Raw genomic sequence first — 57,413 nt, 5'->3', positions numbered from 1 at the left:
TACTACCTAAAAATCCCACGGTTGGTGTGTTGGGGTCATGACGATGCACTAAATACAATTTTGCATGGAGGGGATGACGCAGAAACAGTTTAATAATTAATTTCTGAGTTTTTAGTTGATGACTTAATCGCCGCAACCCCGCTTCATCCTGATTAGTCGGCGCACCAATAGTTAACTGTTTGCGAAATTCAGCAGCCATACGTTTTTTGAAGCGTACGATCGCACTATTATCAATTCGCCCGTCACCAGTACCCAGGGTAAACGCCGCCTGGACTTCATCACTGGGTAAACTTTGCATCCCAATCAGCAGACGACAACCAGCCTTTTCACTACCAATATACTGTTCAATCAAATCATCAATTTTTTGCCAACCTCTGAGGTTGAAATAGCCAACGCAAAAATCTGCGCGATAAGAAACTTTGAGCGTTTCTCGTAAAATTGGTAGCAGTTGTAAGTCAATGTTATCAAAGATGCGTGGCATGATTTCATACCCAGTGGGGAATTGTTTGTAGGTTGCTGACTGGCAGTGTAATATCAGTATAAAAGGAACCGAAAAATTAACCAATGCCCTATGCCCGATCTCCACAAATAGCCTAGTACTGTGTCAAGATAAAAATGATGGACTGTAGTGCGGGCATCTTGCCCGCGTGAGCGAGACGCTCACACTACCAAAAATCCCTCAAAACAAAATTGACAGACTACTAGTGCGTAAGTCCTAGATTATTAATGTGCCCCCAGAGTCGGTCCTAATTAAGTTAAAATTCTATTAAGACTCATCATGGAGAAACCCTGATGCTACAAGTTAAACATCAATTTCAAAGCTTTGAAGAGTACCTGTCCTATGATGATGGTACAGACAAACTCTATGAGTTGTTTAATGGAGAGTTAATTGAAATGCCGCCAGAATCTGGAATTAATGTTGAAATTGCTACATTCTTACTGATTCAATTTGCCTTACTATTAGATTATAGAAGAGTGCGGGGGCATGGTTTAGAACTGGAAGTAAGAGGAGAACCCAGAAATCGTTATCCTGACCTGACTATTATTCGCCAAGAGCATATTCAGCAGTTAGCAAAGCGTAATACGATTCGCCTATCAATGTTACCGCCTCTATTGGTGATTGAAGTCGTTAGTCCTGGGGAATTGCAACGAGATAGAGATTTTATTGCCAAGCGTGGGCAATATCAAGATTGCGGGATTCCTGAATATTGGATTATAGACCCGGAAACTAGAACTATATTGGTTTTAGAACTCACAGGCAATACTTACACTGAAATTGGTAACTTTTCTGGTGATGATTTAGTTGTATCTCCACAATTTAATCAACTAAATCTCAAAGTAGCACAAATATTTGATGCCGAAAATTAAGATAAAAATTTCCTCGGTTTAATAGACATATGTGAAATATGAACTTACCCCACCAATCCGAAAATGCCTATTTTGTTACCTCAGATGTGCTGTAAAAGCTTGATTTTTCGTTTTTTATTTGCAACAAAATGAAGATTTTTACAGCTAATTATATTAGTGGGATAGATTTATGGAAACTTTCTGTATAATAAATATAGGACTTACACAACTGGCATATATATTTTCTATTTTCCACTATGGTGATCAAGAGTCAAAAGTCAAGAGTCTAAGTTTTTGGAATCTTGACTTTTGACCCTTGTCTGCGACACGCTACGCGATGTAAATCTCTAGTGTTAAAAATATCACAGTTCCCTAAGTCCTATAAAAAACTCATCTATGTCGGAAACGCTGTATTAGTTTTTCAACCTTTTACAGGAGACGAAAATGAAGAAGTTTACTGACCCATAGATACAAACACAGGCAATATCTAGCAAAATATGATTTAACGATATTGCCACAATTGGGTGCTATACATGAACCATTCTCAAATTCAATTTAGCGATCGCAAATCTGAAATTGACCTTTACCAACTCCAACAACTGTTTAATATATCAGCTTTCTGGGCACAGGGACGCACTATTGAGGATTTAGACATAGCCATTACCAACAGTGACCCAGTGGTTTCTATCTGGGATGAAGAGCGACTAATTGGCTTTGCTAGAGCAACTTCTGATGGCATCTACCGCGCTACAATTTGGGATGTTGTCATTCACCCAGACTATCGTGGTACTGGATTGGGTAGCAAATTAGTCGAAACTGTCTTGAGTCATTCTCGGTTGAGGTGGGTTGAACGTGTATATTTGATGACCACACACCAGCAGGGCTTCTACGAAAAAATTGGTTTCCAGACTAATTCCAGCACCACAATGGTGTTACATAACCAAGGCCAGCTTGATTCCTTTCCTAGGGCTGAAATTCAGCTTCAGGAATCACTTGGGGGATAGACACTTGCAGCCTAATTAAATGCTGATCTAATTCGTTGGTAGTTGGGGATGAAACAATTTCCAGCTTTCCCCCCATCACTTCCAGCAGAGTTTGATTGAGTAATAACTTCATTCCTGGCGACAGCGTAGGTAGAGATTTATCAATCACAGGCAATTTATCAACAGAATTAATTAAATCTATTGACTCACTTTTGGGTACAGCATGAGCCGGGACATCCAGCCAAATGTACACAAAATTATTTGTGGGTAAAAGACCAGTGAAAATCGATATCTTACCTTCTTCCATCTGAGCAATAGCAGTGTCTACCAAACTTACTAATACTTGGCGTAACCACAACGGATCAGCCAAAACATAAATTTCAGGATCGCAAGGCAAAAGCTCAAAGGGATAATTCCGATTTGCGGCCAGCATATAAGTTAAATCATAAACTTCCTGCAAAACTTCAGCTAATGATCGCGGTTGAATATTTAATTTACTAGTCCCGTGTTCGGTTCTAGCGACGCGGAGAATTTCATCCATCAGCTTGAGCATTTTCATTGTCCGCTCATGAGCTTGGTTAATAAATTCTCGCTCTTCTGCTGGATTTTCACACAAATCTGACAAAATTAACTGATGCAAGCCAATCAGACCATTGAGAGGCGATCGCAATTCGTGGGTAGTCCGTGCCAAAAAACCTGCTTTAAACTGGCTCATTTCCTGTGCCATGTAGTACGCCAGCTGCGTTTGCTTCACCTGTTGTAAGAGTTTTGGCTCATGCTGTTGCTCTGTTGGCTCTATTGCGGATGAGTTAGATGTAGTATTTGACTTGCGTGCAAATAATAGACGAAAACCCGTCCCTAGTAGTAGCCCTACTCCCAGATATACCCAGTTGCTCCAATTCATAATTTGGCTATGATAAACATTAACCACAATGGCGCACAATAAAATTCTATATTTCTGCTACATCAGTTTCACACAAAATTTTCATGCAATAACCACCGATACTCGTAGGGGCGCAAGGCCTTGCACCCCTAAAGCTTGGTCTATTTACAGGAAGATGCTGTATGACACAGAGTCATCATTATCTGTTTTATTTATTTCTTTATACTTCAGTAATATTCCTGAATGATTCAGGATTCGCAAATATTGCGACCCCTAAAGAAAGATCTGGCGTTTACCAAAGTCAAAAAAATAACCTTATCTATCAACTATAAAGCTTCCAGCGTCAAGCATCAAGCGTTAAAAATCGAACTTAATCGCACCTTGGCGCAAAATTTGCCAATTCATCCCCGTCCATTTAGCAACAGTTGAAGGTACTCCCAGCCCCGTGATTTCCCCCTGACTTTCTGTTGCTGTCAGAGTCAGAACATCAGGAAACTGAGCCGCAATTTCTGCCATTGTCAACAAAGCAGGCTGACCTGACAAATTAGCGCTAGTAGTAGCCAGCGGACCTGTTTGCGCCAAAATATTTTGCGCGATCGCACTTGCAGGAACTCTGATACCAATTGTTGTTGGGTCAGTAGGGTTCATTACCTTTGGAACCTTCGCTGAGGCTGGTAACACCAATGTCAGCCCACCTGGCCAATATTTATCAGCTAATTCTTGCCAAATTTGATATTCTATTTCATTTCCTGCGACATAAGGCCACAAATCCCACCCACTAGCCGCCATCAAAATCAGAGGCTTATCCTGACTCCGCTGCTTGGCAGCAAAAATTAATCCTGCTTTCTCTGGTAAAGTTGCCAATGCCGGAACAGTATCTGTAGGAAAGCTCACCAATAAACCAGCGCGTATACCTGCTATCAGCGCTTCTACCGTAACTTGCGTCATCTAAACCTCCCAGGAGACCCCCACTATATCGGTAATCCGATTAGTGGTGGGAGGAATGGGAGAGAAATTATGTTCGCGTAGCGTGCCGCAGGCAAACGTTTCCTGAACATTTTTCTGCACAGCAGAAACCGTAAGGGAAACAGTTGAGTAATTTCTAAATCTTTTATTGTGCGTAAGAGTAACCATCTTTTTTGTGAATGTGTTTACAAGTTTTGTGACTAATTCCTTGAACTAATCCGTTTCTGGTCGAGATGTTGAAACTTCCAGTTGCACGAGTTGCTATTCTTCCAATATATTCACCAACTTTTTTACCAGTAGTGACAACAGCCTTAACAATATCCCCAGTCTGAAAACCAAAGTGAAATTTAGTTTTTGAACAATGTCGATTTGGAAAACCAAATTTATCTGTGCGACACGATTGCCTAGTACCATGACCGTTAGCTGTAATCAACAATGGTTTAACACCTTTAATAATCAATTTTGGCGTTTTTTTCCCAACACAAGCCGCGTCTAACCAGTGAGATTTTTCTAAATTTTGTTGACTACGATTGAACTTTGTTAATCCTCCTGAACCTGTTTCTATAGGTAATTCCGTTGCTTTTAATGCGTTCAACAATGCAAATCGAGTTGTGTTTACTGCTGCTGCATCCCCTAACGGTCTTTTAGCTTGTGTCAAAATTTTGTTTAATTTTGATGGGTCTTTTTTCAGAAAGTCTTTAATGTCTTTTGTCCCTTTTTTAGTATTACATTTCTCGCAACTTAACGTAAGATTTGTAATCGAATTTGAACCTCCTTTGGCTCGTGGGTGTATGTGTTCAACCTGAAAAGGAACATCTTTAACACCACAATAAGCGCATTGCCTACCCCACTTTTCAAGTAGATATTCTCTGGTTTCGTAACCAGCAAGTGTACCTTGCTGGTATTCTTCACCTTGGATATCTGGGTTATGCATTAACTGCATATCAAATCTGACTAATTCCTGACTGATAGCTGTAATTGGCGCAAATTTACGTAGCTTCTCAACCCAGGTTTTTATATTATCAACCCGACTTTGTAAGCTCGGTGCTAACCATTCATCTGAGCGAGTTCTATTTAAAAAGCGTGGTTTTCTGTAACGAGTAATTCTGGCTCGTCTACTACGTCTTAATTGTCTCCTAGAGGTTAGAGCATCTCTAATTGCAAAGCCTCTATGCTTTAATTCAGCAGCAAATACAACTTCTCCAGTAGCATCATTGACTAATGCTATTCCTGTTGTTTTAGCACCAGGATCAAGCTTTAATCGCAGTGGTGTTACTGGTACATCAGGATGAGATTCTATGAGGATGATTGTAAACGGGAATCTTCTAAAAATTGCTGCTTTTTTGTTCCTTAATAACTGCCTAGCTCTGGCTGGATGAATTGGGTCAAGCAGTCTTTTTTCTGTGTTTAAAACAAATACTTTGGACATAATGTTCTGCTCATTCGAGCCTCCTTACGGGTAATGTTAGCTTAGACAATGTTAGAGGTCGGTAACTATATTGAGAACACTTCCTTAACCCTTGTACAGATGTTTAATCCTCAATTTCTAGAGCAGGGAACTAGCTACGCATCCCCTGGTAGGTCTTTAAACTCTTGCCTCTAACGTAGTACTCAAAGTACTTAGTCTGGTCAACTGGACTCTTTCAAGCCCCCACTAGATTGCTCTTGTCTACGACACGCTCCGCGAAAGCAATTAGTGGTGGGTGGTTGACAATTAGTCAGCGGGTCTAACCTGTAATTAACAATTGCCCTTGATTTCCTTAACGTAGTTCACTTTCATCCCGTTTCAACGGAATTTAGCTATTAGCCCGCAATTTATTGCAGGGCGGGAAAACAACGCCAAACCAGGGCTTCAAGAGTCAGATTGCTAACTCCAAACTCATTACTCATTACTCATTACTCATTACTCATTACTCATTACTCATTACTCATTACTCATTACTCATTACTCATTACTCATTACTCATTACTCATTACTCATTACTCATTACTCCTAACTTTTATACGCCAGGGCAAAGCGTTCAATTCCAGCTAAATCAGGGTGAATTTGAATATTATAATAACAACCTTGATTTTGCAAAAGTTCTTGGACTATATCCGCCTGTCCTGCCATCATTTCAATCAGCCATACTCCACCGGGTCGCAAATAAGTGGGGGAGATTTCGATCAAATGACGGATACAATCTAAGCCATCAGCACCACCATCGAGAGCTAGATGTGGTTCATGGTGGAAGACTTCTGGTTGTAGGGTAGGTAAGGTACTGGTGGGGATATAAGGGGGGTTCGACACCATACCACTGAATTGACCTTTGAGCGATGCCAAAGGCTCCCACCAAGAACCTTGAACAAATCGAATTCGGTCGGTAAGTTGCAAATTATTGGCGTTTAGGGATGCGATCGCCAAAGCTTCACTACTGTAATCAACGGCGTGAATGATAGCTTGTGGAAATATCTTTGCTAGTCCCAGGGCGATCGCACCACTACCAGTCCCCAAGTCAGCCCAATGTCCTTGTTGTAGAGGTGGGGTTGTCTGACTACTAGCAGTAGCGGCTAGGGCTAAATCAATCAAGCTTTCTGTTTCTGGTCTAGGGATTAAAACTGCGCTGGAAACAGCGATTTTAAAATGTCGCCAGGGTGTCACCCCAACAATATACTGCACTGGTAAGCGCTCATGTAATCGCCTCTGCCACAGCTGCTCTAAATCTTCTAGCGGTAACTGCAGTTCAATCTCAGGCCAATCTTTGAAGGATTCCAAACGCAGCGCCAACCGATCTAACCCAGCCACCTCCCCAAGTAACCAATCTACCTCTGCTGGTGGAACATCAGTGGCGTCAGCCGTTTTAATTGCCTGATGACGCCACTGCCACAGTTGCAACCCTGACACTAATTTTGATTGTATATCCCCCATGCTTTAACGTTGATTCGGCTTCTTGGGCTGAGAATTATTTCCATTACGGGGAGCAGGAGTATTGTTAGCACCCTCTTTAGGCAGCGTTCTGAGATAGTCTCTAGACTCTGGGGATGGCACTAAGACAACTTGGTTGAGCCAGGTATCGTTTTTTTCTTGCAAAGTTTTAATTACCCCATCTACATCTATTACTTGAATATCAGCCTTGGGAAACTTGGGCTTTACCTGACTTAACAAACCCTGTGCATCTTGTTTGCTTAAAAACAGAGGAATCATTTGCTGTTTGTCAGATGGCAATTGAATGGGTACATATCCCTGATCTGGTGCAAATCTGACAGCAAAAACAGGCACGCTTTTAAACTGATCTACCTTTTGACCGCCTTGACGCAACAATTCTAATGCGCCTTGAATTTCCTGGTCAACAGGTTTAAAGGCAAATAACAGACGGTTGGGCTGGTTTTTGGTTTGTTGTAATTTCTGATAAATTACTCCCAGAGGCACTGCTGTTACTTGTAGGCTTTTGACTAATTCTTCAATTTTTGGGTCTTTGTCTTTGGCATTTCGCAGTTGGTTGATAAAAGTCTGAGCTTCTTGCCGACTCAGATAAACACCTGTCACCGAACCACCAGCTTTTTGCCCATTTTGAGCATCAGGTAGGGGGCGACTGAGTGGTAAGCCATCCTTGTTTGTGACTAAATACACTGGTACTGAGTCTAATTTATCTTTTATTTGTTGTTCTGACAATGCCAACACTGGGAGGTTGCCGATAAAGACTGTCCCCAACAAAGTACTCCCGATTAAACCCAATGTTGCGCCCCAACGAACCAATGATTTCATGACTCCTCCTAGTATCAATAATCCAATTAATTCCGACCAATAGTTGGATTTGCACAGCACCAACTTGTTTTAGTTATATAGCAATCTCTTTGAGATCTAAATTGGTAAGATGTCCAAACCATTTAAAATTGCTATAGTCTCATCTTCATCCATTGACTTTGCTTAACTAATGCTGTTCTCAATTTTGCCTTAATATTCACCACTCAATGCCGTAGATGCCTGTTAGATGACGCTTTCCGGTAAGGAAACCCTGCAAGCGATAAATACCATTTAATTGTATTACGCAGCTCTAACTGACGCCATAATATAGGAAATTGTTTCTCATCTACAAGTTCATCATCCCTAAATTTACGACAGATTTATACAAAACAAACTTTGATAATCACTTACGCCTGTAACCCCAATTTGCCTGTTATTTTTGACAAAAAAGCCTAATACCATAACCACAAAATCAGACTTTTGCGAAAAAAAGTTTAATTTAAAAGCACATCTATTTTACCAGAAAACCCTTATTACTGGGGACTGGGGACTGGGGACTGGGGACTGGGGACTGGGGACTGGGGACTGGGGACTGGGGACTGGGGACTGGGAAGCAGGAATAAATGACCCTTGACCCTTGACCCTTGACCCTTGACCCTTGACCCTTGACCCTTGACCCTTGACCCTTGACCCTTGACCCTTGACCCTTGACCCTCTGCTGTCGCAAAGGTTATCGTCAAGCGATCGCCACGTCGGACTTATACTTTTTCTAGAGACAAAAAGCCAGTTTTTCTCCCGCAAATTTTCAGATGAAATCAGTATTTTAAGCTGGCTCAATCATTAATCTGTCAAACTCAAGATGTAAAAGTAATCTAGTTGACAAAATATCAGGAAAATTTGGTAGCTTTGCTCTTGACTACCACCAAACTCAATGACATTGTTAATCAAATAGCATGGTGGATTGCCTCAGAGAATGATGACCGACTTATACGAATGGCGCGACTATAACCTTGATTCAGTAAATCAAGGAGATATCTTAATTGTTAATTAAAGTTAATTTCTGCCCAGCAACTTATAAACTAAAGAAATACCAGGATTATTTGCCTGTTGCTGATGGAATAATCTACCACAAGCCAATACAACAGTTGTCTTGGGGTTATTCTTCGGCGAGAGGGTTGGAGTCAAGTATGCTGGCGATCGCAAGTTCCAGAGCAATAAAAGCTATGATGAGGCTGTAGCATTGAATGAGGAGCGTATTCTTTAAATATGTAAATAAATAAGTATTAGCACCTGCTGGTATCCACCAGCTAAAATCATGATCCGAAATTGAGTATGTCGAATTCTTAAAACATGAGCGGTCTAGATTGCCGCTACCAAAGCTCAAAAAAAATTGCCAATCGCTGATCGGTGCGAGAAACTATGGAAAATGATGCGGTAACGCTCTGCTGCCCAAATGAACAGTGTCAAGCTCCCAACCCCCTAACCCACAAATTTTGCCAGCGATGCGCCACACCCCTACCCAAACGTTACCTCTGGGTTGTGGGAGACGGTCTGAATGTGGGTAGTCCAGGCGAAATATTAGCTCAACGCTATTTAGTCATCAATCAATCTGTGGTTTTAGACACCGCGCCAGGAATAGTTCCCCAAGCGCCTGAATTAGATAATTTGCCGGCAATCAGACCCTACCTGAGACTAATTCCATACCGTATACATGTACCACAGGTATATGGAGTATTGCCCGTAGTTCATGGGCAATCGGACAAAGAAATTTTTCTCTTAGAAAAAGCGCCCCTACAGATTGATAGCACAGGACTACAAGTCCAGCTATGCCCTGAGTTAACTGCTGCTTGGCATGATGCCACATCGCTACGCCAACTCAATTGGCTATGGCAAATAGCAAACCTCTGGCAACGTTTTTTAAGCGAAGGTGTTGCTTCTAGTTTACTCGACTCTAATCTATTACGGACAGAAGGGTCATTAATTAGATTGTTGACATTGCGTTTAGACACGCCAACGGCACCCAGATTGTCTCAATTAGGTGAATTTTGGCAGCAATTAGCAGCAAACGCAAAGCCAGCTATAGCTGAATTTATGCAGGAGATTAGCCAAGCTCTAATTCAGCAGAGGATTAACTCACCAGAGCAATTAATTGCAGTCTTAGATCAAGCAATAGCAGATTTAGGGCACTCACAAACGCCTAAGATTAAAATATTTACAAAAACTGACACAGGCCCAGTCCGCCAACGTAACGAAGATGCTTGTTACCCTCCCAGTGGCACCTTAGTCAGCAAACCTCCCGATCCTAGAGCCTTAGCCATTGTCTGCGACGGTATCGGCGGACACGAGGGCGGTAATGTGGCATCTAATTTAGCAATTGAAACAATCCGGGAGCGCCTAGAGGAACTAACAAGCGTTCCGACTGACCACACCAGACCCTCAGTGCTGCTCAATAAATTAGAATCAGCAGTGTTTGCTGCTAATGATAAAATCAGTCAGCGCAACGACAGCGAGGGCAGAAACGGGCGTCAACGCATGGGCACCACCTTAGTGATGGCGTTACCAATTGCCCATGAAATATATATTACCCATGTCGGTGACAGTCGTGCCTATTGGATTACGCGCCACGGTTGTTATCAAGTTACCCTTGATGATGATGTCGCCTCTCGCGAAGTTCGGCTAGGCTATGCCATCTATCGCGAAGCCACACAACAAGGTGGTTCTGGTTCTCTGGTACAGGCTTTAGGGATGAGTTCCAGCACCTCATTACATCCCACAGGGCAGCGGTTTATCCTCGACGAAGATGGGGTTTTTCTCCTCACATCCGATGGTTTGAGCGATTTTGACCGCGTAGAAGATTACTGGGAAACAGAAATTTTACCCATTATAACAGCCGAAGCAGATTTAACGACTATTGGCGAAAGATTAATCGAAATTGCTAATACTAAAAATGGACACGATAATGTCACCATTGCTTTGGTACATTATCAAGTCACATACGTCGAACCACAATCACCACTAACAGCAGTTATTCCAGAAAGTTCCGCCTACCAAACTGTTGATCTGGCGACGAGAAGCGCACAAGGGACAGTCATCCAAAGCAATTTCAACGAAAAAACACACGCAATTTCACAACCAGTTTCTGCTAGAATTCCCAAGGTGCCATTAGGGGTGATAGTTCCAGCAGTATTGGTGGTAGCTGTAGGTGCAATAGGATACTGGGTGATTCATAATAATGTATTAGCACCAAGTAAGTCGGTATCTAATCCTACTTCAATCCCAACGCTGGAACCAGCTTCTGCTCCTATATCTACTGCTCCTCCAACTTCAACGCCGCAACCAACTTCTACAAAAGAATCTACACAGCGAACCGTTGACAATCTTAAGGAAGGGTGGGTGATTAAAACCAAGGAAGAAATAACCTTTCAAAATCAAAAGAAAAAACCTTTGGTTTCTGGTACTTTTTTACGAGTTGAGAAAATACTACCGCAGAACAAAAATCCTCAAGACAAGGTTGTGCATCTACAGGTGTGTCAAGATAATAGTTCCAACCCTTTGCAAACAGCAAAGACAAAAGAACCTATTAAATTATCTCAATCCCAACTTAAAAGGTTTGAGGTGAATGTATTGCCAGAGGGACAAAACAGTCCATGTGATAATATTTCACCATAGCCAGCCAGCACAACACCTGCACCAACTCTACCAAGTAATTCCAGTGACACTAAATCTGAGGGTTAATTAACTGGTAAAACCTGCAAGTTAGACTAGATATTTTTATGAAACATAAATATGCCCCAAACCCAAACCCTTACCAATGACAAATGACAAATGACAAATGACAAATGACAAATGACGATTAAAGATCTTCGGTATTTTTCCGAATTTCATCGTATTTAGCTCGTACCGCTTGCATATCTTGCCACATCAACCATTTAGGCGCACCCACTTCTTTAGAAGGACTACGCAGCAAGTAAGAAGGGTGAAAAATTGGCATACATAAACGCCCTTGCCACTCTATCCATTCGCCACGTATTTTCGTAATAGCCCGCTTGTCCCCAGTTATCCCTTTAATCGCGGTTGCACCTGTTAATAAAATTATTTTGGGGTCAACCAGGCGAATTTGTTCTAATAAATAAGGTAGACAAGCTGCCATTTCGTCAGGAGTAGGAGGACGGTTATTTGGTGGGCGGCATTTATTAATATTGGCGATGTATACATCATTCTCAGTAGTCAGTTCCACAGAAGCCAAAATCTTTTCTAATAGTTGCCCCGATCTACCGACAAAAGGTAAACCTGTTTCGTCTTCATTTTGACCAGGTGCTTCCCCGATAATCATGATTGGTGCTTGCAAATTACCCCGTCCCACAACAGCATGAGTACGAGTTTCTCCCAATGGACAACGATGGCACTGGTTACAATGCTGTGCCAATTCTGTCATTTGGGCATATGTGCCAGGGGGAATGGAAATTTTGGCGTTTGTGGGAATCAGATCTGGTTGCTTAAAACTTGATTCATCGAAGAGGCTGAGTTGGATATCGCTAGTCATGACAATGGGGATACTGGTATCAATGCCACCCGTTTAATGTGATTGGAGCAATTGGGAGTTGGCATCTGTATAATGTTTGCAGAATTTCTATTCTATCAGCATCCTTGTAAGAAAGCGTGGTTTCAAAGCCTCTCGCCTTGTAGGAGACCACTGGCGAATGGTAGGTTTAACCCCTCATCGCAGGGCAGAATCAGGGTTTTTGGCAGGGTTTGTGGCGTCGTTCGATCATCCGTAGGGGCGCAAGGCCTTGCGCCCCTACCCATAATCTCATTATTCGCAAGCAATATCCTTGTAGGATAGAGGTTTCGAGAGAGGTTTCAAGTAGAGGCGCAAGGCCTTGCGCCCCTACCCATAATCTCATTATGTCCACTGTTGATATTGCATTGCTTTGGCGTAATCACCCAAGGCGTAGCAAGCGACTCTCAGATTGGCAAGGGCTTGTTCTTGACTGCGGCGGTCTTTGAGCGTCTTTGCTAACAATAAACGTTCTTCATAATATGTAATTGCCTTATTATAGTCGCCTAAAGCTTCACAAGCAACGCCTAAACTGCCTAGGGACTGTTCCTCACTCCGCTTGTCCTGAAGTTCTCTAGCTAAATGCAACCGCTCCTCATAATATACAATTGCTTGAGCATATTCACATAATTGATAGCAAGCATTACCGAGATTCTTGAGTACCTGAGAGGCGCTACGAGAATTTTTTAGGAAGCGTGAGATTTTCAGACATTGCTCGTAGTAGGCGATCGCTTTTGGATAATCATCCAAGCCATACCAAGCATTACCCAGATTCTTCAGCACCTGTTCCTCACCCCAGTTGTCTTGAAGTTCCTGAACAATTTTTAAGCTTTGTTCCTGATATTCTATAGCCAGTCGCAAGTTACCCGAAGCTTTGTATACCAATCCCAGATTATTCAAAGCTGCTACTTGACTGCGCTTATCTTGTTGCAACTCGGTGATTTGTAAACTTTCTTGCAGACAGTCAATTGCTTTGTCATAGTCGTTAAGATGACGGTATGCGTTCCCCAAATGAGACAATACCTGCATCTGTAGCGATAAGTCTAATATCTCGCTTGTCAAGGATAGACACTCTTGGCCGTAGAAGATAGTCTTCTTATAGTTCCCTACAGTGTACGTTACCAGAGCTAACAAAGACAGCAGTTGTCCCTGTTTTTGGTAATCCCCAACTTCGCGAAACATCTCTAGGGATTGTTCTAAAGACTGGATCGCCGCAATTAAATCACCAGCTTGCTGCTGTTGAATTCCTTGTCGCAGTAACTGGGATGCTTCTGATAACTGGTCATCAGTTTCCTGTAGAATAATGACTAAATCTTCTGGTGAATCTTGGTCAAATTCGTCGGTAATTGTGCTGCGATTCGTTGATTTCAGGTACGTTGCTGGGAGTTGTATGGGAACTGTATTTTTAGAACTAGGATTCCATGCACCTTTAGACATCGACCAATTCCTGTTAAGTTTGGTGATAAATCTAGTATTCCCAAAATCCAGGATGCATCTTATCATCAGTGTTAAGTTTTTTTTACCAGAAATTTGGGTCTAGAGCCGCTGTCCTAGAAGGACGGCTTTCTGATAGAATCTTTTTGTCTGTTGTAGAATATCCGCCGATACAGGACGACTCAAATGAGTGCAACACGACTCTTCGGGAAATAATAAAGACAACTCGGTGGCGAATACGAGTCTAATCAAAGCTAGGGAAAACAACAAAGTACCACCAGCCAGAAAACAAAACATTTTTGTCTTTAAAGGTATCGTGGGGCGCACGAAAACTCTAGGCTTAGTGTCCTAGTAAGTCTCTGGAGATATAGCCCTCTGGGATCAACTAAGTTGAGCTATTTGATTGGTTCGGTCGTTCGGTTAATTGGTTTAAGCATTGCCAGTAATGGATGGTTGATTTTAAGGTTTGTCGCTGAAAGAGAAAACCTAAAAAGTAATTTTTAGAATCTCCGCCCTAAAAGTGCCCAGAGAACGTCAACATGTCCATTCTCATCCGTCCTCGTGTACACCGGGAATGATGTTACTTATTTCTCAATTGCAGTCAGCAGCCTTTATCTATTAATTGGTGTTTTTGTATTCCATATTTGTTCAAATTCCGCTTTTGTAATTTCAAATTCTTGGATGTCTTCTTCAAATATTGGTTTATCACTTAACATGCCATACTCATCTGCTAAGTGTGTTTGATCGTAAAATAATACGTTTCCATTTTCATATACTTCTATCTGTCTGACTGCACATAAATTATCACCAAATTCTATAAAATATGTGCTGGTACCCCAGGCATCAAAATCACCTCCCAATGATTCATCCCACGACCATTTACAATATTTATTAGTCTTTATAGTTCTAGACATTATATTTTTACTCCTTTCAGTTATTACTACTTTACGAGAATATAGCTTTTGCAAGTTTTAGCAAGTGTGGAATTAACAGTTAAATTTCCAGAAATGCTCTATAAAGTCAGCAAGCACACAACTGTTGAGTCTATTAATATTAGTTATATTGGCAAATTAACTGTGAATAAATACTTATTTGTAGGGTTGAAGTTGTTGACTGTTCATGGTTAACAGTTGACAGTAGATTTTTGAGATGTCGGAAACATTCTTTAGTTGGGAATTTTGAATTTTTCCATACGTAAGTATAATACAGTAAATTGGGTACCTCCATTAAAATTATTTCTAAAATATTTTTACCAGTGCCATTGGCTCCACAACCCCAATACCAATCTATTGGGGAATTTTCGATAAGTTTTTCATCTTTTAAGGTGGAATTTGTCAGTCTAAGTAGTGATTATGCTTGATGTTTGTTACTAGCAAGTTCCTTTGGTTCATAGTGACGACATCCCTGACAAGGTCCGCTGGGATTGACAGCACAGCGCATGTAGCCAGATCTAGCGTTAAATTTGCAGCTGATGTCGCCGATGAGGTAGCCTACCCCCTCGACATAATAGCGATCGCCTTGCAGTGGTATGATGTTTTCTCGTACCTGCACCCCTGCCAAGTTCATGCTTGTTTGTCTCATTCGTGTGCGTGCCCGCAATTGGGTTTTACGGATTACCCACAGGGAAAATAGGGATGGTAAGAAACCAATGGCAAACACTAAAAGAGTCTTTAACACCTTCTCATTACCTCTTTTATCAAAGAAATGCTGGAAACATCGTTTTTTGAAAGCAGGGATGAACGCTAGTTGCAGGATTTATCCTGGCTTGCCAATCTCTTAATGTAGTTTGGAATTACTTTTGATATTGTATTGCTGTTGGATTGACCATACATATCCTAACTTGTGCTATACAAGCTTGACATAGCAGGACTTGAAGGATTTTTTCTCTGCTTTGCCATGTCTGCTTGACTGTTACAATTATTTTAGCTGTCGAAAAACCCCCATGTCTAAAACCAGTTCCTCACACGGCACGTTCGCGTAGCGATTGGAACCACCTGCATTCATACCTGGAGTAGTTCAAAGTTGATGATGAATACTTTGATTAGGGTAGCAGTTCGCTAATATATTAAAATATATTAAAATTTGGCAAGAAATATTACAAAAATGGGGCGAAAAAGGACTCCGGTTCACATATCGGCTGAAAACTACCCACTGCAATGATTTTAATTTCTAGCAAATTGTGGGGGTTTGAGTCCGCTCCTGATATAAGCAGCGCAATTTATGTCGGGGTCTAAATTCCCGTCAAAAAATGTAATTGCGTAAGCGTTGCGGGGCGTAGCCAATTGCAAATTACGAATTGCTTTAATTTTGTTTACAGACTGACAAGATGAGTTACTTGTTTAATAATTCCGTCGCCAGTCTTCGAGATTTTCGATAGAGATTGATTTACTTACAACATTAACATCATTGCCCCGCCAATCAACTTCTGGATCTGTGGTGAACACGCCACACTCTAATTGATCTGATGGGATATTCCAATATTGACTAAATCGGCTTTTGAGAGTTATAACTTGTTCAAAAACCTTGTTTCTATGCTTATTTCTCCTTTTTCTTTCCGTTGCTCCTGTTGCCTGCGTATCAATAAATTTTGTTTCGATGAGAAATACACTACCTTGTTTTGTCAAGTAAACAAAATCACATTTCCCTAAATCTGTATAATCTGCAATTGGAGATTTTTCAAATAACAACAATTCACAGCATGAAGGAAATAATTTTTTCAGGTTCAGAAATAAATACGCTTGCAAGAGGAGTTCTTTGTCGTAAGGAAATACGATCACCCCCTCAAAAAATTTTTTAATATTTTCTTGAGTTTGGGGCTGAATTTTTTTACAATATGAAACGAATTTATGTACGTCATTTGCGATCATCAAGTGTTTGCTCCTTCCTCTAGCTGTTGCCTAGATAACCCGGCATCAAAAAATACCACATTTTCATGGCCTTTTTCATCCGCATAAGTAACTAAAAAACTGATAAATAGTCAATTATCTAGGGTTATTTAGTTAAAATAGAGTCAAGGGTATCTAGTCACCGGATGATAAAGGGCAAAAAAAGAAGGAAATAAAAGAAATTCAATCAGTCAACAGTAGTCACAAAACATGTAACAGGCTAAAGAATTAGGGTGTAAATGGTTCTATGCTTGTAGTAGCTTTACTCGGTGAGAAGTTGCTGTGTATTAAGAATGCTTAAGCGTTGTTACAGGGTTTTAAACTTTTTTAAGCTTAACCAGTTATCAGTCCTATAGTTGTCAGCACCAGGAAACCAAATTTGTATTATCAACTACCAATCAGCGGTCTAATGTGAGCAGTAAATCTGGCATTTTGAAGGGCTTGAACAGTTATTCTAGAATCTTGTACACAAAATTGCCAACCCAAGCGCACAAGTTTACGAGAATTTTCAGCTTGTACAATCCCAATTACTGGCATTTTAGCTTTTTCTTTGTCTCCTGACTGTTCCTGCAAAATCGTTTTCAGGCGATGTAGTTCTTCAATGTTGGCTGCTTGTTGGGGATTTAGTTCCACCATCACCATTTGTACAGTTTCCACGGGTTCGGCATCTTCAACAATAAATTGATTTTTGTCATCACGCCGATCTAGTTTACCCCAAACAATTAACCTCGCATCAACCTGGAGAAGGAAACTAATGCGTTCATAAGTTTTGGGAAAGACTACAGCTTCTAATTGTGTACTGAGGTCTTCTATTTGCAAAATTGCCATTTGGTCGCCCTTTTTCGTGACTACTTTTTTGACTCCATTCAACATCACAACTGCACAAAGCTTGGTTTCTTCTCTTTGTTCGCCTAGTTGGGAAAGGTTAATGGGAGTAAGGAGTGGTAGCATTTGCTTCAAGGATTGCAGCGGATGGTCTGATACATAAAAGCCCAAAAGTTCCTTTTCCATCCGCAACTTTTCCTGGGGAGGTAAGTCAGAAACAGGTTGAGCTTTGGGTGCTGTTTCAAAGGAATTATTGGCTTTTTTATTAGTAGCAGCAAAGCCACCACCTAATAAATCAAAGATACTTCCCTGACCGCTAGCTCTATCTTTAGCGCGGCCTTGTGCCCAATCGTAAACCAGTGCTAGGTCTTGAATTAACTGGTGACGATTGGGTTCGATTTTATCAAAAGCTCCACAATAAATCAATGATTCCAACGTCCGGCGGTTAATAGCACGCAAATCAACGCGGTCGCAAAAATCTCCCAAAGATTTAAATTCGCCGCCCTCATTTCTGGCTGACAAAATGCAGGCGATCGCATTCTGTCCCACATTGCGAATTGCCGTAAATCCAAATATAATCTTGTCTGCTACCGGCGTAAAATTTAACCCAGAGCGATTAATATCCGGCGGGTCAATTTCAATACCCATAGTGGTGCAATTATTAATATATTTTTGCACCTTTTCTGTATCACCACTGTTAGCAGTCAACAGTGCTGCCATATATTCTAGTGGGTAATTAGCCTTTAAATACGCAGTTTGATAAGTGACATATCCATAGGCAGTTGAATGGGACTTATTGAAACAATTGGAGGCGATCAAACCATTTTTTATGGCAAAATTATGGTCATGCTCAACCCCAATATCATAGACATTTTCTTTTCCCAGAGATTTTCGTGTAACTATTTTAACCATCTTCACCCTATGCCCGAAATCAAATTTGTATTCTAACAAGAGGCAAGAGACAATAGTCTAGGTCTATGGTCTAAAATTACTTTTGACTCTCAACCCTCTACCGTCTGCCAACCTCAGCCGCTTTCTGTCGTCTGGGTGACTGTTTGTGCGGCTGAAACCAACTGGGCAGAGAATGTCAATATGTACTAAAATCAATGACTTGAGTCACCAAGAGAGCAATCATGGCATCCATCCGCGAGTTGCACGAACAGCTAATTAAAAAAGAACGTTCTGCCCTTGAAATCACCCAAGAAGCTTTAGACCGCATTCAATCATTAGAGCCAAAATTGCACAGTTTCTTGCATATCACGGCTCAACAGGCGTTAGAACAGGCTCGTGCTGTGGATGCCAAAATAGCTGCGGGAGAAGAAATTGGGCTACTAGCAGGTATTCCCATTGGGATTAAAGACAATCTCTGTACCAAGGGGATTCCCACGACCTGTGGCTCTCGGATTTTGGAAAATTTTGTGCCCCCTTATGAATCAACAGTAACGCAAAAACTGGCAGCCGCTGGTGCGATTATGGTGGGTAAAACCAATTTAGATGAGTTTGCGATGGGTAGTTCCACAGAAAACTCTGCCTACCAAGTCACCGCTAATCCTTGGGATTTGTTGCGGGTTCCTGGTGGTTCTTCTGGGGGTTCAGCGGCCGCTGTAGCAGCGGAAGAATGTGTAGTAGCCCTAGGTTCTGATACTGGTGGTTCAATTCGCCAACCAGCATCTTTCTGTGGTGTGGTGGGGATGAAACCAACTTATGGGCTGGTTTCCCGGTATGGTTTGGTAGCTTACGCTTCGTCTTTGGATCAAATAGGACCATTTGGGCGTACTGTAGAAGATGCAGCGATTTTATTAAATGCGATCGCAGGTTACGATCCCCAAGACTCCACTAGCCTGAATGTAGAAATTCCTGATTACGCTTCTGGCTTTAAACCAGACCTCAAAGCCAGAGAAAAGCTGAGAATTGGGATCATCAAGGAAACTTTTGGTGAAGGTTTAGACTCGGTGGTGGAAACAGCGGTTACTAAAGCCATTGAACAACTACAACGTTTGGGAGCAGAAATTCATGTAGTTTCTTGTCCCAGTTTCCGTTATGGCGTACCTAGCTACTACATCATCGCCCCATCCGAAGCTTCAGCGAATCTAGCTCGTTACGATGGTGTTAAATATGGCTTACGCGCCCCAGACGCAGAAAATCTGTTGTCAATGTACACTCGTACCCGCGCTACTGGTTTTGGTGCAGAAGTTAAGCGGCGGATTATGATCGGCACATACGCCCTTTCTGCTGGTTATTACGATGCTTACTATCTTAAAGCCCAAAAAGTCCGCACCCTGATTAAGCAAGACTTTGAAAGAGCTTTTGATTTAGTTGATGTGTTAGTCTGTCCTACATCTCCTACCACAGCATTCAAGGCTGGAGAAAAAACTACTGACCCATTAAGCATGTATTTAACTGACCTGATGACTATTCCTGTAAATCTTGCAGGTTTACCGGGTTTAAGTGTGCCATGTGGTTTTGATGACAACGGACTACCAATTGGATTACAGCTCATTGGTAAAGTACTGCGAGAAGACCAACTGTTTCAAGTCGCTTATGCTTATGAGCAATCGACCACTTGGCACATAGAGAAGCCCCAACTCATCTAACTGAGGCGTTAGGAGTAAGGAGTTAGGAGTTAGGAGTAAGGAGTAAGGAGTAAGGAGTAAGGAGTAAGGAGTAAGGAGTAAGGAGTAAGGAGTAAGGAGTATTCGATGTAACTCATTACTCATAACTCATTACTCATAACTCATTACTCATAACTCATTACTCATTACTCATTACTCCTTACTCATTACTCATAACTCATTACTCATTACTCATAACTCATAACTCATAACTCCTCGGTCGAACTTGGGGTAGTTTGGGGAGATGCTACGGGCGATGGGGATGCTATGGGCAATGATATGGTCTTTTTTTGCTGGACTCGATAGAAATTTTGTGTAAGAGCCAGAAAATCAATCGTAAACCGTGGATTGAGTGTATAAACCAGTCCGGTAGAAGCCAGTACTAATAAGAGTATGTAAGGGACAAAAAGAGGTATGTATATACTTCTTTTTTTGTCTAAAATATGACTATTATTTGCGTGTATCGGGAAAATATGAGTGGCAAAAGTCTGTGCTATGGCGATACCATCTAATCCTAGCGCATCTCCATAACGACGGATGAATCCTTGAACATAAATCGGCTCTGGTAAGTCTTCAAATCGGCCTGCTTCTAAAGCTTGTAAAAAAGCTAGTCGAATACGTGTTTTAGCAGCTATTTCTTCTATACGCATTGATTTTTCTTGTCTGACTTGCCGTAAATGTATACTTATTTCCTGTAACTGCTCTTCTTGAGGCTCATTTAAGACTTTCACTGTCTTCTCCTGGTATCGACTAATGTCTACTATTCAATAGTGTATTTACGCAAATGTGTGTATATAACTACACGAATTTGTAAATTATTAAAAATTATTTCATGCATTTAACATAATTTTAAAATGCCAAAGCTACCGGTTAAGAGTAATGATTGTATTGATAAATACTTGTAATCTCTGAAAATCTAATACATGAGAACCAACAAGCTGCAACTACCAATACAGATTTTGTTCAAGCTGCTACTTTGGGCAGGAACGGTTGCAGCCGTGACATACTGTGTTGTTTGTTTGCTTCTATTTTACCAGCAAACACGGTTGATATTTGTGCCATCATCTGTAATCGAAAAAACACCAGAGTTGTATAATCTCCCTTATGAGGAGGTTTGGCTACCTGTAACAGTAAATAGGGGTAAGGTGGAACATATCCACGGTTGGTGGATCAAAGCTAAGGAATCCCATCCCAAGGTGTTATTGTATCTCCACGGGAACGGTCTTAATATTGGGGCAAATGTCGCCCATGCTAGTCGGTTTTATAAACTAGGGTTTTCTGTATTGCTGATTGATTATCGGGGGTATGGTCGTAGTGAGGGTTCCTTTCCCAATGAGATGCGGGTTTATCAGGATAGTGTTACCGCGTGGAATTACCTGGTCAAGCAAAAGCAAATTTCACCCAGCCAGATTTTTATTTATGGACATTCTTTGGGGGGTGCGATCGCCATTGATTTGGCGGTTAAACACCCAGAAGCCGCCGGTTTGATGGTCGAAAGTTCCTTTACCTCTATCCGAGAGGTAGTGGCTTATAGGAACTGGTTTTGGATGTTTCCCGTCGATTTGATTTTGACACAGCGATTTGAATCTATTCAAAAATTACCGCAGTTAAAAATGCCAGTTTTATTCATTCATGGCACCGCCGATTTGTCTTTACCATCGTTTATGAGTGAAAAACTCTACACCGCTGCGCCTGAACCAAAAAAACTGATTTTGGTTCCTGGTGCGGGACATAACAACGTAGCAGAGGTAGCTGGTATGGAATATCTACACTGGGTGGATTCTTTTGTCGAAGAAGTTCATGTGGGTAAGCATTAACTAGGTCGGCGCAAATAAACAGACTTGTCATTTGTTATTTGTGCCGTCTTGAGATTAGGGAGTACCAAAAAATAAATTACCCAGTTTATCTTGTAGGGTGCGTCACTCCTAAATATTTATACTGCGGCGGTTGTATTATTTTATGGTCTGGCGCACCCTACAAATTGGGTAAAATGCCAGAAGCCTACACCGACCTTTCCTGTGGCGGTATAGATAGTTCAGCTTAGAAACCGATTATGAAGTTAGGAATAACTTTTACCTAGTTTTTTGAAGACAGTAGAAAATTGATACTCAACAATCCGGTTATGGCGACAAATAGTAGAAGGAATGATACAGGTTAAATCATTTTTTGCTCAAGTACTAGAAGAGACTTAAAATCATGACTATGACACCTGTGTACTTGTTAAAAACGCCTGGAAATACTACTATTGAAATTTCTCAAGATGAGTTGCGATCGCTCCTCGGTAAAATAGAAGCTGATTTGCATCGCAGTAAAGTTTATTGCCGTGCTATGGCTACTTTGCAAAATTTATTGGGTTCTTCCGCTGAACAAGTCAAGAGTTTGTTAAAATCTGTTAGCAGAGAAGCCATTGGTTTAGCATTTCAGGAATTCATCCAACAGCATCAACTAAGTGCAGATATTAGCCAACAGACAGATAATACTACTGTTTCCCCAACTGTTGAACAAGATAACTCTCAGGACTTAGCGCAATGCTTAACGAATGTTAAATTACATCCAAAATCTGCTCTAACAAATACTAGCGAAGGTAATTTGGACTCTGAGTCTAAGAGAGTGACAAATAGAGCCGTCAATTCTGCCACAATCTCAAAATATAGAGTCTCAGAAACAACAGGATTGAAGTGGCTCAACCAGAATCAAAAATCTGCTAAAATTCAACAAGCCAAGCAACAAGAAGCCGAACAGCGATTGCAAAGTTTGTGTCAAATTGGTCAACAATTACGACAAGCTCGTGAATCCCAAAGTCTTTCGCTGAAGCAACTTCAGGTTTACACTCATATGCCAATTTATCAGATGGAGGCATTGGAGAATGGCAAGTTAGAGTTATTACCAGAAGATGTATTTGTCCGGGGCTTTATTCGCCTCATGGGGAATGCTTTGGGACTCGATGGTATAGCTTTAGCTGCTTCCTTACCCGCAGTTGATACAGCCAAATCTGTTTTACCCTCTTGGTATCGGTCGAAAAATACTGTAGGATTGGGATGGGAAATACAGCCTATACATTTGTATCTCGGTTATACAGCCCTTGTCGCTGGAGCCGTGGGAGGATTATCCTTGATGTCGCAGCAAGCAAACTCCGAAGTGCTACATCCAGATGTGGAAATTACCCCCCCTGCATCTGTTTCCCAGTCCGCCCAGAAGCCTGAAACAATTGCTAAACCGGGACTTAAGTCTACTAGTTATGGTGTAATTGTCGGTCCTGATATTTCTCCACCAGAAGCACTTTGACCCTCCGAATTTTAGATTTTGGATACTTCTCTGCGAGAGGCTACGCCAACGACTTCCCTGCGGGACGCTGCGCGAACGCTCAGTACAAGTTTTGGATTTTAGATTTTTGGGGTGCCTTGCAGACCCCATGTGTCTGTAAAAATCTAAAAGACGCTTCTACGTCGCTTTACGCTACGCTATGCCGTAGGCTTTACGCTACGAAGCACGCAAATCTAAAATCCAAAATTGGTTGACCAGGTAATGTGTAACGATTGTAGGGGCACAAGGCCTTGCGCCCCGAACTACTCAAAAAGAAGATGCTATCGCATTTTGTTGTATGATTGAATTGAGCAATGTCCAGAGCTGCAAATCAGTAAAATCTGGAATTGCCATAAATGTCCCCTCTTCTAACAAAACTTTTGGATCGTGGGTGGAGGTGATACCAATTGTCCGAATACCAGCGCCGACTGCAGCACGAATACCAGAGGGAGAATCTTCTATAGCGATCGCTTCTTCTGCTGTCATCCCCAACTTATCTAAAGCAACTTGGTAGGGTGCGGGGTCGGGTTTACCTGCGATACAATCTTCAGCTAAAACAACTACATCGAAAGCTTCTTTTATCCCCAAAACTTCTAGCATAAATTCGGCATTTAATCTAGGGGCATTAGTTACTAAAGCGAGTTTTAGCTGATGGGTATCTGTCCATGCTAGTAGTTCAGATAATCCCTTCAATGGTTTGAGTTCTGACGCGAGTTCGCGAAATAATACCTCTTTTTCATCGATCAATTTTTGACCTGCGGCTGGTGATAATTGTGGTAAAATGCCTTTGACAATTTCTGGGTTTATCCGCCCACTAATCCGCAATTTGTAGAAAGTTTCGTCCATTTCGATGCTGTAACTAGCCAGCATTTGCTCCCAAGCTTGGTAGTGTATGGGGTCACTGTTGACAATAGTGCCGTCTAGGTCAAACAGAATTCCTCTGAGCATAGTTTTTTGCTATAGTGTAAATATATTTAACAATTATTTACATATTTTAGCAATAATTCAACGGCTTACCTGCCTGCATTCATGCATGGGGCTATGATTTGACACTCCCCGACCTAAAGGTACGGGGATTCTTGATTCAACGAGTCCACTTAGATTAGACCCCTTGCGGTATCTAACCCAGAGGTGGTTCTCTCCTCTTCGCGCAGCGTCTCGTAGAGAAGCGTTAACTTTTGGTCTGCCCGACCATAGTTGCACATAGTGCAAAATTTGTTTGCAGTTTAATGCTGTTAGTCTAGTACCTGTAAATCTTTTACCTACTTCCAGGTGATACTAGAACTACGAAGTAGAACCCCATAGATTTAGTTGTCTTGGCGTAGCCTCTCCCTTTGGGAGAAGGTGCAGCGTCTACTTGTTAGGTAGCAAATGGGTTTTTTATGTGGTTGATTACCCTTCCACAAAGGCTATTATACCAAAAGCCGTCGTAGAACGACGGGGTTTTAGACCCAGATTTTTGATAACTTTAGGCGCTACCCCGCCGTTGCAATCAGGGATTGTGGATTCAAACAGCAACAGCAGGCATAGGGCGTCTTAGATCACTGAGCAACAACAGACAATGCCCTGCCTGTTGCCACTATTGTACCAAAAAGCCGTCCTAGAAGCGTAGCACTGAGCGGTCCTTGTGGACTTGGCTATAGACCCAAATTTTCGGTAAGCAAATGCGAATCGCAACAAATATTTTTCCTGTCGATGAGTTGATGGTACAGATTTTCAATTCTGAAGCCGAAATGGCACAAGAGGTTGCAGAAATTGTACAGCAGTATTTACAGAACCTTCTGCAGCAACAGGAAACAGCCGCTATATTGTTAGCAACAGGAAATTCCCAACTTAGATTTCTCGATGCTTTAATCACTTTGGGTGGTGTAGATTGGTCGCGGATTACCTTGTTTCATCTTGATGAATATTTGGGAATTGCTGCTGACCATTCTGCCAGTTTTCGGCGCTATCTACGGGAGCGGGTCGAGATGCGCGTTAATCCTCAGCAATTTCATTATATAGCAGGTGATGCATTGCAGCCTTTGGTAGAGTGCGATCGCTATACCAAACTCCTCCAAGCACAACCCATAGACTTGTGCTGTCTCGGTGTCGGCGAAAATGGACACTTGGCTTTTAACGATCCAGCAGTCGCCAATTTTCATGATCCTTACACCGTGAAATTAGTCAAACTGGATACAGTAAATCGCCAGCAACAAGTAAACACAGGACATTTTACCAATATTGAAAATGTCCCGCAATATGCTTTTACTGTAACCATTCCGTTGATTTGTACAGCCAAAAAAATCATTTGCCTTGCGCCAGAATTACGCAAGGCAAAGGTAGTAAAACAGATGTTGCAGGGTGCAATTACCACAGACTGTCCAGTTTCGATTTTGCGTCAACAACCCCAAGCAACGTTATTTTTAGATGTCCATTCTGCTAGTTTATTGGGGACCCAATCCCCAATCCCTGGTCACTGAGCGGAGCCGAAGTGCAATCGCTGATTACTTGGCGGTAATTGGGGTTAAAGCTACGCCCTTGTAGTAATAACCCAAAATTTGCAGGTGGTTGGCGCCGCGCAAAGCGAGATTATAAGCGCCCCACTGACTCATACCTAAACCGTGACCGTAGCCTAGTCCTTGAAGGATAAAACTACCATCTGTTCCCCTGCTGACGCTAAAACGGGTGCTTTTCAGCTTGAGAGCAGTCCGCACATCCTCACCCTTTAGCACCTTCGTACCCTGATCGCCGACAATTCTTAAGGCTTTAACACTCCGAAACGGCGAGAATACCTCTGTAATCATATCCTTAACATTGCCCACACCAGAAATTCTGGCGCTAATTTCCCCTGGGGAGAAAGTTCTGACCCATCTGCACTCGCTGATATTTTGATCATAGTCAGGAACAGCACGCAGGTAAGGCTCCCTACTTAACCAAACATCTTCGACGTTTTCGGTGTGTCCACCCGAACAAGCGTGAAAAACTGAGAGAATAATCTTGTTGTTATAAGTTAGTACCTTCCCCGCTGTAGTGTCAACGGCGGCGTAAGTATTAGCAGATTCACTAATAACACCTTTGTAAATTTGCCAACGGTCGGGGCTATCGCCTAAATCGTAAATGGGATTACTGCGCTGTTTTTCGCGCTCATATAAAGCAAAAGTCCGGGCGGCGATCGCTTGGGCTTTCAAGGCTTCTTGCGGCCAGCTGGCGTCCATTTCGCCACCGATAACGCTGTAGAGATACTCTTCGAGATCAACCCAGTTAACAGCGGTTAAACCTTTTTCTGTGGGGATAACCAGTGTTCGGCCGCGATACCAGCGATCGCCAATATAAACGAATCCCTTACCTGATGGCTCAATCCAAAATAAACCAGATTGCCATTTATCTAAGGCTACTCCCTGTGGAATCGCTTTAACATCAAATGGACTCATTGCCGGCAATTCTCCGAGGGTACGGCCACTGCTATCCTTAACTGTGGCTATGGTAGAACTACCGATTTTTACCTGATTCACTCCCCTCTCAATGGCGATGCGTAGGATTACAGATGCTTGAGCAGGCGCAACTAAAGCAATCCAGAAGAAGATACCTAGCCACCAATGACGTTTTTTGATTACAGAACCGAACAACACTTGGAATTTCATGGTGAACTACCTACACTAATTTGGAGTACCAAATATAGTGTAGGCTTCTGGTACATTATAAAAGTAACTGAACAACCAATTTTATTTAACACAACTGAGGACAAAGCGATGACCATTATCACCAAACATCTCGCCCCGTGGAAGCCCCTGCATTTATGCATGGGGGTAAGGGGCAGGCGATTTCAATCGCAGTCAGAATAGTTTCAAAATGAGTATGAGTAACCATCTTTTTTGTGAATTGCTGAACAATATTTGTAGCTAATGCCTGCGATTCTTCCCATTTTGGTAGCAATATCAAAACTACCTGTGGCACGACACAAAACACGCCCTAAATATTCGCCAACTTTTTTACCATTTGTTACCACAGCTTTAACAATATCTCCAGTGCTAAAACCATAATGAATTTGTTTATTTGAACGATGACGAGTAGGGAATCCAAATTTATCAGTACCAGCCATCTGTCTAGTACCATGACCATTAGCTGTAATCAACAATGGTTTGATACCTTTGATATTGAGAATTGGCGTTGATGTGCCAACACAAGCAGCATCAATCCAGTGAGTTTTATCTAATTTCTGTTGACTTCTATTGAACTTTGTTAAACCTCCCGAACCCGTTTCTACAGGTAATCCAGTTGCTTTTAAAACTTCCAGCAATGCATATCTAGTAGTGTTAATTGCTGCTGCATCAGCCAAGGGTATTTTAGCTTGTTTTAAGATTTTCTCTACTCTAGAAGGGTCTTTTTTGTTGGCGCAGCCTCTCGTAGAGAGAAACTCTTTAATGTCTTTAGTCCCTTTTTTGGTGTTACATTTTTCGCAACTAAGAGTTAAGTTTGTGATTGAGTTAGACCCACCTTTTGCTCTAGGGTGAATGTGTTCTATCTGTAGAGATACGTCTTTAACACCACAATAAGCACATTGCCTGCCCCATTTTTCGAGTAAATATTCTCTGGTTTCGTAACCCGCCAAAGTCCCCTGTTGGTATTCCTTGCCCTGAATTTCTGGATTACGCATTAATTGCATATCGAATTTGACTAACTCGGTGCTAATCGCTGCAATTGGTGCAAGTTTACGTAATCTTTCAACCCAAGTTTTAATGTTTTCAACACGACTTTGTAAGCTTGGTGCTAACCATCCTTCTGGGCGCGTTCTATTTAAAAATCGTGGTTGGCGATATCTTGTTTTGCGGTTTCTTCTACTACGTCTTAATTGTCTCCTTGAAGTAAGAGAATCTCGAATTGCAAAACCTCTATGTTTTAACTCAGCAGCAAATACAACTTCCCCAGTGGTATCGTCAACTAATGCAATCCCTGTAAATTTTGCACCAGGGTCTAGCTTTAATCGCAGTGGTGTTGCTGGCGAATCGGGACGGGATTCTTTCAAAATAATTGTGAACGGAAAACGCCGAAATATCGCAGCTTTTTTGTTTCTTAATAACTGTCTAGCTTGTGCTGGATGCACTGGGTCTAATGGTCGTTTTTCGGTGTCTAAAACAAATACTTTGGACATAAAGTCCCTCCTTACGGGTAATGTTAGCTTCTCCCAAGGGGAGACGCTGCGCGAACGTCAATGTTTAAGGTCGGTAACTATCCAAACGACACTGGTTTAACCCTTTTAAGCCTGTTTAATCGTTCGGTACTAGAGCAGGGAACTAGCTACGCATCCCCTGGTAGGTCTTAAACTCTTGCCTTAAACGTAGTACGCGAGGTACTTAGACTGGTCAGATGTGGGACTTTTTCAAGCCCCTGCCTTTAGGCATGGGGTTTCTGACAATAGATGATGAACTAATTAATGAAATTATCGCAGTCAGTCACTATGAAAATCCACAGGAAGCAGTCATTAAAATATTATCCAATTACTTGCAGCAACAAAAAAAAGAACTGCCTTTGTTTGAGCGACTACGTTTTATAGACGACGAATCTGCAGAAGATGATATCGCCTTATTGTTTGAACGTGATAGAGACACAGGCAGGAATTTTGAACTATGACTTATCTATCAGAATTGAAGGGTAAAAAATTAGCCGTAATGGATAGTCTGATTGCCGCAACAGCATATCATCATAAATTAACTTTAGTTACCCGCAATGTTGATGATTTTAAACTGACACCAGTTAAAATTATAGCGTTTCTCGCCCTAGTGAGGTACATCGGTAAGGGCACGGCAGTGCCGTGCCCCTACATCGCGTGATACAATTTTGTACCTCATCTGAATAGGAAGTGCTATATGAATCCTTACAGTCTTGAGTGAATTATGACCACAAATGTTCAGTTATTCACTTTACGGGATTTAACCCCCTATTCGCGATGGTTAACTCGACCTCGCGCCGCCTGGGTACGTCATAAATCATAAAATCATAAGCCATATCCGTCTTGGGAAAAATAGCCCTGGCTTCCTGAAGTAGATCCTTCAACTCTAAGGAATTTCCCGGAGCGTAGCGGGGACTAAAATGTGTCATAATTAGCCGATGCGCCCCAGAGGCTAAAGCTGTTTGCGCTGCCATTGTACTTGTGGAATGCAAGCGCTGAAAAGCCATATCTGCATCTTGATGGGCAAAGGTGGCTTCGTGAATTAACACATCCACATCCTGGGCTAACTGTACGGCGCCTTCACAAAAAACTGTGTCTGTACAATAGGCTATCTTGCGTCCCATTTCTGTCGGTCCACACAATTCTTGGCCATTAATGACTCTTCCGTCGCTCAGGGTCACGGTTTCACCACGCTTGAGTTGACCATAAACCCGACCGGCGGGAATTTCTAACGCCTTAGCTTTTTCCACATCAAAGCGTCCCGTCCGGTCTTTTTCGGCTACGCGGTAGCCAAAAGCTGTAATTCGGTGATGCAAATAACCACAGCTAACAGTGAACTCATCATCTTCATAAATTATTCCCGGACGGATGGCATGTACCTTGACAGGATAGGAAAAATGTGTATGGGAGTAACGTAAGGCAGCCTGGATATAGTCATTTAATCCAGATGGTCCATAGATATCAACTCGTTCCACATTACCAGCCAAGCCGCAACTAGCAAGAAGACCCATCAAACCAAAGATGTGGTCGCCGTGCATATGGGTGATAAAAATTCGGGATAGTTGGCTAATTTTCAGATCACTCCTTAAAAGTTGATGCTGAGTACCTTCGCCACAATCGAATAACCATAGTTCTGCCCGTTGGGGTAATCTCAGGGCTACACTCGAAACATTGCGCGATCGCGTGGGTACACCGGAACTTGTCCCTAAAAATGTTATCTGCACAGAGTTCTTTAGCCTTCCTCTTGCTCAATGTGATGCTCTACTCTCTATAGTGGCACGGTTGTTGAATTTTCAGGCTGTTGGGTAGCAAGTTATTTGTTTTTGATCAGGGCTTCAGCCTGTGTGATTTTTATGACTAAAGTCCTGAGTACAAAATTATATATATGTAAAAGATATATAGAACTTACACACTCTACAAATTCATCATGGTATGAATTTACCAAAATACCTCGTTTCAAACTTCGATGAATGATTCTTGGATGGTAAATCGACCCACGCTTTTGGGGTTTAGCATTGCTAAACCCCTAAGACAAATGTGGTTTTTCAAAACATTCATACTTAGTCTCCTCCGTCAATGTGTAAGTCCTAAGATAAAGAAAATTTAAGCAAATTAACAGTAGAGAATGGGGACTGATAATATCTGCTTATCCATATTTTTTTCTCGTCAGAGTAAATAAAAATGTCACTAAGTAAGCGTTGTATCGCCGAATTCGTCGGCACGTTTTGGCTGGTTTTTGGTGGTTGTGGTAGTGCAGTAATTGCTGCAGCATTTACTGCGGATGGAGCAAAGCTGGGTACCAATACAGCATTTCCTTTAGGTATTGGGTTAGTAGGTGTATCTTTGGCATTTGGTCTGACAGTAATGACAATGGCTTATGCAGTCGGTCATATTTCAGGCGGTCACTTTAACCCAGCAGTTTCTATTGGTTTATGGGCTGGAAAGCGGTTTCCCACTTCTGAGCTTTTTGTTTACATAGGTTCTCAGGTATTTGGGGCGATCGCCGGGGCTGGGATGCTGGCTTTAATTGCTAATGGTAAACCAGGATTTGACCTTGTAAAAAGCGGTTTTGCAGCCAATGGTTTTGCCGAACATTCTCCTGGTGGTTATTCGTTGTTAGCTTGTCTAGTCACTGAATTATTACTAACTTTCTTTTTTTTAGTGCTTATTTTAGGTGCGACAGATCGTCGTGCGCCTCAAGGTTTCGCGCCAATAGCAATTGGTTTAGGATTAACACTGATTCACTTAATTAGTATTCCCGTAACTAATACATCAGTAAATCCTGCTCGCAGCCTTGGCCCTGCAATTTTTGTTGGTGGTTGGGCGCTTCAACAATTGTGGCTATTCTGGGTAGCACCAATTTTAGGCGGTGCATTAGCAGGATTTTTCTATTCCCAAGTTTTGGAATCACCAAAACCAGAAAGGCAATTTTCAGAGGTTGCTTAATTGGAAGTCGGCGGTTTATCCATCCCCTTGTGCATGGAGGCCGTACCCAATCCCCAATCCCCAATAGTAAGGAGTAATGAGTAAGGAGTAATGAGTAATGAGTAAATTAATCCAATCCCCAATCCCCAATACTTCTCTACGAACGCGAGTGCGTGTCGTAGACAGAGGCTACGCCAACGACAAGCTCAGTACAAGTCCCCAATCCCCAATCCCCTGTTCAAGTATGAAATATCACCGTTATTAAAGGTAACAATGCCAACAGGAAACTATTCCAGGACTGCGGTTGAGTCTCAGGGGTTGGCTCTGGTGGCGCTAATAGGGCTTCGATTCTCTGTTCTAAGCGGTCTGTCCCTGACGAACCTAGGGCGGCACAGCAAATTTCGGATAATACAGGCGTGCTACTGACTACCAACAGGAGTGATTCTGCTAGTAGTAGGGGGTCTATTTGTGATGCGGCGTAGCCATCTGCACGGAGTTCGCGCAAGACTAACAATTCTTCCCATAAGGCATCTGTATTTGGCAACCAGGCGGTGCAGGAACGCACACAACCCAGCCAGAAAAACCAAAATGTGTCCCTAAAATGGTAATGCCCTTTTTCGTGGGCTAAGACGCTTTCTAAATGCTCTGGTGAGAGATTTTGCAGTAATCCTTGGCTAACTACTAGTTCGGGTTGCCAAAAACCAATCAGACCTGCGAAGAGTGCTTCTGTGTTGAGTAGGCGGACTTGTTCACCTTCAAGATGGGCTACAGGGAAGCTACGGGCAGCTTTCACAGTTTGCGACCCTTGAAAAACAAGTTTAACGCATAAAATAGCAACAATTGTCAAGAAAATTAATGCCAGCAGATAACTGATTTCGCCTGTGTACATCCCGCCCATTTTGCCTTGTGGTCCCATGCATAGCACGGCGATCGCGGTCATGAAAATTAGCAAGGGAGGGAAGAGAAACAAAAACAGCGATCGCTCCCATCGCAGACTCCAACTACCTGGGAGGGGATTCCAGGTGCTTCTCAACCACCAAGCGACGCTCAAAGCAGTCAAAATCATTATCAGATGCATCATTTTTCCTCCCTAGCTTGGCGTGCGGCTTGAATGCGTTTGGCGATCGCTTCTATTTGGTCGCTGGCTGCTTCATCTAGACTATCTGCAAAGGCGGCGATCACATCGGGGTTCCCCACTGCCAAAAATCGCTGCAACTGCTCGTGTGCTTTAATCACCTCTGCTTGTTGCTTTGTCAGCATTGGCCGCCAATAAAATGCCCGTCCTTTTTTGTCACAGGCCAGCCATCCTTTGTCCGTGAGCCGACGTAGAACGGTGGTTACGGAAGTATAAGCTAATTCCCGGTTGGGGTCAGCAAGAATGCGATCATGTACATCTTTAACTGTAGCCGAACCAAGTTGCCAGATGATCTGTAAAATTTCTGCTTCCAGCGGACCTAGAGACAGTTGTTTAGGGCGATAGTCGGGTAAGGGAGCCATATCTATTTTAAATTTGCGATTGTGGATGAGCCGAATGGACGCGAAAATTACTATCTTTATTATTTTGGCAGAATTCGCCTGATTCAGAAATAACTCAGCACTAGTCTGAGTCTATACATAAGTAAGTCGGCGTGAAAAAACCAAAGTATGTAAAGATAAGTAAATACGGAAAATGCATCTACCGAGGTAATGTAAGATATGGGCGCTCGTTTAAGGGTGTTTCTGACTCGTGAGCAAGACGGAACCCTATTAAACCTTAGAACTGCGGACGTACCACAGAAAGTTAAAGACCGAGCAGAGGTAATCAGGTTAAACGCACATGGTTGGTATGTCGAGAAAATAGCGGCTCACTTTAACTGGAGTCCACAAACAGTAAGGGATGTTTTACACAAATGGCAAAAACTTGGTCTAGAAGGGCTTTGGGATAAATCGGGTCGAGGGGGCAAAACCAAATACACCGAAGAAGACATAGTATTTTTGGAAGAATGCCTCAAAACAGAACCACGCACATACAACAGTCTTCAACTAGCGCAAAAACTTTATTGCGATAAGCCTTCGGCATAGCTTCTCTACGAGACGCTTCGCGAACGCTTACCGCCAAATAAAACTATTTCTGATGCTTCTTGGTACAATTTTCGTCAGTGGCTCGAATACTTTGGTGCAAAATTTGGACGGGAAATCATTGCGGTTCCTCCCCATTTCACAAGCCAGGAATGTTCTAATTGTGGTGCTAGAGTGCAAAAATCTCTCAGCACTCGAACTCATTCTTGCCCACATTGCGGATACGTTGCACAACGCGATGTGAATGCTGCCAAAGTAATTTTAAGGAGCCAGTGCCGTGGGCGGGTTTCCCGACTTGAGGCAACTGGCGTTCGTGTAAACACTAGGGGTGGGCAACCCCAAAGTAACGCTTTTTCGTGATGTTCCCTCTACTTCTATTGGTCGTAAGACCTGCAAAAGCAAGGAACGTCAGTGACGCTGGAATCCCTCGCATTTATGCGTGGGGAGTGTCAAAACTCAAATACTACTTTTAATGGAAGGAAAGTAAGATGGCTTCTACTATTTTGACAGTCAATACTACAGCAGATCAAAATGATGGCAGTGCTGCTAATGGTTTATCTCTGCGGGATGCGATTTTAATTGCCAATGCGAATCCGACTACTGATTATGAAATCCAGTTAACTGGAGGAACAACTTACAACCTCACATCAAATGGAATTAATGAAAATGCAGCCTTGACAGGAGATTTAGATATTAAAAGTCGCAGTAATGTGCTTTATATTGGGTCTGTGGGTGGGAAAGCAACTATTGATGCGTCAGGTTTATTAAATAGCGATCGCGTTTTTCAGGTACTGGCTGGAGGAGCATTAAGCTTACAGAATAGACATCTCCAAAATAGAACCATTCTGTGCTAAAAGGGTATAAAATCATCTTTTTTACCACAAAAATATGAGTGACATGTTAAGTTATATTCAAAATAACCCTCAAGAAACACAGCGGTTAGTAGGTGTAAAGTATGACCAACTTGAGCAACTAATAAAACAGGCGATCGCCTTAGATACCGAAAAGCAACAAAACATAGAAAAAAAGAAAGTTAGAATTATAAATAAAGGTGGTGGTCGGAAGGTAAAGTTATCTAACGAAGACCAAATTCTATTAACGTTGACATATTTAAGACATATGACAACGTTTCAATTATTAGGCATACAGTTTGGAGTCAGTGAATCAACCGCCAATGATACATTTAATTACTGGCTTACAATCCTAGGTAGTGATGCATAGTAATGATTTAAGCACGTAAATTGTTGTTATAATGATGAATGAAATACCAAATTGCCCCAATGTGATTGTCAATCGATTTTGAGAACGATAATGTTTTACGAACTAACCGCGAAACTCTTTGACGCAAAGTATTATTAAATCGTTCAATATAACTTGTATGACCGCTATCTTTACCAACTGAACAGTGGCGTTTGCTTGGTAAGACTTGTTCATAAGCCTCCCAGAAATCTGTGTGACAAACGGCACATTGACGATAAACGGGAGGAAGCGATGCGGAAGCCGCCGCTACGCGAACGCCACAATTGTTTTGCTGATTGACTAGAACGATCACCAATAAATACTCCAACAATTTCTCGTGTTGTGGCGTCAATTGCGAGCCAAATCCATTGTTTATTCTCTTTTGACCCCACATAAGACCACATTTCATCAATTTGGATGATTAAGCGACCTGGTTTTTTTTTAGTTACTTCTACGGTTTTGGGAACTTGGTAGTATTTCTGATTTACGTAGTATTGAAGCCAACGTAATGAAACACCAGTAACACGAGCGATGTCTACGACGGGCTTCGCCTACGCCCTTAATGAAACCCGTTCAAGTAGAAGTTTATCAATCAAGGTACGTGTTGAGAGATCGATTGGTTGTCGGGTTGGGCTTTCAACAAATTGTCGCTCACAGTTGTGACATTTGAACCGTTGTTTACCATAATGAGTGTGTCCATTTTTGACGATGTTTTTTGAGTTGCATTTAGGGCAGTTCATAGTTCCTGTATTTAACGATACTTTTTTAGTATATCATTACTATGCATTACTACCGTATCAGAGTTTTGGTGAAATGGTATGACACGTAAATAAATCCTAATTATCAATAAATCATCAAAATCAAGTTTGGGAATTACAAATTTTTAATTTCCCATTGCTTATCATAGAGATTAACGATTCTAGATTGTCGAGACTTACCATGCCAAAACGGCTGATTACAGAGGTAAATAATTGGTTCCAGCGAGATAGAATTGTACGGAGACTGGAGACATTTCAAGACTTCATTATCATTTCTCTGTGCCTAGGTTTATTCTGTGTGATGCTGATTCGCCTAGTAGACATGTTCTCCTCTTTTTTGCGTCCCTTAGATTTACGGCAAGTCACATCTGATATCCTGTTTATTTTGATTCTTGTAGAATTATTTCGCCTGTTAATTGACTACCTACAAGCACAAAGTATATCGGTAGGCGCAGCAGTGGAAATTACTATTGTTTCGGCTTTGCGAGAGGTAATTTTACGTGGTGTTCTAGAAATTGAACGTGACCAAATTTTTGGAATCTCTGTATTTCTAGTAGTTTTAGCGGGAATATTGATTGCTTTACCTTGGATGTCTCGTTTTTTTGAACATTCCAGAAATGCAAACCATGAAACAGGAGAAATCAAGACGCAATTAGTTACTGAAAATTACGTAACTTCAGATTAGTATCACGCGTTGTAGGGGCACGGCAATGCCGTGCCCCGGAGGTGTACCTAACTAGGGCGATAAACGCTATATTGTGGGCTTGATTCGTAATCCAAGTCAATGGAATTGATCGCATTTAATGGCTGGCTTTCTTGCGGCGTTTTAATTCAGCTTGAATTGCATCAACAACAGTTTCAATTACCTTCACCCTGGCATAATATTTGTCATTGGCAGCAACGATTGTCCAGGGAGCGGTGGGGGTGGTGGTGCGCTGAATTGCTTGATTGACTGCTACTTCGTAGTAAGGCCATTTGTCGCGATTGCGCCAGTCTTCATCGGTGAGTTTATACTGCTTAAAGGGGTCATTTTGGCGTTCAGTAAAGCGTTTGAGTTGTTCTTCTGGGCTAATATTTAGCCAGAATTTGACTAAAACGTAACCTGCAGTGGTTAACTGGGCTTCAAATTCATTGATTTCTTGGTAGGCTCTGCGCCACTCTGTCTCGGAAGCAAATCCTTCGACGCGCTCGACTAATACCCGCCCATACCAGGAACGGTCAAAAATGCCAATGGTGCCGGCGGTGGGTATTCGTCGCCAAAAACGCCACAGGTAATGATGGGCTTTTTCTTCATCTGTGGGTGCTGCAAAGGGATGGACAAAGTAACTGCGCGGGTCGAGAATATCGGTAAGCCGCTTAATTGCTCCGCCTTTACCTGCAGCATCCCAGCCTTCAAATAGGACAAGTACAGGAATTTGATGTTTGTGGATGCTTAATTGTAGCTCCCGCAGTTGTACTTGTTCCTCGGCTAATTGTTCTTCATAATCTACTGGCGATAGACTGAGGCGCAAATCAATCTGTGCGAGTAAGTCTGGCTCTGTGGGTTCTAAATGATTCTGTGCTGGTAAAATAGGGCTAGGTAGCTGAATTTGCAATCGATCTAGGGCAGTGGTTAAGGTTGCAGCCAACTGGGTAAGAACTTTCACCCTTGCCCACCGTTCTGAGTTACCCTCTACTAAAGTCCAGGGAGCGCTACCTGTGCTAGTTTGAATCAGCATCTCTTCGGCTAAGGTTGCGTAGCGGTCGTAGTGTTTTTCTTGTTGCCAATCTTCTTTCCGTACTCGCCAAGCAGTTAGGGGATCTTTGGCATAGTCTTTTAAGCGACTTTTCAATTCTTTGCGGTCTAGATGCAACCAAAATTTGGCGATCGCAGCTCCATTATCTACCATCTGGCGCTCAAAGGAGTTAATCTGCGCCATTACTGTAGGAATTTGGCTACTGTCCACGCGATTAAACAGGCGGTCTTCTAAAACATGAGTATACCAACTGTGGTAAAAAATGCTGATGGCGCCTTGAGCGGGTAGTTTTTCCCAAAACCTCCACAGGAATGGATATTGACGCTCTTGTTCAGTGGGCGCCCAGATGGGATATACCTTAAACCCACGAGGATCAATGTACGCGACCATTTGCTTTACCAGCCCACCCTTTCCAGAAGCAGCCCAGCCCTCCAAAACGACAATCACAGGTAATTTTTTTTGCCAACAAGCACTTTGTAGCGTCCGCAGTTGTAGCATCAACCTGTCAATTTCAGATTTATAGGTTGGTTTATCTAAAGAAAGGTTCAAATCAAGTGTATCCAGCATAATGAGGAATTGATGTTGGGTTTGGTTTGTTAATCGAACCTTAAAGATAAGCGATGTCTCGCTTTACCTGATGGATTATTGGGGTTTGCGGTGTAAACCGCTACGAAGATATCAAGCATTTTCTGATATCGCCAAAATTGTTTGCAAAGAATTGGCACTTGGTAGAATCGTACCAAGATAATCAAAACATTACCAAGTTAATTGGTAAAAATATGCCAAGAAAAGAACAAGGATGGATCACATTTCAAACATCGGAGGAAGAGCGAAAAATCCTCCAAGAGTTCTGCAACCAGTCGCAGCGCACTAAAACTGAGATTCTGCGGGAACTAGTACGTAGTCTTAATCAGCACTCTTCTCCCACAGAAGCAGTACCAACCAACGATGTAAAACAGCAAAATACTGACAATGCAAAACCTGAAACTAAAGTTAGGAGTAAAAAAACAACACCCAAGCAAGGAGAAAAAGAACAACCCCACACTCCAAACCTAGAGATAGAAATTAGTAATCAAAAAAAATCACTAAAAGTTAGCTCCCGCAATGTCCTCAAAGGTATAGTCAAACGAGTTGTGACTGGTCCTATTAATAGTGAGGTGACGCTAGAGATTGTTCACAAAGTTGAATTAACCTCAATTATAACCACAGTATCAGCAGAGGATTTGCAACTGTATGAGGGACAAGAAGCTTATGCAGTCATTAAATCCAATGATATTGTAATTGCTAGAGAATAAGGAAATTAAAAGAATTGACACTCCCCGACCATTAGGTACGGGGATTCTGTAATCTACGTCAGAATTTGCTCTTGCTGGCTTGCGCCAACTAGCCTAGTCCCGCGATTTCAAAGTCTTATACAATACCACTAAAACGCTGACACATGTAGATTTCGCGTAGGGGCACGGCATTGCCGTGCCCCTACAGATGGTATCATATCGTGTGGATTTAGGGGTATCTAAAAATTTATCCGGCTAAACAAATAGTTTGAAATCGCGGGACTAGTGATTCCGAATCGTTCCTCATTATACTCGTCACCCATCTCCGTATTATCTCTTAGTTTTTTTCAAAAATCAAATATGATGGCTCTTCCGTACTTAGCGTGCTAAATTTATTAAATAATCAGCTTGAAACCCTTACTGAGATACGGTAATAGCCATTATTTCCTGTATTTTTGGTCATATTGCTGAAAATTAAATTATGAACGCCTGTAAGTCTTACTTTTAAAGCAAATTTATAGACTTTAACTAATAATTAAGCACGCTAAGTACGCAAGAACCAATTTTACTAGCAGCAGGAGTTTCCGGCAGCATTGGTTTAATCTTCGGTGTTGCACCAGCGCGACAAGCTGCGCGACTCGATCCCATCACTGCGTTGAGGAGTTCTTAGCTTTTACGCCTTAGCCTGGCACCATAACTGTACTCAGTTTGGTGTCGGGATATAAGGCGATTAATTACGAAACGCCCTCATTACCAATATTAGCCATAGGCTGATTCGGTAACTGGGGTAGTTGAGTAATTAATAATCTTTTGTTTTATTTTGGCTTATCTTGGGATTCGACATATTTTTTGAGAGTTTCAACCGTTACACCTCCACAAGACGCTATGAAGTAAGAACCATTCCACAGGACATCTTTATAATAAAATTGATTAACTCTGTCCGGAAATTCTTTCCGCAAATAACGACTTGTTACTGTTTTTATGTTGTTAATAAATTTTGGCAATTCAGTTTGAGGTGTGTATTGAAATAATAGATGCACATGGTCAGATTCTCCATTGAAATCCACTACCTTACTGTCCCACTTAAAAAGTAATTCTTTCAGAATTTCACCCAACCTATCAATCATCTCACCTGTCAATACCCGCTGACGGTATTTTGTTGTTAACACCAAATGCGCTTTGAGGTCTGAAACTCCCCTGGCGCGGGAAATATAAGACGCTCGAGTACTCGCTAACGCTCCGCCATCACTGTTCATGGTTGACTTTTCCTTCTCAATACTTTATAGTAATAGATTGCAACACTAAATGTAACCAAGTAGTTGATTACCTTATGCTGCTTAACTATCAGTACCGCGCTTATCCAGACACCAAGCAAAAAATTCAGCTAAACAATTGGTTAAGAATTTGTCGATACTGGTACAACAGGCAGTTAGGAGACAGGTTCGACTGGTATCAGCATAATCGCACTGCAATTAATTCTTGCCCGTTAATTTGTTCAATACCAAAACTACGAGACAACCCCAGCTATTACTCACAAAAAAAAGAACTGCCTGTTATTAAGTTCGACTTGATAAAGGTAAGTCATTCTGGTGAACTACTAGACTTTACAAGTGTTCCATCTCAGACATTACAGGATGTATCAAAGCGTGTAGACTTGGCTTTTTCTCGCTTTGTTGAAGGTGATTACAAAGGAAATCGTAGTGGCAAACCTCGTTTTAAAAATGCTGCGCGTTATCGCACAATAAAAATTGAAGGTCAAGCTATTACTGTCGAACGTGTTGAGCAAGAATGGCTATTTTTGTCATTTTCAAAATTAAAAGGCTGGGTAAAGGTGCGTTTACATCGCCCATTACCTAATGGATTTATTTTAAAAAATGCTCTTTTGACAAAAAAGGCGGATGGGTGGTACGTAACTATTTGTTTGTCAGACCCAAATATTCCTACCTTTACACCTGATGAAATTGCTCCAACTTGGGAAAACAGTCTTGGATTGGATGCAGTATTACATGAAGATGATTACTTGGCAACTTCAGATAATACCAAATTACCATCGCTAAAATCTTTCTCTAAGTCTGAAAAGCGACTAGCAGATATATCCAAACGTAAATCCATCAAGAAAAAGGGCAGTAAATCACGCCGTAAATTAGCTAAAAAAGAAGCAAAAGAACATCAACGTATTGCCAGAGCTAGAATTGACCATGCTTTTAAAACTGCCCATTCGTTGCTTAAGACTGGGAAGAAAGTTTTTGTCTATGAAGATTTAAATTTAAAAGCTTTATCTAAGAGAAATAAAGCCAAGCAAGACGAAAACGGTAAATATTTACCCAACGGACAATCAGCCAAAACAGGATTAAATAAATCCTGGAACGATGCTGCATTTGGACAATTTTTCACAATCCTAGAATACATAGCTGAAAAAGCACCGGATGTGGACAATAGCAGTCAAACCTGCATACACATCTCAATTGCTTGCATATCGTGATGAATTTATCTTCACTGACTGCAACATTCGTAATTACTGGGACGAAAAGGAATCGCTTTTGGTTGATAGGGATGTTAATGCAGCTATCAATATAAAGCGTGTTGGGCTGGGACTGGTCCCAACAATAAAACGCCGTAAAGGGAATCCGGTAGTGGGTGCTTCTACTACTAATAGTACCTCATTCGCGCAGCGTCCCGCACTTAAGGAAGTTCTGGCAACATTGCGAAATGTACCAGTTGCTGCAACCGTATTTGGTACTCCAAATCGGTGTAGGTAGTTCACGAACATGGATTTAATAAAATACAGAACCTCACTCCTGCTACGCATCCCCTCTCCGTCTACGGAGAGGGGAATAAAAGGGGAGAGGTTCCATATTAAATTTGCACTTTATTTAATCCAGATTCCTTAGGGCGAACGCATCTTAAACTGTCACAATAAATAATGAAAGCAAAACCTGTTTATGATGTCAGCTTATGATGTCAGCAGTTTCCTAAAATTCTGTTCAAAATTCTGGTTCTTGCGTACTTAGCGTGCTTAATTATTAGTTAAAGTCTATAAATTTGCTTTAAAAGTAAGACTTACAGGCGTTCATAATTTAATTTTCAGCAATATGACCAAAAATACAGGAAATAATGGCTATTACCGTATCTCAGTAAGGGTTTCAAGCTGATTATTTAATAAATTTAGCACGCTAAGTACGGAAGAGCCATAAAATTGCGCTTTCTTCAAAAAAAGTCGTGGAAACATAGAGTGGGACGTGAATGTCTTTCATGATTGACCTTTCTATACAATAGACCTCTTGGAAAATATAGGCTTTGTCTTAATTTTTCTACTTGCTATGAACAAAAGTGATCTCTGCTAATCCTCTTCTAACCAGAAACTTCTACTATCCTTGGACAAGCAGCGCAACCAGAGTTCAAGTGATAGGGTCTGAGCAAAAAGCGGTGAACTAGCAAAGAATCCCATATTGAAGTGTTGCATAGTATTTTCTAATTCTTTTATTTCTATTAGCCCCATATCAGCTAACAAAGAATTTTGGAATATTTCTTTTAAACTGTCCCTATTTTCTCGGAAACCAATGAATTCATCAGTTGTATAATCCCCTTTTGTATTACGGGCAAAAATACGGCTCTTCCGTACTTAGCGTGCTGAATTTGTTAAAAAATAAGTTTGAAACCCTTGCGTGGCTCCGATAAAAGCCATTATTTTTTGTATTTGAGATCCTGTTACTAAAAATCAAATTATAAACGCCTGTAAGCCTTGTTATTAAAGCAATTTAATCGATTTTCATTAATAATTAAGCACGCTACACACGCAAGAGCCATTAATTTGATAGCCATATTGTTCTACTTGCATATTCCAAAGCGTCGCATACTCACCTTTACGTCCTAATAGCTCCTCGTGAGTACCTTCTTCAATCAGCTGCCCATGCTTCAAAACTAAGATCCGGTCAGCCATGCGTACTGAAGCTAGTCGATGAGTAATTAAAAGCGTAGTCTTACCTTGAGCTAGTTCTACAAAGCGTCGGTATACCTCATACTCGCTGCGGGGGTCAAGGGCAGCTGTAGGCTCATCAAGAATCAGTATTTGGGCTTCTTCCCGCATGAAGGCTCTAGCGATCGCTAATTTTTGCCATTCCCCTCCCGAAAGTTCTGTACCACCAAATTGCTTACCTAAAGGAGTAAGTTCTGCTTGAGGAAATTTTTCGACCAGTTCAGCTATACCAGCTTTTTGGACTGCACGTCTGAGGCGTTCTGAGTCATCCAATGCCTCAATGTCTCCCAATGCAATATTTTCTCCCAGGGTAAGTGCATAGCAACTAAAGTCTTGAAACACCACAGCAATCTTCTGTCGCCACCCATCCAAATTTAATTCCCTCAAGTCCACACCATCGACCAAAATAGCTCCTTCTGTAGGGTCATATAACCGCGTCAGCAGCTTTACGAGCGTGGTCTTGCCTGCGCCATTTTCCCCTACCAAAGCTACGGTTTCTCCAGGTTCCAGAGTAAAGGAAACATCTGTTAAAGCAGACCGATTGTCTGGATAGCAAAACTGTACTTTGTTAAAAGTGATGCCCGTTCGCATGGGAACAGGTACTGGTTTACCCGGAATGCACACAGGCATGGTAGCTTGGCTATCAAGGAAACCAAAAAACTGCTGCATATAGAGTAGAGTCTCAAAGGTAGTTAAAGAGACAGTGATACATTGTTCTAAATTCTGCTGGAGGTAAGCTAGTGATTGCACGAAAAGAAGTACACTTCCTGGGCTAATCTCTCCTCTAAAAGCCTGCTGCACCACCCAATAAAAGGCAAAGCCATTCCCCAAAGCACTCATCACAGATAAACGTGCTGCCCAAAAAGCTTGTTTACCACGCAAGTGACGCATAGTTTGATGTAAAGACTGGAATTCTTTGATATATCGACTAATAAACAAAGAACCAAGCTTAAACAATCGCACTTCTTTAGCGTAAGTATCAGTAAGCATCACCGAAGAGCAATACTGCATCCGCCTGGCTTCTGGACTTTTGTCATACATAGCTCCCCAAATAATCATTTCATACTGGAAGGAAACATATATCTGGGGTATGGTTGTAATGATAATCACAAACGGAATCCAAAATCCCAGTGGGAATAGCAGCACTATCATAGTCACCAAAGTGAATAAACTGCTGCCTCCCTCAGCCAAATTGCCAATAAAACCCATTGGCTGATAGTTTACTTGTTCTTGGAGAAGCCGTAGCTCGTCATAAAACTTTGAGTCTTCAAAACGGTTCAGATCGGGAAAAGTGTCAGCTTTACGCATCAACAACAAGTTAATGTGAGTCGTTAGCTTTTCACCCAAGTTTCCTTGAATTGCTGACATCCAAGGTCGCAGGAGAGCCTGTAGCAGCAAAGCCCCAACCCATGCAGCTACCAAGCCAGCCATGAGTTCAACAGTAATTTCCTTACCTTCGTTCACAGCTATTGCCACTTTATCTACCACTTGCTTGGTAATAGTAATGCTGATTGCGGGAACAATTCCCTGCAACAACACACCAGCAATCATCAAGATTGTTTCTTTTGGTGCTGCTGTCCATAAGAACGGTAGAGAACGGCAGAAAGCTTTTGTGTACCTACGTACAGTATTCAGCACTTCTTTAAACATAAGAGGTTGTTTGAAAAGTGGTTGGCTGTGATTTTAGGCACATATATTTTTTGTTATGGCGGTAAAGAGTCACGATTCAAGGGGAACCACGGCGATGAGGCAGTTCATGATGGCTAATTATGTGCCCTAAGTTATTTAGCTTAAGTGCTACCACTCGCCATTTCAATGCACAATTTTGCCGTCAAGTAGGATATTCTTAAGGAGTTAGTTTCTCACGGTTTTAGCTGGGACTCTCTCCTCAATAAAGTTGCTCATGGTTTTATTTCTCCACATTGTTGGAGTTATATTGTAGAGCAGGGCAAACGCATCTTAATTGGAACGAAAAATGAGGTATAGTAGAGGGTTAGCATTTTTGCTGCTACTCCAGGCGCTCGGTGCATCCACTACTTATGAACCCAAACTTTGACGATACCATCCTCAAACACTTTTCTGGTCTAGAAGATCCAAGAATTGAGCGCACTAAACAGCATCTGCTAATAGATATCGTTGCTATTGCGAAGCGGTACTCACTGGAGCAGATAGCTGGGTAGCAATTGAAACTTATGCTCAAGCCAAACATAAATGGCTACAAACGACACCTTCTAATAGCCCTAGAATTAAGGGTAGTGTTCTTTTTATGGTGAAAGCTATTTATTTAACTTTTCGTATTGACAAAGAACGTGTATTATGTGTCCGTTGATGGTTGACGGTTGACGGTTGACGGTTGACGGTTGACTGTTCTCATTTGTTATTTCTCCCTCATCTCCCTCATCTCCCCCTCCCCCAGTCCCCAATCCCCAATCCCCAATTAACACCCGTGTCCCAAGTTATTTTAGAAAACATTTATAAAAGTTTTCCCCCCCGCAAAGGGGAAGGTACTACGTCACTATCCCAAAAAAGTGATACAGCGTCAGAACGTGCAGACAATATTAATGTCTTGCGACAGATTAACCTCACCGTCGAAGATGGGGAATTTATCGTGCTGGTGGGACCCTCTGGTTGTGGTAAAAGTACCCTGCTGCGGTTAATAGCTGGGTTGGAGGTGATGACTGGCGGTAAAATTTGGCTAGGCGATCGCTTGATTAATGACCTCCCCCCCAAGGAACGGGACATCGCAATGGTGTTTCAAAATTACGCCCTCTATCCCCACATGACGGTGTATGACAACATTGCTTTTGGTCTACGGCGCCGAGGAGGAGGGGGAGACTATTCAAGGGAAGAAGAAAATACTTCCTCATCCTCCCAACTTCCACCGTGGGCTGAAAATCTACTGGTGGAGATGACAAGAAAGTTACCTAAAGGACTCCGTTATGTTTCTGATAGGGAACGGGCTGTAGCTCAACGGGTGCTGAACGTTGCCCAATTGTTACAAATTGAACCATTGTTAAATCGATTACCCAAACAATTATCTGGGGGACAAAGACAACGGGTAGCATTAGGAAGGGCGATCGCCCGGAATCCCCAAGTGTTTTTGATGGATGAACCGCTGTCGAATTTAGATGCTAAACTGCGGGCTGAAACTCGCGCTCAAATTGTGAAATTGCAGCGACAATTAGGGACAACGACCATTTACGTTACCCACGACCAAACCGAAGCAATGACAATGGGCGATCGCATTGCAATTATGAATCAGGGACAAATCCAGCAAGTGGCTGCACCTCTAGAACTTTACAACCGCCCTGCTAACCGCTTTGTCGCCGAATTCATTGGTTCACCACCGATGAATTTTATCCCGGTAGAATTTCACGCCCCATTATTAATTAGCCATTCCCAGTTTCGCTTCACTTTACCAGATATCTGGGTCAATGCTCTGCAAAAATACGACGGACAAACCATAATTTTAGGTATGCGTCCAGAACACTTAATTATGGGTGTACCTGCTACGAAAAATTTACCAGTGGATGTAGATGTGGTAGAGAATCTTGGTAATGATTCTTTTATTAGTGTGAGACTGTCCCAGACTGATAATTATCTGCAAGTGCGGGTACCACCAGATAAATTAGTGCGTCCTGGTGAGCAACTTTGGTTATCGCTGGTGACAGATAAAATTCACTTTTTTGACCCGGAAACTGAGTTGGCGATATTTCCTAAGAGTCCATATCCTAGTTTACCATTTGAGAATTGAATAAATCTGTCGCCCATAAGAGGATGTTTGAAAAGTTTTGGGCGAATGAAGGTGACAACTACACAAGCAAAGTCCACCTCCGTGGACTACTCCCTTCCCGGTCTAAGATTACCTATAATTTTCCTTCTTTGCGCCTTTGCGCCTTTGCGTGAGCTAAAAATTATTTCGGTAATCTTCCAGCGGGAAGGGAGTAACACAATATTTTCTCTACGAACGCGAGTGCGTGTCGAAGAGAAGGTTTTTCCAACCTGCGGAGGTGGTCACTGAGCTTGTCGAAGTGCAGGTTTTGTCTGTGTAGCCGCGATTTCTAATCGCCAGGACACATGAAAACGGACTTTTCAAACAACCTCTAAGGAATTGACAGTATGACTGCAGCTATACCAAAAACCAAATTAGTAAATTTTACAGAATTTATTCAATGGAAACCTGACGGGGGACGCTACGAATTACATGATGGAGTGATTGTTGAAATAGCACAACCAGTGGGAGATCATGAAGAAATTACAGGGTTTTTAACTCTGGAACTAGCTACAGAAATTAAACGAATAAACCTCCCCTATTCCATCCCCAAACAAGTATTAGTCAAATCGCTTTTTGGTGAATCAGCCTATTTGCCAGATTTGCTGATATTGAACCGCAATAATTTAGCAAATGAACCATTATGGAAAAAAGAATCGACAGTAACTCAAGGTGCCTCAGTTCCATTAGTTATTGAGGTTGTCAGTACAAATTGGCGTGATGATTACTATAAAAAAGCTGGCGAATATGAGGGTATTGGCATTCCTGAATACTGGATTGTTGATTATTTAGCTAATGGTGCAAGAAAGTTTATTGGCAATTCTAAACAACCAACTATATCAGTTTACTTGTTGGTTGAGGGTGAGTATCAGGTTAGCCAGTTTAGGGGTAATGATAGGATAATATCACCAACTTTTCGAGATTTGAATTTAACTGCAGAGCAAATTTTTCAACTCGAACCGCAAGGAGTCCCACACCGAAATCTCTGATTCGGTGTTGGGAGGAATTGCGGGCTTGTTTTGTTGCGTCCTGCGACCATTTTCTTGCACAGCAAGAAGAGGGAGGAGGACAGCGACAAAACAAGCAATAGTTTATGCAACAACGCATAATCTCGTACTCCGTTTTATTAACTTGACATTGTTGGGATTAAATTGACCAATACGTGACCAGTTGTGGTCATAGATGGAAATATTTTTGGTTTTCCCAGAATTAGTAAATCCGCCAACCCAACCGCGTATTACTTCTCCCTTGCGAGAGGTTTGAACATAGTCACCTGACCGAAAACCAAATGGTGTTATTGTTCCACCTTGCCGCTTTAAAATTCCCCCCTTTGAGTAGTTTTCTTGATGCAATTTTCTCCTAAATAATTTAGGTCGAGTAATCACAATGAATGGTGATGGAGTTACAACACATTCCCCAACCCAATGATGCCCGTGACTTTTTTGGGTATGGAAAGCTTTGTATTGAATAAATGCGGTAGATGCTAATGCTATTGCATCGTTAGCATGGGTTTCTGGAGTCTGTTTTGATTTATCTTTCTTGTCTTTAACAAGACCTAGCCGAGTGCGGTATTTCCCGGTATCCAAAGAATCTATTTCTTTGACTGGTGCAAGCTTTGACGCTTCGACTCTAAACCATTCTTGCCCAACTGTTACAGGAGATATGCCAAATCCATTCCGTTTGGAATTACCACCACACGACTCGTCTCTAATCTCGGAGATAGGAATTATTTTAGACATTTCTGACAAGATTCTTAATTCCATTTCTCGGTTAGCTTTTACGCTAGGTGGTAGCTTGTTTTGACGACGATTGTTAAACCTTTTTTCTCGGTGATTGCGTAATTTAAAAGCAACTTTACGATTAATACGCTGTCCTCTACGAGTACGACGTAGTTCTGTGCGTTTCTCCATTTTTCCTGTCACAGACTGTCTATCTTTGCTGGTTTTCTTGGATTTGTAGAAACCAGGTAAACAAGCATGAAATAACGCAATCGTCGCCAGCTTTGATTGAAAAGCAATACCTGTAAATGCTTTACCTCTATCCGTGCCAACTACTATTTCTTGTGTCTCATGTCCAGATGCTTCGCGCAATAATTGAACGTAAAAAACACCAACTTTATTATGTTTACCAACAGCTTTACCAGATTTTATCCATTTCCTAGCCCGTGCTGGTGTGGTTGGCATAAGTGCAATTCCTTTTGGAGATATTACTGGTACTCGTATAACTTGATTATTTTGATTCATGAGGATAACCCAAATTATTACTAATTTGTATTTAGGAATAAATCCAGTCCCTTCGGGCAATTTGGCAAGCGTATCTTCTATTCACGACTAGACCGCAAAGAGGAGCCACTGCGTTGGACGGGTTCGCCGGCTTAAAGCAAGTGGCGTGTACAAACTAGGGAAATATTTGTACGTTTGTCCTTACCAAATCTCTACGCCCTAACCAACTCTTAGTTGCGTACCGTGAGCCTAGCAAGCTAGGTTTTCCGCAAGCCTACACTTACCCGTTAGGGAAGTGTAGGTAGTTGACGCTGGTAATTAGAGGATATTTGAGAACTAATGAACTACCCCATCTTACTTCGTTGAAGATGGGGTTTCTACATCCCCATTTGAAAGCGAAAGCCCATCATCCGCCCCTTTGGCTCTTTCCCCGGCTCGTTTCAATCCCGCGAACGGGTTTCATTAATTTGAAAGTGAACGGATGCGGATTCGGGGTACTTCGTGCTAGGTTTCAATCCCGCGAACGGGTTTCATTAATTTGAAAGTTAGGCGGATTAAGCCTTGGGTTGGTAATGATGGGAAATAGTTTCAATCCCGCGAACGGGTTTCATTAATTTGAAAGTTTGGGAAATTGTGAGGTTCCTATTCATGTTCCTGGGTTTCAATCCCGCGAACGGGTTTCATTAATTTGAAAGACACCACCAACCACACCACCAAGTGACCCTTGTCAGCTAGTTGTTTCAATCCCGCGAACGGGTTTCATTAATTTGAAAGCCAGTCGTCTAGAGAGAAGAGTTGCGATAGTGTCCTGTTTCAATCCCGCGAACGGGTTTCATTAATTTGAAAGTTTTTTTTGGTTAAGATTCCAGCACTGATTTTAGCAGTTTCAATCCCGCGAACGGGTTTCATTAATTTGAAAGTTGCTGGTGGTACGGGAACTGAGATGCAAACCTGGATGTTTCAATCCCGCGAACGGGTTTCATTAATTTGAAAGCTGACCGATTAAAACAACATTAGCAGAATCCTTGCCATGTTTCAATCCCGCGAACGGGTTTCATTAATTTGAAAGTAAAAAAGTACCCATCCCCACCAAAGAGCGGTGGGATGCAATGTTTCAATCCCGCGAACGGGTTTCATTAATTTGAAAGAGCCGCGTTAGATTCGGCTAGCGGTGACAGAACAGCGGTTTCAATCCCGCGAACGGGTTTCATTAATTTGAAAGTTGGGGTAAGGATAGGCAGGTTTGTGCTATCCCTCAATTGTTTCAATCCCGCGAACGGGTTTCATTAATTTGAAAGTTTGCAGTTAGTGCAAGTAGGTTTCATCAGTTTGTTTCAATCCCGCGAACGGGTTTCATTAATTTGAAAGCAAAGATATCTATTTTCGTGCCCAAGTGCGCGAAGTGTTTCAATCCCGCGAACGGGTTTCATTAATTTGAAAGTTGGCCCCTAACGCTAACGGTAGGCGTGCTGGAGAAATGTTTCAATCCCGCGAACGGGTTTCATTAATTTGAAAGGTCTTGTTCTTGATGTTCCTCCTACTTTTGCTGCGGGGTTTCAATCCCGCGAACGGGTTTCATTAATTTGAAAGTTTAGGGGTGAAATGCCAAGAGCCTTTAGCTTGTCGTTTCAATCCCGCGAACGGGTTTCATTAATTTGAAAGATAGCTTAAATTTTATTCCCTGTGTAGTAGTTAGGAATAGTTTCAATCCCGCGAACGGGTTTCATTAATTTGAAAGTTCTTGGGATTCTGGATAGTCCCCCTATGGCAAGTTTCAATCCCGCGAACGGGTTTCATTAATTTGAAAGTCCGCCAGCCAGAACCTAATCATAGAGCCATTCCTACCGGCAATTTTGGCAGGACTACTTTAAAAGTCCGTTTCCGGCATTCAGTAGTAGACTCTACATTGGATATGAAAACGCTGAAAGTATGGAATTGTCAAGGTTCTGGGGATTTGGCGGGAGGTTATGGGTTTTCGCCCGTGCTTTGCCCTGCCAAAAATTGGACTTGGATCATATTACCATCATAATATGATTGTCTCTTGCTGTCGAGGTTGTTCGGAACCATAAGTAATGGTTTTGCGTACCGAGCCAGCATCCAAAACATAGATCCTGACTGAATCTTCAGCTGGTTTAATCAAGGTTTCAACTTGCACCTTCAATTTAGCGAACTGGACAGCACTCAAAAAACATTCAAACACACTGTACTGTGTCCAAGTTCCATAACCAGAGAGCATTTTATGGAGTTTTGTCCGCCGCTTATTCGCCGCCTTGCTATCCGGTAAATCATAAATGATCAGGTAAAATAACGTACTCATCGCAGTGTCAGGGCTAGAAACTGTAACTTAATTCCTTATCACCTCTCTTCATAACTACTCAATTTTGGGGAGCTTTTTAATATTTGTACGGCTTTAGTACGGTTAATACTACTTGATATATGGGTATTTCTTGGGTAAGATAGACCCATAGAGTCAAAAAAGTTATGCCTAAACGCGATAAATGGTTTAAAGCTTTACTCAGTCAAGAAGAAATAAATAAACTTCAAGCTTACGCAGATAAGCAAGGTTGGAATATGTCACAAGCATTTAGAGAATGGATTAAGGAGTTACCGTGCTACTCGGATTCAAAACTGAATTGAAACTGAATAATCAGCAACGCATAGCATTCGCTAAACATTGTGGAGTAGCTCGTCATGCTTGGAATTGGGGACTTGCTTTAACAAAGCAAATTCTTGACCACAACAAAGAAAATCCCGGTTCTAAGATTAAATTTCCTACTGCTATTGACTTGCACAAATGGTTAGTGGCATTGGTGAAATCTGAAAACGAATGGTACTACGAATGCTCAAAATCTACTCCACAGCAAGCATTGATGGCTTTGCGAGAATCCTGGAAACGCTGTTTTGACCATCAGGCTGGAGTACCCAAGTTTAAAAAGAAAGGTAAACGTGATTCTTTCACATTAGAAGGCACAGTCAAAATTTTAGACAATAACAAGATTCAAGTACCTATTATTGGTGTTCTCAAAACTTATGAACGATTACCACAAGTATTAACTAAATCTTGTACAATATCTCGTCAAGCCGACAGATGGTTTATCAGTTTCAGATTTGATGTAGAACAACAGGATTTAGGCAACAAGAGTATTGTCGGCGTTGACCTTGGTGTTAAGGCACTGGCTATACTCTCGACTGGTGAAGTTTTTTTAGGAGCCAAATCCTACAAGAAATATGAAGCCAAGCTGTCAAGAATGCAATGGTTGAATCGTCATAAAGTCATCGGTTCAGCTAACTGGAAAAAAGCACAGATAAAGATTGCTAGACTGCATAGAAAGATAGCCAACATCCGAAAAGATACATTACACAAGCTCACGACACTACTAGCCAAGAACCACGGCACAGTAGTGATTGAAGACCTTAATGTGTCTGGAATGTTGGCTAACCACAAACTAGCTAAGGCAATTACTGATATGGGATTCTTCGAGTTTCGCCGTCAATTAACATACAAGTGCAAACTGTATGGTTCTAATTTGGTTGTAGTTGATAGATGGTTTCCTAGTTCCAAAACCTGCTCTAACTGCGGAACCAAAAAAGAAACGCTCTCGCTATCAGAAAGAGTGTTTGAGTGTGGTAACTGCGGTTTCACAATTGACCGAGATTTAAACGCAGCAATCAATTTGAGTCAAGCTGTCAGTTAGACAGTTTTAGCCTGTGGACTGGTTAACGCCGACGTTGCCAGAATGTTCGCTCTTAGCGTTCCCGAAGGGTAGCAGGAAATAAACGAAACTCAAACTCAGTTGAATAGCTTTGATAGGTGTTGACTAGGTTTGAGTAGGATTTATGTAACGGTTTATAGGGAACGTCTTCTTGTAAATGACGACTTAATAAACGTGCTTGCAATTCAATGGCACGACGATAGCTGCAACGATAGCCAAAGGTGGGATGCTTAAACTCATCGGTCATTTTGCGTTCCCATGCTTGCAAAAACGGCTCTTGCGTACTTAGCGTGCTAAATTGATAGGATAATGCCAAGAAAGTAAAGCTCTAATCTCAAAATTACGAAAGTTTCTAAATCCAAATCCACTTCGCTTTATTAACTTCAGTTTATTATTTATTCCTTCTACTACTCCACTGGTAGTCCTTCGTTCAAAATATCCGACTATTTCTCCAAACCACCGTTTAATTGTCTGCACACTTCTTTGATAATATGGTTCAGCTTTTTTTAACCAATTGATTAATTCTAGCGTTCCCGTTACCACATTTTTATTGTCTTCAAATAAATTGTGAAAATCTTCTTTTAATGAATGCATTCTAGCTATTAAAGGAGAAGCTTGTTTAATTCTATTTAATTTATCTTTTTGCTTTTCGGTGAGCTTATTCTCGGCTTTTAGAATTGTAAATTTATTTCCTTTTAAACTTTCAAATACTTTTTTTCTTTCCGGGGCATTTAACTCAGATGCTATTTTCTTTTCTGCTATCCTAGCTCGATTTAATTCTTCATGTACTAATTTAGTAACATGGAACCTATCTACCGTTACAAGGGCGTTTGGACAAATCTTCTCAATTAAAGATTTATAATTGCCTGTCATATCAATACTTACTTCTTCTATTTGTGACAAAACTTTTTCTCCCCACATTCTCATGGTTTTTTTGATTTCAATTTGTTTTCTTTCTTTTACTAAACCTATCAATTTACCTGAATCTATATCTACTAGCACGACAATAAATTTTCCTTGTCCTTTGACCAAACTAATTTCATCTATTCCTAATCTTCTTAAATCTTTGACATCTATTGGCATCACATTTTTAGCTACATCTTCAAGCATTGATATGACTTATTCATTAGTTAGTCCATTATTTCTTGCCACATTACTTACATTACTATTAATCACTTGTTTGATAATATATTCCGCATATCGGTATGTATACCTCTTTCTTGCTCCTAGAAAATCTAGCTTTTCATTAAATGTTTTTCGGCATTTTTTACACTTGAATCTTCGTCTATTGACATTCAGTATTACTTCAAAATCCCCCATCGGTAAATCTTTCACTAAACATTTTTGATTTTGATGTAAATGTCTTGAGTTTTGACCACAGTGTGGGCACGATGCACTTTTCGCTTTTTTACCTACTGATAGAATTAGGACTTGACCCTCTTGTAGGCTTGATTCTACTAATACTTCAGGCAAATTTAGGAGTTGAGTCATTATTCGTTTCATAATTTATTTTATTAAACATTATTAAAAAATATCTTAACATTTTAGCACGCTAAGTACCCAAGAACCGTATCTTTTGAGATGGTTTCGATGAGGAGGGTTTGGAGGAGGGTAGACATAATAAGATGAGGAGCGATTTTTAACGCGGAGGTACGCTGAGTTTGGGTTAAAATATGGAGGATTGAAAGCGGGTGTTGGTGAATTTTTTTAAGCGCCATTTTAAAGATTCGAGAAGTAGTGCATCTTGATTAAATGCACAGGCGTAAGTTTGTTCGCTAGCATCAACTAGGCGATATAAACCAAATAATGGACTAAGATTTAGGGTGCGACTTACTTCCCAATGGCTATTTTGTTTGTTTTTGTTGACTGGTACTAGAAAGGTTAGTAGTTGTTTTTGTTGTAAACATTTAATGACATCAGATTGAGGATGTCCAATTAAGCTTAATTTATCGATTAAACACAGTTCGCCAATTGCTAATTCGCTACTCAGGCGATTGGTATGGAAACTAAGGTTATCAATTCTGTTATCAGTCCATTCTTGGATACGAAGATAAACTTGAATAAAATCATCGGGAAATTCTTCTTCGCCTCGTCCTGAGTTATTAGCTGCATTTAAAAATGTCTCGCTGTCAATGATTTCTACTCGCGCATAGGGTAATAATCGGAGTAAGTCGTAAGCATAAAAATTATTGCTATCCCAAACTGCAGCTTGTAATGTTGAACCACCTCGGAAGCTTAATAGTTCTTTTTGAGTGGCTTTACCAACGGGATTATTTTGCATTGCAAACCACTGTTTATGTGCTGACTTAAAATCTTGGGAATATAAGCGCTGCAAATCTTCTGTCATGCTTTGGCGCACGATTTCACTAACTTTTCTGTTCTCTTGGGTCATCCGCCAAAACATTCCCTGTGCTTGTAATGCACCCCAACGCTGGCGATAGTTTTCAAATTCTTTGGGTGGATCAAAAGCACAGGCGATCGCCAACGCTAAAATATCCCGTGTTACTGTTTCTTGAAAACCAATTTTTTCTTGTAGTCTAGCCATCACCCAAGGTGTATGACCAGGAATCAAAATAAATGCTGTGTAGGTATTAAAGCCCGGATGTCTCCCCAATCTTCCCAAACGCTGGGTTACTGTTGCGGAGTCGCTGCTTTCAAAGATTAACAGATGAATTTTAAAGTCTACACCAACATCAACTGCAGAAGTACCCACAACTAACACTGGCTGTTTAGCATCTTTCAAGTCGCTTTGAACTTGCAATCTTTGTTGTCTGTCGATGCGTCCGCTAATTTCTCTAACTTTTACCCCTGGTAATAACTTATCTAGTAACCGAGTCACTTGACCAGCTTTCGCTACCGAATTAACAATAATTAATCCTCTGGCTTTTGACTCTTTATTTAAAATTTGCTCAATGGTAGAAATGTTTTGTTTTAACCATGTCAGGGTGTCTGCATCTTTGGCTAATTCCACAAACTCTAATTCCACAGCTTGCAGAATTTGGCGAAAACCCGGAGTTTCTTCATTTGTATAAACACCCTCAACCGCAGCAACTTTAAAGTTTGCTTTGCGTAATTGTTCGATAAAATCGGGTTTTGGCGTTGCGGAAGTAAATAAAAACCGCCGGGGACGAGTTTGATTTTCTTGGCTACGACGAATAAAAGCTAAACTATTTAAAGCTGCAGTTTCTTGATGACTACCAAAAATATGAAATTCATCAAGGACCCACAAATCAGGCCATTCTGCTAATACTAACGGTAGTTGATCGCTACCATAAGCAGGGTCGCGATATTGATAGTGAGTAATATAATGGAAAATATCAGGGTTGGTCAGCAAAATCGGCTTTTGTTGAATCGCTAGCAGTAATTCTTGAAATTTATTACTCTTATTTGCTTGCTTCACTCTTCTGCTTAATTCCGCACCAAATAAACGGTCTACCCGTTGAGCAGCATCCAATCCAAACAGCGTATGATATTTGTTTTGCTGTTCCGCTTGGTCTTCCACCAGTTCGATTGTGGGATATAACCCCATAATCCGAAACTCAGGATTAATCAATGCTGGTAAATTTGCACCTAGGGTCTTACCGTCACCAGTTGCGGCTTGATTGCAAATAATATCTGCATCCCCATGTATAATTTCACCATAGGTCTGGGCTTGGTGCGATGATAGAGGACAAGCACATCCAGGTGGTGCTTGCAGGTCAGGAGCCTTTTGAGTGACAATACATTCAGACTTACACCCCAAAGGACAATTCTCGACGCCTGGGTTCATCTGAGAGAAAAGAGGCTGTAAAAAAAGCTTCATGCGGTTATCTGTATTTCTATGACACCTAGCCTAATACAAGTTTCGGAAATGTTGTAGTCAAAATTTGATATCAATCATTTTTTTGTCGGGGATTTTGGATAACTTTTGTAAAGTGGCAAGGTAAAATCAGGATTATCGAAAATTTGGGTTTAAAACCCCGTCCTTCTAGTCACGGTACTAGGAGAAAAGAATTAGAATAAACTATGAATTGGAGTTTTCTCGTATGAGCGTCATAATTCCCGATGACATCCTCCGAGCATCAAACATGACTGAGGATGAACTGAAATTAGAAATTGGCATCTTGCTTTATGAGCAAGGTAAAATTAGCAGTGGCAAAGTTCGAGCCTGGACAGGAATCACAGTACTTGAATTCCAGCATGAACTGGCTAAACGCGGTTTACACATCAACTATGATGTAGAAGACTTCCAATCCGATGTGCGGACACTGCAATCAATGGGCTTGTTGTGATTATAGTTAGCGACACATCACCGATCACAAACTTGGCAGCGATTGGTCAGTTAGATTTACTGCGTCAGTTGTATAGTCGCGTTATCATTCCCCAAGCCGTTTATAACGAGATGGTCGGTGTAGATAAAGTTGTCCCTGGCGCAGTAGAAGTACAACAGCTATCTTGGATTCAGACGATAGCTGTTGTTAATTCTCAAGAAGTTACAGAAATTCAGGAAAAACAGGACAATATTGACTTAGGAGAAGCCGAAGCAATTATTTTATCCAAAGAACTGAAAGCTGACTTGCTATTAATGGACGAACGCCGAGGACGAGCAGTCGCTACAAGTTATGGACTAAATGTAACGGGTCTGTTGGGAGTCTTGCTACAAGCCAAAAAACAAGGGTTAATTCCAGCTATTAAACCATTGATTGATCAGTTAATTGCTACTGCTGACTTTCGGGTTAGCCAAAAGTTGTATGCAATTGTCTTGCTATCTGCTGATGAGGGTTAAGACTTTGATAGAACAAACGCCTTAAATCCCTTGGCTCGAACAATTTTCAACAGGGTTCAGTTAACTGAACTATATTGGATTTTGGATAACTTTTGTAAAGTGGCAACGTAAAATAATGAAGTATGAGCTTATACTTTCGGTAAGCCAGTTTTTGGCAGGGGAAAGCGCGGGCGAAAACCCATAACCTCCCGCCAAATCGCCAGAACCTTGACAATTCAATACTTTCGGCGTCATGAATGTTTTTTGGTTGGCTCTTGACAAAGGCTGAAATGGCTTTTTAAATTAGTCCCGCCAAAATTGCTTCTA

General features: G+C 41.5%; 56 protein-coding genes, 4 pseudogenes and 1 CRISPR repeat array (1 of these 61 cut by a window edge). Of the genes and pseudogenes, 27 read left to right on the top strand and 33 right to left on the bottom strand.

Annotated features, from left to right (window positions below; all coding sequences use genetic code 11):
* Window positions 1-481 carry the 5' portion of a helicase-related protein gene (locus HEQ19_11585; GenBank protein ID WYM00065.1) on the bottom strand. It extends 2,939 nt beyond the left edge of the window, so the window shows 481 of its 3,420 coding nt (coding positions 1-481); its start codon is at window positions 479-481; its stop codon lies off the left edge, out of view.
* A gap of 311 nt (window positions 482-792) precedes the next feature.
* Here HEQ19_11585 and HEQ19_11580 point away from each other — a divergent pair, with 311 nt between their 5' ends.
* Both HEQ19_11580 and HEQ19_11575 read left to right on the top strand, forming a co-directional pair.
* Window positions 793-1,368, top strand: coding sequence for a Uma2 family endonuclease (locus HEQ19_11580; protein WYM00064.1), 576 nt, complete (start codon window positions 793-795; stop codon window positions 1,366-1,368).
* Between the two features lie 512 nt (window positions 1,369-1,880).
* Window positions 1,881-2,351: a GNAT family N-acetyltransferase gene (locus tag HEQ19_11575; protein WYM00063.1), complete on the top strand. Its 471-nt coding sequence runs from the start codon at window positions 1,881-1,883 to the stop codon at window positions 2,349-2,351.
* Here HEQ19_11575 and HEQ19_11570 read toward each other — a convergent pair.
* From HEQ19_11570 to HEQ19_11545, 5 genes are all read right to left on the bottom strand, one after another.
* Window positions 2,311-3,234: a HAMP domain-containing sensor histidine kinase gene (locus HEQ19_11570; protein ID WYM00062.1), complete on the bottom strand. Its 924-nt coding sequence runs from the start codon at window positions 3,232-3,234 to the stop codon at window positions 2,311-2,313. The two genes, HEQ19_11575 and HEQ19_11570, sit on opposite strands and share 41 nt — an antisense overlap.
* Before the next feature lie 336 nt (window positions 3,235-3,570).
* Window positions 3,571-4,161, bottom strand: coding sequence for an L-threonylcarbamoyladenylate synthase (locus tag HEQ19_11565; GenBank protein ID WYM00061.1), 591 nt, complete (start codon window positions 4,159-4,161; stop codon window positions 3,571-3,573).
* A 163-nt stretch (window positions 4,162-4,324) separates the two neighbouring features.
* A complete protein-coding gene (gene iscB / locus HEQ19_11560; protein WYM00060.1) occupies window positions 4,325-5,608 on the bottom strand; it encodes an RNA-guided endonuclease IscB in 1,284 nt (427 codons plus the stop codon).
* 564 nt (window positions 5,609-6,172) lie between these two features.
* Complete coding sequence (gene prmC, locus HEQ19_11550; protein WYM00059.1) at window positions 6,173-7,087, bottom strand: peptide chain release factor N(5)-glutamine methyltransferase; 915 nt, start codon at window positions 7,085-7,087, stop codon at window positions 6,173-6,175.
* Window positions 7,088-7,090: 3 nt separating this feature from the next.
* On the bottom strand, window positions 7,091-7,924 hold the full coding sequence (locus HEQ19_11545) for a Tic22 family protein (protein ID WYM00058.1): 834 nt from the start codon (window positions 7,922-7,924) through the stop codon (window positions 7,091-7,093).
* Between the two features lie 418 nt (window positions 7,925-8,342).
* Here HEQ19_11545 and HEQ19_11540 point away from each other — a divergent pair, with 418 nt between their 5' ends.
* Complete coding sequence (locus HEQ19_11540) at window positions 8,343-8,537, top strand: hypothetical protein (protein ID WYL98108.1); 195 nt, start codon at window positions 8,343-8,345, stop codon at window positions 8,535-8,537.
* A 419-nt stretch (window positions 8,538-8,956) separates the two neighbouring features.
* Here the strand turns inward: HEQ19_11540 and HEQ19_11535 are convergent, their stop codons facing one another.
* Entirely contained in the window at window positions 8,957-9,118 is a 162-nt protein-coding gene (locus HEQ19_11535; protein WYM00057.1) for a hypothetical protein, read from the bottom strand.
* A gap of 204 nt (window positions 9,119-9,322) precedes the next feature.
* On the opposite strand from HEQ19_11535, the gene HEQ19_11530 reads away from it, so the two are divergent.
* Window positions 9,323-11,572 (top strand): protein phosphatase 2C domain-containing protein, encoded by a 2,250-nt coding sequence (locus HEQ19_11530; protein ID WYM00056.1) that lies wholly within the window; start codon window positions 9,323-9,325, stop codon window positions 11,570-11,572.
* 184 nt (window positions 11,573-11,756) lie between these two features.
* Here the strand turns inward: HEQ19_11530 and HEQ19_11525 are convergent, their stop codons facing one another.
* The 3 genes from HEQ19_11525 to HEQ19_11515 form a co-directional block, all read right to left on the bottom strand.
* Window positions 11,757-12,446 carry a uracil-DNA glycosylase gene (locus HEQ19_11525; protein WYM00055.1) on the bottom strand — a complete coding sequence of 230 codons (690 nt, stop codon included), beginning with the start codon at window positions 12,444-12,446 and terminating at the stop codon, window positions 11,757-11,759.
* 360 nt (window positions 12,447-12,806) lie between these two features.
* Window positions 12,807-13,898 carry a tetratricopeptide repeat protein gene (locus HEQ19_11520; protein WYM00054.1) on the bottom strand — a complete coding sequence of 364 codons (1,092 nt, stop codon included), beginning with the start codon at window positions 13,896-13,898 and terminating at the stop codon, window positions 12,807-12,809.
* A gap of 608 nt (window positions 13,899-14,506) precedes the next feature.
* Window positions 14,507-14,809: a hypothetical protein gene (locus HEQ19_11515; GenBank protein ID WYM00053.1), complete on the bottom strand. Its 303-nt coding sequence runs from the start codon at window positions 14,807-14,809 to the stop codon at window positions 14,507-14,509.
* A gap of 48 nt (window positions 14,810-14,857) precedes the next feature.
* On the opposite strand from HEQ19_11515, the gene HEQ19_11510 reads away from it, so the two are divergent.
* Window positions 14,858-15,022 (top strand): hypothetical protein, encoded by a 165-nt coding sequence (locus HEQ19_11510; GenBank protein ID WYM00052.1) that lies wholly within the window; start codon window positions 14,858-14,860, stop codon window positions 15,020-15,022.
* 79 nt (window positions 15,023-15,101) lie between these two features.
* Here the strand turns inward: HEQ19_11510 and HEQ19_30910 are convergent.
* From HEQ19_30910 to HEQ19_11495, 4 genes and pseudogenes are all read right to left on the bottom strand, one after another.
* Window positions 15,102-15,212 (bottom strand): annotated as a pseudogene (locus HEQ19_30910) (Swarming motility protein ybiA).
* Between the two features lie 33 nt (window positions 15,213-15,245).
* Window positions 15,246-15,572, bottom strand: coding sequence for a DUF6464 family protein (locus HEQ19_11505; protein WYM00051.1), 327 nt, complete (start codon window positions 15,570-15,572; stop codon window positions 15,246-15,248).
* A gap of 662 nt (window positions 15,573-16,234) precedes the next feature.
* A complete protein-coding gene (locus HEQ19_11500) occupies window positions 16,235-16,762 on the bottom strand; it encodes a hypothetical protein (protein ID WYM00050.1) in 528 nt (175 codons plus the stop codon).
* A gap of 405 nt (window positions 16,763-17,167) precedes the next feature.
* A complete protein-coding gene (locus tag HEQ19_11495; protein WYM00049.1) occupies window positions 17,168-18,517 on the bottom strand; it encodes an OB-fold nucleic acid binding domain-containing protein in 1,350 nt (449 codons plus the stop codon).
* A 221-nt stretch (window positions 18,518-18,738) separates the two neighbouring features.
* On the opposite strand from HEQ19_11495, the gene gatA reads away from it, so the two are divergent.
* Window positions 18,739-20,199 carry an Asp-tRNA(Asn)/Glu-tRNA(Gln) amidotransferase subunit GatA gene (gatA, locus tag HEQ19_11490; GenBank protein WYM00048.1) on the top strand — a complete coding sequence of 487 codons (1,461 nt, stop codon included), beginning with the start codon at window positions 18,739-18,741 and terminating at the stop codon, window positions 20,197-20,199.
* 224 nt (window positions 20,200-20,423) lie between these two features.
* Here the strand turns inward: gatA and HEQ19_11485 are convergent, their stop codons facing one another.
* Window positions 20,424-20,948: a helix-turn-helix domain-containing protein gene (locus tag HEQ19_11485; protein WYM00047.1), complete on the bottom strand. Its 525-nt coding sequence runs from the start codon at window positions 20,946-20,948 to the stop codon at window positions 20,424-20,426.
* Window positions 20,949-21,140: 192 nt separating this feature from the next.
* Here HEQ19_11485 and HEQ19_11480 point away from each other — a divergent pair, with 192 nt between their 5' ends.
* Together HEQ19_11480 and HEQ19_11475 are read left to right on the top strand one after the other, a co-directional pair.
* Entirely contained in the window at window positions 21,141-22,034 is an 894-nt protein-coding gene (locus tag HEQ19_11480) for an alpha/beta fold hydrolase (protein ID WYM00046.1), read from the top strand.
* Window positions 22,035-22,419: 385 nt separating this feature from the next.
* Entirely contained in the window at window positions 22,420-23,502 is a 1,083-nt protein-coding gene (locus HEQ19_11475; protein ID WYM00045.2) for a helix-turn-helix domain-containing protein, read from the top strand.
* A gap of 285 nt (window positions 23,503-23,787) precedes the next feature.
* Here HEQ19_11475 and HEQ19_11470 read toward each other — a convergent pair whose 3' ends face one another.
* Window positions 23,788-24,468 (bottom strand): HAD-IA family hydrolase, encoded by a 681-nt coding sequence (locus tag HEQ19_11470; GenBank protein ID WYM00044.1) that lies wholly within the window; start codon window positions 24,466-24,468, stop codon window positions 23,788-23,790.
* A gap of 716 nt (window positions 24,469-25,184) precedes the next feature.
* Here HEQ19_11470 and HEQ19_11465 point away from each other — a divergent pair.
* Entirely contained in the window at window positions 25,185-25,982 is a 798-nt protein-coding gene (locus HEQ19_11465; protein WYM00043.1) for a glucosamine-6-phosphate deaminase, read from the top strand.
* 24 nt (window positions 25,983-26,006) lie between these two features.
* Here the strand turns inward: HEQ19_11465 and HEQ19_11460 are convergent, their stop codons facing one another.
* On the bottom strand, window positions 26,007-27,143 hold the full coding sequence (locus HEQ19_11460) for a SpoIID/LytB domain-containing protein (GenBank protein WYM00042.1): 1,137 nt from the start codon (window positions 27,141-27,143) through the stop codon (window positions 26,007-26,009).
* A gap of 203 nt (window positions 27,144-27,346) precedes the next feature.
* Window positions 27,347-28,651 (bottom strand): RNA-guided endonuclease IscB, encoded by a 1,305-nt coding sequence (iscB, locus tag HEQ19_11455; GenBank protein WYM00041.1) that lies wholly within the window; start codon window positions 28,649-28,651, stop codon window positions 27,347-27,349.
* Window positions 28,652-28,866: 215 nt separating this feature from the next.
* Between iscB (HEQ19_11455) and HEQ19_11450 the strand changes: the two genes are divergently transcribed.
* The gene (locus tag HEQ19_11450; GenBank protein ID WYM03359.2) at window positions 28,867-29,130 is read left to right on the top strand and encodes a DUF2191 domain-containing protein; all 264 of its coding nucleotides are present in this window, start codon (window positions 28,867-28,869) and stop codon (window positions 29,128-29,130) included.
* Window positions 29,127-29,330 (top strand): hypothetical protein, encoded by a 204-nt coding sequence (locus HEQ19_11445; GenBank protein WZI67189.1) that lies wholly within the window; start codon window positions 29,127-29,129, stop codon window positions 29,328-29,330. Before HEQ19_11450 ends, HEQ19_11445 begins: the two co-directional genes overlap by 4 nt.
* 85 nt (window positions 29,331-29,415) lie before the next feature.
* Here the strand turns inward: HEQ19_11445 and HEQ19_11440 are convergent, their stop codons facing one another.
* The gene (locus tag HEQ19_11440) at window positions 29,416-30,393 is read right to left on the bottom strand and encodes a ribonuclease Z (protein ID WYM00040.1); all 978 of its coding nucleotides are present in this window, start codon (window positions 30,391-30,393) and stop codon (window positions 29,416-29,418) included.
* A 457-nt stretch (window positions 30,394-30,850) separates the two neighbouring features.
* Between HEQ19_11440 and aqpZ the strand changes: the two genes are divergently transcribed.
* A complete protein-coding gene (gene aqpZ, locus HEQ19_11435; GenBank protein WYM00039.1) occupies window positions 30,851-31,615 on the top strand; it encodes an aquaporin Z in 765 nt (254 codons plus the stop codon).
* Here aqpZ and HEQ19_30905 read toward each other — a convergent pair.
* From HEQ19_30905 to HEQ19_11425, 3 genes are all read right to left on the bottom strand, one after another.
* Window positions 31,612-31,737, bottom strand: coding sequence for a hypothetical protein (locus tag HEQ19_30905; protein WZI67188.1), 126 nt, complete (start codon window positions 31,735-31,737; stop codon window positions 31,612-31,614). The two genes, aqpZ and HEQ19_30905, sit on opposite strands and share 4 nt — an antisense overlap.
* 95 nt (window positions 31,738-31,832) lie before the next feature.
* A complete protein-coding gene (locus HEQ19_11430) occupies window positions 31,833-32,672 on the bottom strand; it encodes a M56 family metallopeptidase (protein ID WYM03358.1) in 840 nt (279 codons plus the stop codon).
* The gene (locus HEQ19_11425) at window positions 32,672-33,091 is read right to left on the bottom strand and encodes a BlaI/MecI/CopY family transcriptional regulator (GenBank protein ID WYM00038.1); all 420 of its coding nucleotides are present in this window, start codon (window positions 33,089-33,091) and stop codon (window positions 32,672-32,674) included. Before HEQ19_11425 ends, HEQ19_11430 begins: the two co-directional genes overlap by 1 nt.
* Before the next feature lie 198 nt (window positions 33,092-33,289).
* Here HEQ19_11425 and HEQ19_11420 point away from each other — a divergent pair, with 198 nt between their 5' ends.
* The 4 genes and pseudogenes from HEQ19_11420 (at window position 33,290) to HEQ19_11405 (ending at window position 34,873) form a co-directional block, all read left to right on the top strand.
* Window positions 33,290-33,655, top strand: coding sequence for a helix-turn-helix domain-containing protein (locus HEQ19_11420; GenBank protein WYM00037.1), 366 nt, complete (start codon window positions 33,290-33,292; stop codon window positions 33,653-33,655).
* Between the two features lie 39 nt (window positions 33,656-33,694).
* Window positions 33,695-34,012 (top strand): annotated as a pseudogene (locus HEQ19_11415) (transposase).
* Window positions 34,013-34,140: 128 nt separating this feature from the next.
* Window positions 34,141-34,506 (top strand): hypothetical protein, encoded by a 366-nt coding sequence (locus tag HEQ19_11410; protein WYL98107.1) that lies wholly within the window; start codon window positions 34,141-34,143, stop codon window positions 34,504-34,506.
* Between the two features lie 34 nt (window positions 34,507-34,540).
* Window positions 34,541-34,873, top strand: a complete 333-nt coding sequence (locus HEQ19_11405; protein WZI67187.1) for a transposase family protein — start codon at window positions 34,541-34,543, stop codon at window positions 34,871-34,873.
* A gap of 7 nt (window positions 34,874-34,880) precedes the next feature.
* On the opposite strand, the pseudogene HEQ19_11400 reads toward HEQ19_11405, so the two are convergent.
* A pseudogene (locus HEQ19_11400) lies at window positions 34,881-35,631 on the bottom strand (IS1 family transposase).
* Window positions 35,632-35,830: 199 nt separating this feature from the next.
* Here HEQ19_11400 and HEQ19_11395 point away from each other — a divergent pair.
* Window positions 35,831-36,334 carry a phosphate-starvation-inducible PsiE family protein gene (locus tag HEQ19_11395; GenBank protein ID WYM00036.1) on the top strand — a complete coding sequence of 168 codons (504 nt, stop codon included), beginning with the start codon at window positions 35,831-35,833 and terminating at the stop codon, window positions 36,332-36,334.
* A 115-nt stretch (window positions 36,335-36,449) separates the two neighbouring features.
* On the opposite strand, the gene pap is transcribed toward HEQ19_11395, so the two are convergent.
* Window positions 36,450-37,952 carry a polyphosphate:AMP phosphotransferase gene (pap, locus tag HEQ19_11390; GenBank protein WYM00035.1) on the bottom strand — a complete coding sequence of 501 codons (1,503 nt, stop codon included), beginning with the start codon at window positions 37,950-37,952 and terminating at the stop codon, window positions 36,450-36,452.
* A gap of 212 nt (window positions 37,953-38,164) precedes the next feature.
* Between pap and HEQ19_11385 the strand changes: the two genes are divergently transcribed.
* Window positions 38,165-38,680 carry a molybdopterin-binding protein gene (locus HEQ19_11385; GenBank protein ID WYM03357.1) on the top strand — a complete coding sequence of 172 codons (516 nt, stop codon included), beginning with the start codon at window positions 38,165-38,167 and terminating at the stop codon, window positions 38,678-38,680.
* 794 nt (window positions 38,681-39,474) lie between these two features.
* On the opposite strand, the gene tnpA is transcribed toward HEQ19_11385, so the two are convergent.
* Entirely contained in the window at window positions 39,475-39,915 is a 441-nt protein-coding gene (gene tnpA / locus HEQ19_11380; GenBank protein WYM00034.1) for an IS200/IS605 family transposase, read from the bottom strand.
* Window positions 39,916-39,989: 74 nt separating this feature from the next.
* Between tnpA and HEQ19_11375 the strand changes: the two genes are divergently transcribed.
* Together HEQ19_11375 and HEQ19_30900 are read left to right on the top strand one after the other, a co-directional pair.
* Entirely contained in the window at window positions 39,990-41,141 is a 1,152-nt protein-coding gene (locus HEQ19_11375) for a transposase (protein WZI67186.1), read from the top strand.
* Entirely contained in the window at window positions 41,086-41,418 is a 333-nt protein-coding gene (locus HEQ19_30900; GenBank protein WZI67185.1) for a hypothetical protein, read from the top strand. The genes HEQ19_11375 and HEQ19_30900 overlap by 56 nt, the downstream gene beginning before the upstream one ends.
* Before the next feature lie 1,013 nt (window positions 41,419-42,431).
* Here the strand turns inward: HEQ19_30900 and HEQ19_11370 are convergent.
* Window positions 42,432-44,285 carry an ABC transporter ATP-binding protein gene (locus HEQ19_11370; GenBank protein ID WYM00033.1) on the bottom strand — a complete coding sequence of 618 codons (1,854 nt, stop codon included), beginning with the start codon at window positions 44,283-44,285 and terminating at the stop codon, window positions 42,432-42,434.
* 389 nt (window positions 44,286-44,674) lie between these two features.
* On the opposite strand from HEQ19_11370, the pseudogene HEQ19_11365 reads away from it, so the two are divergent.
* A pseudogene (locus HEQ19_11365) lies at window positions 44,675-44,856 on the top strand (transposase family protein).
* A gap of 55 nt (window positions 44,857-44,911) precedes the next feature.
* Here the strand turns inward: HEQ19_11365 and HEQ19_11360 are convergent.
* Entirely contained in the window at window positions 44,912-45,079 is a 168-nt protein-coding gene (locus HEQ19_11360; GenBank protein ID WYM00031.1) for a hypothetical protein, read from the bottom strand.
* A 2-nt stretch (window positions 45,080-45,081) separates the two neighbouring features.
* Here HEQ19_11360 and HEQ19_11355 point away from each other — a divergent pair, with 2 nt between their 5' ends.
* Together HEQ19_11355 and HEQ19_11350 are read left to right on the top strand one after the other, a co-directional pair.
* Window positions 45,082-46,389, top strand: coding sequence for an ATP-binding cassette domain-containing protein (locus tag HEQ19_11355; protein WYM00030.1), 1,308 nt, complete (start codon window positions 45,082-45,084; stop codon window positions 46,387-46,389).
* 365 nt (window positions 46,390-46,754) lie between these two features.
* Window positions 46,755-47,396, top strand: coding sequence for a Uma2 family endonuclease (locus HEQ19_11350; GenBank protein WYM00029.1), 642 nt, complete (start codon window positions 46,755-46,757; stop codon window positions 47,394-47,396).
* Between the two features lie 102 nt (window positions 47,397-47,498).
* Here HEQ19_11350 and HEQ19_11345 read toward each other — a convergent pair whose 3' ends face one another.
* Together HEQ19_11345 and cas2 are read right to left on the bottom strand one after the other, a co-directional pair.
* On the bottom strand, window positions 47,499-48,650 hold the full coding sequence (locus HEQ19_11345) for an RRXRR domain-containing protein (GenBank protein WYM00028.1): 1,152 nt from the start codon (window positions 48,648-48,650) through the stop codon (window positions 47,499-47,501).
* Between the two features lie 416 nt (window positions 48,651-49,066).
* Window positions 49,067-50,437: a CRISPR direct-repeat array (repeat unit 37 nt; unit sequence GTTTCAATCCCGCGAACGGGTTTCATTAATTTGAAAG).
* 215 nt (window positions 50,438-50,652) lie between these two features.
* The gene (gene cas2 / locus HEQ19_11340; GenBank protein ID WYM00027.1) at window positions 50,653-50,946 is read right to left on the bottom strand and encodes a CRISPR-associated endonuclease Cas2; all 294 of its coding nucleotides are present in this window, start codon (window positions 50,944-50,946) and stop codon (window positions 50,653-50,655) included.
* A 164-nt stretch (window positions 50,947-51,110) separates the two neighbouring features.
* Here cas2 and HEQ19_11335 point away from each other — a divergent pair, with 164 nt between their 5' ends.
* Both HEQ19_11335 and HEQ19_11330 read left to right on the top strand, forming a co-directional pair.
* Window positions 51,111-51,266, top strand: a complete 156-nt coding sequence (locus HEQ19_11335; protein ID WYL98106.1) for a hypothetical protein — start codon at window positions 51,111-51,113, stop codon at window positions 51,264-51,266.
* Window positions 51,239-52,324, top strand: a complete 1,086-nt coding sequence (locus HEQ19_11330; GenBank protein WYM00026.1) for an RNA-guided endonuclease TnpB family protein — start codon at window positions 51,239-51,241, stop codon at window positions 52,322-52,324. Before HEQ19_11335 ends, HEQ19_11330 begins: the two co-directional genes overlap by 28 nt.
* Window positions 52,325-52,376: 52 nt before the next feature.
* On the opposite strand, the gene HEQ19_30895 is transcribed toward HEQ19_11330, so the two are convergent.
* From HEQ19_30895 to cas3, 4 genes are all read right to left on the bottom strand, one after another.
* Entirely contained in the window at window positions 52,377-52,610 is a 234-nt protein-coding gene (locus HEQ19_30895; GenBank protein WZI67184.1) for a hypothetical protein, read from the bottom strand.
* A gap of 17 nt (window positions 52,611-52,627) precedes the next feature.
* Window positions 52,628-53,452, bottom strand: coding sequence for an ISL3 family transposase (locus HEQ19_11320; protein WZI67183.1), 825 nt, complete (start codon window positions 53,450-53,452; stop codon window positions 52,628-52,630).
* Window positions 53,453-53,461: 9 nt separating this feature from the next.
* Window positions 53,462-53,833: a transposase family protein gene (locus HEQ19_30890; GenBank protein WZI67182.1), complete on the bottom strand. Its 372-nt coding sequence runs from the start codon at window positions 53,831-53,833 to the stop codon at window positions 53,462-53,464.
* A 175-nt stretch (window positions 53,834-54,008) separates the two neighbouring features.
* The gene (gene cas3, locus HEQ19_11315; GenBank protein ID WYM00025.1) at window positions 54,009-56,144 is read right to left on the bottom strand and encodes a type I-D CRISPR-associated helicase Cas3'; all 2,136 of its coding nucleotides are present in this window, start codon (window positions 56,142-56,144) and stop codon (window positions 54,009-54,011) included.
* 223 nt (window positions 56,145-56,367) lie between these two features.
* Between cas3 and HEQ19_11310 the strand changes: the two genes are divergently transcribed.
* Together HEQ19_11310 and HEQ19_11305 are read left to right on the top strand one after the other, a co-directional pair.
* Window positions 56,368-56,613: a UPF0175 family protein gene (locus HEQ19_11310; GenBank protein WYM00024.1), complete on the top strand. Its 246-nt coding sequence runs from the start codon at window positions 56,368-56,370 to the stop codon at window positions 56,611-56,613.
* Complete coding sequence (locus HEQ19_11305; protein WYM00023.1) at window positions 56,610-57,107, top strand: DUF3368 domain-containing protein; 498 nt, start codon at window positions 56,610-56,612, stop codon at window positions 57,105-57,107. The genes HEQ19_11310 and HEQ19_11305 overlap by 4 nt, the downstream gene beginning before the upstream one ends.
* Window positions 57,108-57,413 lie beyond the last annotated feature (306 nt).

Origin of the sequence: Gloeotrichia echinulata CP02 (assembly GCA_038087035.1) — a bacterium.
Taxonomy (GTDB): Bacteria; Cyanobacteriota; Cyanobacteriia; order Cyanobacteriales; family Nostocaceae; genus Gloeotrichia; species Gloeotrichia echinulata.
This window is presented reverse-complemented; position numbering and strand designations above follow the sequence as displayed.

Excerpts from the sequence above, each read along its gene's own strand:
- HEQ19_11580 (WYM00064.1), top strand. The coding sequence starts at position 793 with ATGCTACAAGTTAAACATCAATTTCAAAGCTTTGAAGAGTACCTGTCC.
- HEQ19_11575 (WYM00063.1), top strand. The coding sequence starts at position 1,881 with ATGAACCATTCTCAAATTCAATTTAGCGATCGCAAATCTGAAATTGAC.
- HEQ19_11570 (WYM00062.1), bottom strand. The coding sequence starts at position 3,234 with ATGAATTGGAGCAACTGGGTATATCTGGGAGTAGGGCTACTACTAGGG.
- HEQ19_11565 (WYM00061.1), bottom strand. The coding sequence starts at position 4,161 with ATGACGCAAGTTACGGTAGAAGCGCTGATAGCAGGTATACGCGCTGGT.
- iscB (WYM00060.1), bottom strand. The coding sequence starts at position 5,608 with ATGTCCAAAGTATTTGTTTTAAACACAGAAAAAAGACTGCTTGACCCA.
- prmC (WYM00059.1), bottom strand. The coding sequence starts at position 7,087 with ATGGGGGATATACAATCAAAATTAGTGTCAGGGTTGCAACTGTGGCAG.
- HEQ19_11545 (WYM00058.1), bottom strand. The coding sequence starts at position 7,924 with ATGAAATCATTGGTTCGTTGGGGCGCAACATTGGGTTTAATCGGGAGT.
- HEQ19_11530 (WYM00056.1), top strand. The coding sequence starts at position 9,323 with ATGGAAAATGATGCGGTAACGCTCTGCTGCCCAAATGAACAGTGTCAA.
- HEQ19_11525 (WYM00055.1), bottom strand. The coding sequence starts at position 12,446 with ATGACTAGCGATATCCAACTCAGCCTCTTCGATGAATCAAGTTTTAAG.
- HEQ19_11520 (WYM00054.1), bottom strand. The coding sequence starts at position 13,898 with ATGTCTAAAGGTGCATGGAATCCTAGTTCTAAAAATACAGTTCCCATA.
- HEQ19_11515 (WYM00053.1), bottom strand. The coding sequence starts at position 14,809 with ATGTCTAGAACTATAAAGACTAATAAATATTGTAAATGGTCGTGGGAT.
- HEQ19_11500 (WYM00050.1), bottom strand. The coding sequence starts at position 16,762 with ATGATCGCAAATGACGTACATAAATTCGTTTCATATTGTAAAAAAATT.
- HEQ19_11495 (WYM00049.1), bottom strand. The coding sequence starts at position 18,517 with ATGGTTAAAATAGTTACACGAAAATCTCTGGGAAAAGAAAATGTCTAT.
- gatA (WYM00048.1), top strand. The coding sequence starts at position 18,739 with ATGGCATCCATCCGCGAGTTGCACGAACAGCTAATTAAAAAAGAACGT.
- HEQ19_11480 (WYM00046.1), top strand. The coding sequence starts at position 21,141 with ATGAGAACCAACAAGCTGCAACTACCAATACAGATTTTGTTCAAGCTG.
- HEQ19_11475 (WYM00045.2), top strand. The coding sequence starts at position 22,420 with ATGACACCTGTGTACTTGTTAAAAACGCCTGGAAATACTACTATTGAA.
- HEQ19_11470 (WYM00044.1), bottom strand. The coding sequence starts at position 24,468 with ATGCTCAGAGGAATTCTGTTTGACCTAGACGGCACTATTGTCAACAGT.
- HEQ19_11465 (WYM00043.1), top strand. The coding sequence starts at position 25,185 with ATGCGAATCGCAACAAATATTTTTCCTGTCGATGAGTTGATGGTACAG.
- HEQ19_11460 (WYM00042.1), bottom strand. The coding sequence starts at position 27,143 with ATGAAATTCCAAGTGTTGTTCGGTTCTGTAATCAAAAAACGTCATTGG.
- iscB (WYM00041.1), bottom strand. The coding sequence starts at position 28,651 with ATGTCCAAAGTATTTGTTTTAGACACCGAAAAACGACCATTAGACCCA.
- HEQ19_11450 (WYM03359.2), top strand. The coding sequence starts at position 28,867 with ATGTGGGACTTTTTCAAGCCCCTGCCTTTAGGCATGGGGTTTCTGACA.
- HEQ19_11445 (WZI67189.1), top strand. The coding sequence starts at position 29,127 with ATGACTTATCTATCAGAATTGAAGGGTAAAAAATTAGCCGTAATGGAT.
- aqpZ (WYM00039.1), top strand. The coding sequence starts at position 30,851 with ATGTCACTAAGTAAGCGTTGTATCGCCGAATTCGTCGGCACGTTTTGG.
- HEQ19_11430 (WYM03358.1), bottom strand. The coding sequence starts at position 32,672 with ATGCATCTGATAATGATTTTGACTGCTTTGAGCGTCGCTTGGTGGTTG.
- HEQ19_11425 (WYM00038.1), bottom strand. The coding sequence starts at position 33,091 with ATGGCTCCCTTACCCGACTATCGCCCTAAACAACTGTCTCTAGGTCCG.
- HEQ19_11420 (WYM00037.1), top strand. The coding sequence starts at position 33,290 with ATGGGCGCTCGTTTAAGGGTGTTTCTGACTCGTGAGCAAGACGGAACC.
- HEQ19_11410 (WYL98107.1), top strand. The coding sequence starts at position 34,141 with ATGGCTTCTACTATTTTGACAGTCAATACTACAGCAGATCAAAATGAT.
- HEQ19_11405 (WZI67187.1), top strand. The coding sequence starts at position 34,541 with ATGAGTGACATGTTAAGTTATATTCAAAATAACCCTCAAGAAACACAG.
- HEQ19_11395 (WYM00036.1), top strand. The coding sequence starts at position 35,831 with ATGCCAAAACGGCTGATTACAGAGGTAAATAATTGGTTCCAGCGAGAT.
- pap (WYM00035.1), bottom strand. The coding sequence starts at position 37,952 with ATGCTGGATACACTTGATTTGAACCTTTCTTTAGATAAACCAACCTAT.
- HEQ19_11385 (WYM03357.1), top strand. The coding sequence starts at position 38,165 with ATGCCAAGAAAAGAACAAGGATGGATCACATTTCAAACATCGGAGGAA.
- tnpA (WYM00034.1), bottom strand. The coding sequence starts at position 39,915 with ATGAACAGTGATGGCGGAGCGTTAGCGAGTACTCGAGCGTCTTATATT.
- HEQ19_11375 (WZI67186.1), top strand. The coding sequence starts at position 39,990 with ATGCTGCTTAACTATCAGTACCGCGCTTATCCAGACACCAAGCAAAAA.
- HEQ19_30900 (WZI67185.1), top strand. The coding sequence starts at position 41,086 with ATGTGGACAATAGCAGTCAAACCTGCATACACATCTCAATTGCTTGCA.
- HEQ19_11370 (WYM00033.1), bottom strand. The coding sequence starts at position 44,285 with ATGTTTAAAGAAGTGCTGAATACTGTACGTAGGTACACAAAAGCTTTC.
- HEQ19_11350 (WYM00029.1), top strand. The coding sequence starts at position 46,755 with ATGACTGCAGCTATACCAAAAACCAAATTAGTAAATTTTACAGAATTT.
- HEQ19_11345 (WYM00028.1), bottom strand. The coding sequence starts at position 48,650 with ATGAATCAAAATAATCAAGTTATACGAGTACCAGTAATATCTCCAAAA.
- cas2 (WYM00027.1), bottom strand. The coding sequence starts at position 50,946 with ATGAGTACGTTATTTTACCTGATCATTTATGATTTACCGGATAGCAAG.
- HEQ19_11335 (WYL98106.1), top strand. The coding sequence starts at position 51,111 with ATGCCTAAACGCGATAAATGGTTTAAAGCTTTACTCAGTCAAGAAGAA.
- HEQ19_11320 (WZI67183.1), bottom strand. The coding sequence starts at position 53,452 with ATGCTTGAAGATGTAGCTAAAAATGTGATGCCAATAGATGTCAAAGAT.
- HEQ19_30890 (WZI67182.1), bottom strand. The coding sequence starts at position 53,833 with ATGACTCAACTCCTAAATTTGCCTGAAGTATTAGTAGAATCAAGCCTA.
- cas3 (WYM00025.1), bottom strand. The coding sequence starts at position 56,144 with ATGAAGCTTTTTTTACAGCCTCTTTTCTCTCAGATGAACCCAGGCGTC.
- HEQ19_11310 (WYM00024.1), top strand. The coding sequence starts at position 56,368 with ATGAGCGTCATAATTCCCGATGACATCCTCCGAGCATCAAACATGACT.